Here is a 57,671-nt window from a genome sequence, read left to right as displayed (position 1 = left end):
CCTGCTCCGCTGCTGGGCTTCAACTTCGACGCGACTCCGGTAGCGACTGAGCTGGCTACGCTGTCCAACGTGAAGGAGGAATTCTGGACAGCGCTGATGACAGGTACAGTTAATCCTGAGGAGTACCTGCCGAAGGCGATTGAGAAGTTTAAAGCGGCAGGCTTCGATAAGGTTATGGCGGAGATGCAGAAGCAGCTTGACGAGTGGTTGGCTAACAATCAATAAATTATGACGAAGGAACGGGTGCGCATACCCGTTCCTTTTTTTAATGTATGTTACTGTGTAACATAGGCTCCAAGGCAGCCGTTACAGCAGGAAAAGTGGGACTGGAGACGTAATAAGCTCGATGGCATCCGTGAGAGCGTCAAACAGATCTTACAGGCGTCAGCCAATTGTATTTCGTTTGAACGTTTTTTGTTGTAAAGTGGGGACAATACTGGATTTTAGGAGGTAAATTCTTTTTTTCTCTCTGCCGAGTCGGTTCGTACATATACTATAAGAAGAACGGAAGAAAGCCAGCCTTGAAGGACAGGTGATTATACTTATGAAGCGAAGATATTACCCGAAAATTCATGAGCAAGTATTCCGAAATGTATCTGAACAAAATATGACGTTGGATGAGGTGTATCAGAGAATTCAGCGATTTATGCGAAGCAATCCCTTATGTGCTTATCAACTGGTCATAGGGACGGATGCCCAGGTGCATGCCGGGCATACGAAGTTTATTACATCCATCGTGATTATGCGTCGCGGGCAAGGAGCCTGGTTCTGCTATCGCCAGGTAATTCTGCCGCGGGAGATTGAATCTCTACAGGAGAAGCTGAGTCTGGAGACGACGTATAGCCAGGAGATCGCCATGTACTTCAATGATGATAAGAGGTCGCTTCTGGAGGACATTATATTGCCCCATGTCTATAAAGGCTCGGAATTGCAGATGTACGTCGACATTGATGCGGGTACAGACCCGAAGCGCAATAAGACGGCTGCATTCGTGGCGGATATGGTAGGCCGGATCGAAGCGATGGGCTTGTCTGCGAGAGTAAAGCCAGAGGCGATTGTCGCATCCTCCGTGTCAAATCGATACACCAAGTCGCCTTACCGGGGCCGTCCCACTGCCGCGGCAGCCAAATGACAGGATAGGCTTGCCATCACGAATCCCTGCAAGCGTATGGTTTCCAACATGTCTTTGTCTGCGAGCGTATCATATGCAGCATTCGTGGGAAGATATACGGAGCGGTCGGCCCTTTCTTTTTTTATACTGAAAGTGACTTCAATCACAGTGTATAAAAAGGAGAGCTGACAAGTATGCTGAACGAGCAAGAGGTAACGTTTTATAAAGAGAACGGCTATTATTTATACAAGAAGCCCCTATTCAGCGCAGATAAAATGAAAGAGCTGACGGGGATATTCGAAGAGCACTTGGCGCAGAAGGGCAGCAAGCTATCCGATGAGCTGGACACGCCGCACTTTGACGATGAGAGGCTATTGAAGTTTCTGATGAGTGACGAAGTGCTGGACTTGGTCGAGCCGATTATTGGGCCGAATATAGGCTTATGGTCCAGCCATTTCATTAGTAAAGAGCCACTTCAGGGCAGAGCGACCCCGTGGCATGAAGATTCTGCGTATTGGAAAGGACGTATCAGCTCCTATGACAAAATCGTAACGGTATGGCTCGCACTGGATCGCAGCTGGGAAGAGAACGGCTGCATGCGGGTCATTCCGGGGACGCATAACGGCGGCTTCTCAGAATATGAGGAAGTGGATGCGAGTACGAATCTATTCGCAACCCGTGTGAAGGGGCTGGACGATGATGAACGCGCTGTATACTTCGAGCTGGAGCCGGGGGAATGCTCGCTGCACGATTCCAGAATCATTCATGGAGCGAAAGCCAACACAAGCCCATACAGACGTTGCGGCTACACGATGCGCTACTTCTCCACAGAGGCCCGCATTATTCCGGAGAAGAACGCAACACATAAGGTATGGCTTGCGCGGGGCAAGGACATTGCAGGCAATCCTTTCGTAAATGTATAATGATTGCATTGCGATGACGCTATGATGAAAGGCCGTGCCTGATGATGCGTTACGAACCGCCGAATCGGTTGACCAATCAAGAATACAGCATGTTTTCCACTCCTTTCCGCTTATTTGTGCCGACGATTACAAGCTCCATTGAGGTGCATTGGCATGAGTTTTTCGAGTTGGCTTTCGTCGTGGAGGGGAGCGGGGAGCATGTGTTTAATGGAGTGCCTTTCGCGTTGAAGAGAGGCGCTCTGTTTTTGTTGACCCCTGCCGATTTTCATGAGCTCGTCATTCCTGAGGGCGGGAGCTGCAAGCACTATAATCTTATCTTTTCCGATAAAGCGATACGGGAGGAGATGCGTGAGCTGCTTTTCAATGGGTTGCAGGGCAGATTATGCTTTGTTCAAGAAGAGCGAGTGGAGGCTTTGCGAGATTCCTTCGAGCTTATTCGCACAGAGCTGGAAACGGGCAGAGTCGGGTCTTCGATTGTAGTTCAGGGAGCGTTCGAGCGAATATTGGTCGAGCTCATTCGCACACCTTCCGAACAGAGCTCCAGCGAAGGAGAACGACTTGCGGATGACGGGCGGCAGCATATTTCTCCATTGTACGAGTCGATGCGCAAGGCAGTCACCTACATCCAGCTGCATTTCCGATCCAGACTAACATTGGAGGAAGTGGCTGCCCAAGCCGGCTTGTCGCCGAATTATTTCAGTCAACGCTTCCGTCAATTCACTGGCGTTCCGTTTCAGAATTATGTGCAAGATACTCGCTTGCAATTCGCCCAGTCATTGCTGAAAGTATCGGATCTGCCTATCACGGAAATATGCCACGCCTCAGGCTTCAATACGCTGTCCCATTTCGAGCGAGTCTTCAAAGCCAAGTACGGCATCACGCCGAAAGAATATCGATCGGCAACTTATCGCGAACGCGAACAAACACAAAATTTTATCTAATGGCAAATGGAATAAGTTGCATTGGGCAGGAAAATACATTACAATACATATGAACATATATTCATATATTTATTCGTTGTGATGAGTTAGAGAGAGGCGATCACAACTGGAGGGATTGATGATGGGTACAATCGCAATGGAACGCTGGAAGAACATATGGAGGGGGACTCCAAAGAACGAAAAAACAATCGGTGTGCATAATCCATCCCGGGTACACTACGTGAGCCATGGACATCCTCAAGGTCACAACGATGGAATTCATCACAAACATGATCATGGGCAAAGTCACAGCCATGATCAAGGATATCACGGACACGGCAACCATCATCACGGTCCCAATAACAAGACTGGATTAATGATTGCTTTAACGATCACAACAGGTATTATGGTATTGGAATTTGTCGGTGGACTGATGACGAACTCACTTGCACTGTTGTCAGATTCCGGGCATATGCTTAGTGATGCGGCGGCACTCGCGCTAAGCTTGGTGGCGATGTGGTTTGCAGCCAGACCGGCATCGCCCAACAAAACATATGGGTTTTACAGATTTGAAATATTGGCAGCATTGTTGAACGGCGTCACTTTGTTTGTTATTGCTGGATTTATTGTTGCAGAAGCGGTGGAACGTTTCGGCGAGCCGCCTACTGTAGCAAGCGGTTCAATGATGGTCATCGCATGTATCGGTTTGCTGGCTAATCTGGCAAGTGCATGGTTTCTAATGCGTAACAGTGACGTGAAAGGCAATGTGAACGTGCGAAGTGCTTATTTGCACGTACTTGGGGATGCGCTAGGATCTGTAGGGGCGATTATTGCTGGACTATTAATGATGCTCTTCTCATGGTACATTGCCGATCCCATCATCAGCGTAATAGTTGCCTTATTGATATTGAAGAGCGCATGGGGAGTCATCAAATCTACGGTTCATATTCTGATGGAGGGGACGCCGCCTACCATTCAAGTAGAAGAAGTGAAAGCTACGCTGGAAGATATTGAGAGGGTAAAGGATGTGCATGATTTGCATGTATGGACGATTACGTCCGGTCTGGATTCCTTGACATGCCATATGTTGATCGACGATGAGGCCGACAGCCAGTCCATCCTGCAACAAGCCGTGAGACGTCTGGAGGAACGATTCAAGCTGCAGCATACGACGATCCAGATAGAGACGTCGCAGCTTCAGCATCCCGAGCTTAAGGTATAGTCAAAGTGACATCTGCCGGTTGAGCTGCTGGTTAAGCCCACATGACGAGGTGGCTGCCCGATATGCGCCGAAGCTTCGACTATGTGGGCTAATTTTATTACAACAAATCTACGACGCCTTAAGAGAGCCAAAAGTTTGCGCTATCGCTCAAAAAATGATCACATAGCCCCGCCTCACGAAAGTGGTTTCTCCACCAATGTGAAAAGCCCGGTCCTGGCGACCGAGCTTTCACTTATGTGTGTTCCTGCGTAAAGTGTTGCGTACTTCAGTGTAACGTAAATAGCGTACCGAGTGTGCCGCAGCGGAAGGGGAACAGGCTTCGGTAAACGCAGTCTTAAGCGCTTAAAGCCCCTTAGCGGGTGGCCGCAATCGACTTGGACTTATACAGCTGCATGGCCAGCAGGAAGCTGACGACACCCCATAGCGCCATGATGCCCATACCCATCCAGAATTGCCCGGATGCAATGCCGGTACCGTATACGAGTCCGTCGCGCATGCCCTCTACGAAGTAAGTAAGCGGAAGCAGCTTCGGCACAACCTGCAGCCATTCCGGCAACGATTCCATCGGGAAGAATACGCCGCTCAGGAACATCATCAGCATGCTGGTGATATTGGCTACGCCCATATAAGCTTCCATCGTCTTGCTGAACGAGGAGAATAGATAGCCCATCGCATTGAACACAAGAGCGCCACCGAAGAACGCGACGGCAAGGCTGAAGACGTTAATGTCCAGATGGGCCCCGAAGCCGAAGACGCCGACGATCGCCAGTATGACGATCTGAACAATGCCGAACATTAGCCGGACGAGCATGCCTGCCAGCCCGAACAAGCCCATGCTGGCAGGCGTCATGCGCAGACGCTTCAGCAGGCCCCTCTTCCGCATGTCAACCAGATCAACCATCCCGAACAGTCCGCCCTGAGCGATGGCTAGACCGATCATTCCCGTCAGCAGGAAGTCCCTGTACGTAATATCCTGCGATGCCGATGAGACGGAATCCATGCTGAGTGTGAAGAGCGGCTGGGCGCCGACAGCCGCCATGTTGGCTCCTTGCACGAAGCGATCCAGAATGCCGGAGATCGCTTGCGTCGTCACGCTTTGCTCATCCTCTCGATTCACGATCAGTTGAATCTCGCCGCCGGATTCGCTTGAGGGAAGGACAATGAGCGCATTAATCTCATCATTTTTAACCCAATCCTGTCCCTGTTCCAGGCTGACGGGTTGCGTATCCTTCCACTCCAATACCGGGATACTCCTCAGCGCTTCCAGTAGCATGCCAGACGATGCGTTAGGCACAGGGTCCACAGTCGCGATCGTTGCCTTGAAGCTACTGCTTCCGCCGCCCCCACCGAATATGATCATGAATAAGATCATGAGAATAATCGGGAAGAATAAGTTCCAGAACCATACCTGCTTCTCGCGAAACATCATTTTTAACTGAGCAATGAACATACTGGAAAACTGCTTCGTAGCGTTCATGATCGGTCAGTCCCTCCATTCTTTGCCTGTGAAGGCGATAAAGACGTCTTCCAGGCTCATCTCGCGTATCGATATTTGCTCTACCTGATAGTCCTTCTCTTTCGTATAGCCGAACAGTTCATATAATGATTCTTCGGGTCTAGTCGACCATAGGCGAAGGGCGGATCCTTCTCGTGATGTGCGCGTAACCGATGCCAGACTTTTCGCGATGGACTCTGTCTCCCTCGCCGCTTCTTCCCCGTCCAGGAACGAGAGCCGCACCTCCCGTTCCTTCGTCAGACGGCCAATCAGCTCAGCAGGCGTATCCAGTGTAACGATCTGGCCTTGATCGACGATGCACACCCGATCGCTGAGTTGTTCCGCTTCCTCCATGTAGTGTGTCGTCAGTATTGTCGTTTTGCCCAGCTCCTTCAGCTGGAGGATAATATCCCAGATGTTGCGTCTTGCCTGGGGGTCCAGACCTGTCGTAGGCTCATCTAGAAAGATGACATCGGGATCATTAATCATAGCGAGCCCGATGGCCAGCCGCTGCTTCTGGCCGCCTGACAGCTTCTTGACGTGCTTGCGCCGCTGATCGGTCAGATTAATCATGTCCATTACTTCTTCCGTCGATCGGGATTGCGGATAGAAGGTGGCGAACAGCTCCAGATTCTCCTCGACCGTCAGCAAGTCGAACAAAGCGCTCGACTGCGGCTGAACGCCGATGCTGCGCTTGATCTCATCCCCGTTCTTCGCCCAGTTCAAGCTTCCGAATTGAATGTGGCCGCCATCCGGAGGCTGCAAGCCTTCAATCATTTCCAGCGTCGTCGTCTTGCCGGCACCGTTAGGGCCGATAATGGTGAATATTTCACCTGCTTCTACAGCGAAGCTGATGTCCTGAACCGCGGTGACTGCTCCGAATGCTTTCCGTAAGTTCTTGACCTCTAGGACGGGCATCATTGTCACTCCCTTGATCTAATAAATGGTAATATTGATTCTATATAGCATTGTAACAGACTCATTGTATTCCGGTACCGTCTGCGGCATGCTATCGTCTCGGTCTAGAGATGGATGATCCTTTCCGAATATAGCAGAAGGTACATGTGAAACATGTCGAAATATCTGATAGACTATAGATTGCGGCATCCATAAGGATTTCCGTATTGACGAGGAGGGGAATGGCTTGTTTGCAAGGTTTTATCGCAACCGTATCCGCAACAGCTTGTTCGGAAGATGGATCTTGTTATTCTCGGCAATAGCCGTTCTGTCTATCGTCACACTGGCTTACGGAGCCCATTGGTACTTATCGCAGTCATTGCTCGAGAAGGAGCTGGACAGTCAGAAGAAGACGATGGACGCTGTTAACGATTACGTCACCCGTAAATATGAAGCGGCTCATAATATGGTGGAAAATATTTATCGGAATCAAACATTGTCCGAGCACTCCTCCTTTCTCCTGCAGCATTCATTCGATGCGTACATTCAACATAAGCTGGATCGTTATTTTGAATTCTCAGGGGAAGCGGTTAACGTCATCTCGTACTTCGACAATGCGATTGATGACGATCCTAGCATCGGGCACTTGCTGTTATACAGCGCCGAGATGCAATATATGTACGTGTTCAAGCAGAATGGTCCGTTCAAGCTGGTGGAGACAGGAGCCGGGGGATCCTATATTCCCGACGCGATGGCGCTGGACTCGCTGCCTGTCGACCAGCCCAATCCTTGGCTGCTGAAAGCGCTGCAATTGAGTCCGCGTGAGAAGGGACTTGTGTCGATGCGCGTACCGATTAACGATAAAAATACGTATAAAAATATTGGCCAGTTAGTGGTACTGTATCAGACGGATGCAATCAAACAGATCGTTCGTCGTGTCGGCGGAGATATGAAAGGCACCATACTTGTGTTGTCGGCGGACGGCTATGCATTGTTCGATTCATCGGGCACCTATACGGGCATGAGACACCCAGAGGCAGATGTGCTGCAATCGCTGGACGCCGAGGAACGATTCAAAGAGGATACACTGTTCACGAAGCTGACGAACAGCCATGCTGGTTACACTGTTGTCGGCATGAGCTCCAAGGCTGAGGTGGCGAAGGCCCATCGCGGCCTCAGCATTACGATTCTGTTGATCACTGTCCTCAGCGTACTCATCGTCGTCACGATACCGAGCGCAATGGTCGTCAATTATGCGAAGCGAACGGGCAAAATTATCCGCTTCATGCGGAAGGTCGAGAGCGGAGAACTGTCGGCCCGCATTGCCGACGACAAGGATGATGAGCTAGGGCAAATATCAAGAAGCTTCAACGAGATGCTGGATGAGTTAACGCTGTACATTGACCGGGTGTACAAGGCGGAAATCAGGGAGAAGAAGACGGAGCTTGCAGCGTTGCAAGCTCGCGTCAATCCGCACTTTCTCTATAATACGCTGGAAGTGATTCGCATGCGGGCTCTGTCTCAAGGCGCGGAGGACGCGGCAGAGATGATCTACAGCTTGTCGGCATTATTCCGCAACATCGTCAGAGATAAGCCGAGCTATTCTGTCAAGGAAGAAGTAGAGATGTGCCGCTTATACCTGGAGCTGTTCCGGATTCGCTATAAGGATAAATTCTCCTATCGCATCGACGTAGGTGCGGGAGCCGGAAGTGCGGAGACGATGAAGCTGATCCTGCAGCCTATTATCGAGAATTATATTGTCCACGGGATGCGCAAGGATAGAGATGATAATGAGATCGTGATAACAGCCGAACGGAAAGGGAGTATGGTGCATATTCAAGTAAGGGATAACGGCAACGGGATTGCTCCCCGCAAGCTGGAAGAGTTGCGAGCAGTGCAACTTCAGCCTGGCGAGCGGACAGAAGGAGGCTCCTTCGGCATGAGAAGCGTGCACGAACGACTTCGTCTCGTTTATGGCGAAGCAGGAGGACTCACAGTGAGCAGCCGAGAAGGAGATGGAACGATTGTATCGTTACATTTTCCGGTGAAGAAAGGGGATCAGGGCATTTATGTATAAAGTGTATATCGCGGACGATGAACCGTTTATTATAGAAGGCTTGCACGATGCGATCGACTGGACATCACTGGAGCTTATCATCGTGGGCTCCGCCGAGAATGGACAGCAGGCGCTTGATGCGCTGGGAAAGACTCATGTCGATATATTGATAACCGATATCTCCATGCCTGTCATGAACGGGTTGGAGCTGATCCGCAGAGCCAGACAACTTCATCCCGGACTTCATGTGATCATATTAAGTGGATTCAACGACTTTGATTACTTGAAGGAAGGGATGCGCCTCGGCATCGAGAATTACTTGCTGAAACCGATCAATCTGCATGAGCTGAAGGCGACGCTTGAAGGCGTGATCGAGAAGCTGGACAAGCGGACTCATCAAGAGGTTACTTGGCAAGAAGAAGATATTGGCGTACTGAGAGATAACATCGTGTATCGTTGGCTGAACCGTGAGATCGGATCGGGGGAACTGCATGAACGGGCGGAGATGCTGGGCATCGATCTCATGCAGGAATACTTCCTTGTCGCCATGCTGGGAATTGCGCATCTAGAGGAGCATGAACGCAGACAAATCATCCGATTGCTTGAGCAAGCGACGCCGCAATTCATACCGTTCCGAGACAGGGACGGCAACGCCGGAGTTGTCATGACGCTGGAGCGGAAGGAAGACGAGCGGACGGCTGTCAGCTGTCTGCTGGAGCGGCTGCATAAGACAATGTTGGAACAGAAGATCCGGATAGCAGTCGGCGAAGTCGCATCCGGCGAGGAGCAAGCAGCTGTCAGCTACGCGCAAGCGAAGAAAGCGATGGAGTTCGTCTTGATTCATCCCGAGCGAGAACTGTTGCAATATAGCGAGCTGGCAATAGATGGGACCGCAGGGCAAGGCTTCACATTGGATTGGGGTGAATATGCGCGTCACCTGGCCGCCAAGGAGAAGGAGCAACTGCTCGAACTGATCGAAGACGACTTCGGCCGCTTCGCGCAGGAGCAAGGCGTGACGCCCGGCAGGCTGCAGAGCTTGGCGCTGGAGCTGACAGTGCAGTTGAAGATCGAGCTTGGCAGCATTAAGAAGACGGAAGTGCCGGAACTGATTCGGGAGAATACGGTAGAGCGAATTATGCGTGCAGATTCCTTGAACGGTATGATTGATGTCGTACGCGAGATTGCGGAGGAGGCTGTGGATTCGCTTGTCCGAGACACGAAGAGTCCCGTTATTCAACAGATATTAGACCGTATTCAAGACAATTGTGCGGAAGAGCTGTCACTGAAATCATTGAGCGGGGAATACAATATTCATCCTGTCTATCTGGGAAGGCTGTTCCACAAAGAAACGAATGAAACGTTCTCGGAATACTTGAACCGGTACAGAATTGATCGGGCCAAAGCGCTGCTTGGGGAAACCCATATGAAAGTCAGCGAGATCGCGCGCGAAGTCGGATACTGGGAAATGGGCTACTTCTATAAGCAATTCAAAAAGTACGTCGGCGTGTCCCCTAAAGATTTCAAAGCATTGCTCTAGGCTGAGAAGCCTGGAGCTTTATTTTTTTGAATTTATTAAGTTTAGTTTGGAGACGATATGTTTAATATCTATTCTATTTGAAAATGCTTTCATGAGTTACTGTAAATATAGTCCTTCGGACTGGACAGTGTACATCATGAATTCATAACAACAAGGAGGAAATGAAAATGGGGAAATCAAAAAAGAGATGGGTTTCGCTGCTTGCTCTCGCTACATCTGCCACGCTCGTGCTGGGCGCATGCGGAAATAACGGCAATACGCCAGGCAATGAAAGCGGGAATGGCGGCCAAAAAGAAGAGAAGCCAGTCGAGTTGATCTGGTATACGATCGGCACACCTCAAAAAGATGTTGATCGCGTCATGGAGGAAGTTAGCAATTACACGAAAGAGAAAATCGGCGTTACCGTAAAAATGAACATGATCGATTGGGGCGACTACACGCAAAAAATGCAAGTTATGACCGCTTCCGGCGAGCCGATGGACATTATGTTCACTTCTTCGTGGGCATTCGATTATGTGCAAAACGCGCGTAAAGGCGCGTTCATGGACATTACAGATCTGCTGAAGGAACATGGTCAGGGCATTGTAGACACGCTTGATCCTGCGTTCCTGGAAGGTTCGAAGGTAGATGGTAAAAATTATGGCATTCCGGCTAACAAAGAGCTTCCGGCCCAAGAGGTATGGCGCTTCAACAAGGGACTGCTGGACAAGCATAACCTGAGTATGGACGGCATCTACTCGCTGGAAAGCCTGGAGCCATTGCTGAAGCAAATTAAAGAGCTCGAGCCTGGCGTAGCGCCGCTGGCAGTAGACAAGACGTTCGGCCCTTATCTGCCGTTCGACTACGTCATCGAAGCGATGCCGTTCGCGGTTCCGTTGGATTCCACAGACTACAAAATCGTTAATATTCTGGAAACAGAAGAAATGAAGAACACGCTGGCGACCATGCATAAGTACTACAAAGCCGGTTACATTCCAACTGAAGCGGCTACGAAGGATTCATTAACCGATCTTCAGACAACTGGCAAATGGTTCGCGGACAAAGCGACTTCCCAGCCGTTCGCAGACAATCTGTGGACTCAAAGCACAGGATATCCTATCGTATCTACACCGCAAAGCGAGCCTTACATCTACAACTGGTCCGTTATGGGCTCCCTGCAGGCGATCTCTGCTAATTCCGAATATCCGGAAAAAGCGATGGAGTTCCTGAACTTGCTCAATACTGACCCCGTACTTCGCAATATGGTTGATTCCGGTATCGAAGGCGTACACTACAAGAAAGTCAGCGAGAACGTAATGGAGAACCTGCCGGAATCCAAAAACTACGACATGCCGACCTTCTCGCTTGGCAACGTGATGCTGAACTACCTGAATCCTGCTGACCCTGAGAACAAGTGGGAAGAGTTCAAGAAGTTCAACGATGCAGGCAAGCCTGCTCCACTGCTGGGCTTCAACTTCGATCCAACAAGTGTGACAACTGAGCTGGCCGCATTGTCCAACGTGAAGGAAGAATTCTGGACAGCGCTTATGACGGGCACAGTTGATCCTGTGACATACCTGCCGAAAGCAACTGAGAAGTTCAAAGCAGCTGGCATGGATAAAGTAATGACAGAAATGCAAAAGCAACTAGACGAGTGGGTTGCAGCTAACAAGTAAAGGAAAACTGAAAGGGCGGATGAGAGCATTCGTCCTTTCTTTAACGCCTTGGGCTGCATAACAGTCTAATGACAAGGAGTGAATAGTTATGGGAGCAATCGGACGTTTTATTAAAGATTTGAATCGTAATGGAGCCATGCTGCTCATGGTACTGCCGGCAACGGTCTGGTTTTTGTTTTTCTCCTATTTGCCAATGGCCGGCCTCGTTATTGCCTTTAAGCAATATCGTGTAAGCCGGGATGGATTCCTCGCGAGTATTTTGAACAGTGAGTGGATCGGTCTGCAGAACTTTAAGTTTTTGTTCAGTACGAACGACGCTTACATCATTACAAGAAATACAGTTTTATACAATGCGGTATTCATCACTGTAGGTTTGGTGTTGTCTGTTGCTCTGGCCATTATTTTGGCGGAGATTGCGAACAAACGGCTGGCTAAAGTGTATCAAACAGGCATGTTCCTGCCGTACTTCCTGTCGTGGATCATCGTCGGTTATTTTGTATTCAGCTTCCTGAGCGTGGATCGCGGCGTATTGAATCGCATGCTGGCTCAATTCGGGGTGGATCCCATCAACTGGTATTCCGACCCTACTTGGTGGCCTGTCATTCTTGTCGTCGTGTTCCTGTGGAAATCGATCGGCTATAACAGCGTAGTCTATCTGGCTGCGATTATGGGGATCGACCGCTCCTTGTACGAAGCGGCGATGATCGACGGCGCGAACAAGTGGCAGCAAATTCGGAACGTGACGATTCCAATGCTGAAGCCGCTTATTATCATTCTGACGTTGCTTGCTATCGGGAAAATTTTCTATGCGGACTTCGGCTTGTTCTACCAGGTGCCGCGCGATTCCGGACCGCTGTACTCCGTCACGAACGTTATCGACACATACGTTTACCGCGGACTGAAGGCGACAGGCGAGATCGGCATGAGTACGGCTGCGGGCATGTACCAGTCTCTGGTCGGGTTTATTCTCGTCATTTCATCCAACTACCTGGTACGCCGATTCGATCGGGACAATGCGTTATTCTAAGAGAAGGGAGTCTTTTCTATGCAAAAAGCTGTTAAAAAAACACGCGACTTTCAGAAGCTGTCGTCGGGCTGGAATATTGCCTTTAACATCGTCGCAGGCGTATTTGCTTTCCTGTGCGTATTTCCATTCTTGTTCGTCACGATTATTTCGTTCACGGACGAGAGCACCCTTGCTCTTAACGGATACAGCTTATTTCCGGAGAAGCTGAGCCTGGAGGCATATAAATATGTGTTCCAAACGGGCGATCAGTTGCTTCGCTCCTATGGCGTCACCATATTCGTGACTGTAGTCGGAACAGTAATTAGTTTGATCGTGACGACGCTGTTCGCTTATGCCATCTCACGGAAATCGTTCAAATATCGCAATTTCTTCGCATTCTTTGCGTTCTTCACGATGTTGTTCAACGGCGGACTTGTGCCGACGTACATCGTGGCTACTCAACTGCTGGGGCTTAAGAATTCGGTCTGGGCTTTGATTTTGCCACTGCTGGTCAATGCGTTCTATATTATGATTATGCGTACGTTCTTCGCGACGATGGTGCCAGGAGCAATTATAGAGTCTGGCAAAATCGACGGCGCAGGGGAATTCGGCATCTTCATTCGCCTCGTGTTGCCGCTGTCGCTGCCAGGCATTGCGACGATAGCGCTATTCAATACGCTGGGCTATTGGAACGACTGGTTCAACGCGCTTCTGTACATTGAGAAGCCGGATCTTGTCCCTCTTCAGTCCATGCTGATGCGGATCGAGAACAGCATGCAGTTCATTCTTCAGAACTCTCAGAACACATCGATCAATGTAGGCATCCTGCAAGATATGCCGCAAGATACGTCGCGTATGGCGATGGTTGTTCTCGCCACCGGTCCAATTATTTTCGCGTATCCGTTCTTCCAGCGCTACTTCATCCAAGGCTTGACGATCGGTGCCGTGAAAGAATAATCAACTAGGAGGACAATGAAATTATGGAACAGTTCCGACTCCCACAAATCCCCATGCCCGAGCTGCAATTGCCCAAGGCAGTGGAAAAAGTGCTAGAGGAAGCGCGCCAGAAGCTGGCGCACCGCCCCAAGCTGATGAAGCAATTCCTTAATTGCTTCCCGAATACATTGGAGACGACGACGAAGCTGATGGATGATGGAACGACCTTTATTATTACAGGCGATATTCCAGCATGCTGGCTGCGTGACTCTGTGGAGCAAGTGATTCATTACGTTCCGCTGGCGAAGGAGGATAAGGAACTTCAGCGCATCATCAGCGGACTGATTAAACGTCATATGCAATATATTGCGATCGATCCTTATGCCAACGCCTTCAATGAATCGGCGAATGACTGGCATTGGAATACAGATGATATTACGGATATGGGACCGTGGGTATGGGAGCGCAAGTTTGAGCTTGACTCCATCTGCTTCAGCATACGTCTGGCGTATGCGTACTGGAAAGAGACGGGGCTGACAGATATATTCGACAGCAACTTCAAGTCGGTCATGCGCACCATTATCGAGCTGTGGAGAATCGAGCAGCGCCACTTCGAGTTGTCTCCGTATCGCTTCACGCGCAACAACGGTATTCCGGAAGATTCCCTGCGCAACAATGGCATGGGCATGCCAGTCAATTATACGGGCATGATCTGGTCCGGCTTCCGTTCCAGCGACGATGCATGCGACTTTCACTACAACGTTCCCGCGAATATGTTCGCAGTCGTATCGCTGCGTCAGATGCAAGAGTTCGCGGAGTGGGTGTTCCGCGATATGACGATGCTGGCGGAGCTGAAGGCGCTGGAAGCCGACGTTGATCACGGCATTCAACTATACGGGATATACCGCCATCCTGATTTCGGCCCGATCTACGCCTACGAGACGGACGGCTTCGGCAACTATTGTCTGATGGACGACGCGGGCACGCCGGGACTGATGTCCATTCCTTATCTGGGGTACGTGGATGCGGAGGATCCTATCTATCAGAATACCCGCCGCTTCGCGCTTAGCAAGGAGAATCCGTTCTACTTCGAGGGCAAGGCTGCGAAGGGAATCGGCAGCCCTCATACACCGAAGGGCTACATCTGGCACATGGCATTGTCGATGCAAGGCATAACCGCTACTTCTAATGAAGAGAAGCTGGCATTGATCGATGTGCTTGAAGCGACGGACGCCGACACTGGATTCATGCATGAAGGCTTCCACGCCGACGATCCCAATGAATTCACGCGCAGCTGGTTCGCGTGGTCCAACAGCTTGTTCTCTCAGCTTGTCTATAAAGCGATGAAGGAAGATCTGCTATGAGCGGCATCGTCTTATTCTATGATTCTTCGTTCCCGATGAGCAGCGAAGGACTGACAGAAGAGTCGTTGAAAGCTATCGGAGCTTATGCCCGAGTAGTCGATGCGAACGGACTAGCCGAGGCGCTGCACACAGCGGAGCCCGGCTGCTTCGTTAATCTGCATGCGCCTTACTTCCCCAAGGACGCATGGGGCGATATTGTCGGCTTCCTGAAGCGCGGCGGAGGGCTTATCTCTGCCGGCGGAGCGCCGTTCAAGCATCCCGTACGCCGTAGTGATGACGGTCAGTGGCATGCGGAAGCGGAGCAGACGGCGTATCATCAAGCGCTAGGCATCCATGAAGCGTTGCGGGTGGATGGTGGCAGAGTGACTTCGTTGACGGCATTGACGGAGATTCCATTGCTGCAAGGTCAAGAAGAGCTGCTGCAAGGTGATGCGGATGCCTGGAATCTGGTGCCGCATGTGACGAAGAGCAGCGATCTGCCGCATCAGATGGGCTCTGCAGGACCAATGGATGCCCGCATCTATCCGCTCTTGAAAGGACGCAGCGAGGACGGCCGCGAACTGTCGGCGCCTGTTGTACTGTGGGAGCGCGTGCTGGGCGAGTTCGCCGGGGCGCGCTGGCTGTTCTTCGGCCAGCCTCTAGGTACGGCCTTCTGGCAAGGCGGCGGCGCAGAAGCGCTGGCGTCCTGGATAGCGTTCACGGCTGCCGGCGTCACGGAGTGGTGGCTGAAGCCGGATTACGCGTGCTACGAGCAGGGAGAGCGTCCGCTGCTTACGTTGCAAGCGCAGCGTCTGGGAGGCTTCGCTGCTGCATCTGATGCTCCGAACAAAGAGTGGAACGTGACGTTGACGATAGAGAGGGACGGTGAAGGCGGCGAGAGCTGGGAGCACATCTTCACAGTGGAAGTGAAGCGGGATATCGAGATGATGCGTTTCCCGGTTCCACTTGCGCTGGAGAGCGGCTATTACCGAGCGACGGCCAGCTTGACATCGATTGACGGAGAACGGCGCGTGCTGCGCCAAGGCTTCTGGGGTCGCCACGATGCGCTCCTGGAGGAAGGCGAGCCGGTATCGGCTGACAGGGATTACTTCCGCAAGGATGGCCGCCCGATGCCCGTAGTCGGCATGACGTATATGACAAGCGACGTCGCACGCAAATTCCTGACTTTGCCGAACGTCTCTGTATGGGACCGCGATATGGCCGCGATGCGTGGTGCAGGCATTAACTGGATTCGCACGGGCATATGGACTGCGTACCGCAACATTATGGAAGTGGACGGGCATGCCTCCGAAGCGGCGCTTCGCGCTATCGATGCATTTCTGCTGACGGCGAAGCGTCATGACCTGCAGGTGACCTTCACCTTCTTCTCCTTCACGCCGGAAGCGTGGGAAGGACTTAATCCATATCTTGACCCGCGTAGCGTCGAAGCGCAGAAGAGGTTCGTACGCTCCATCATCAGTCGGCACAGGAACACGAAGAATGTGGATTGGGATCTGATTAATGAGCCGTCCATGTTCGATCCGCCGCGTATCTTCTCCGACGGACCGAGATCCTGTGGCGACGTCTACGAGCGCGAAGCGTTCTCCGCCTGGCTGGAAGAGCGCCACGGCAGCATTCAGAGCTTGCAGGAGAAGTGGAACATGACGCCGCAGCAGCTGCCTTCGTTCGCAGCAGCCCTGCCGCCGGAGCCGGAAGAGATCAACTTCGACGTGCAGGATATGCACCAGGCGAAGAAGGGCGGCAGATGGCTGGATTATGTGCTGTTCTCGATGGAGATGCATAATGTCTGGGCCAAGCAGCTGTATGATGCCATTAAGGAAGTCTGCCCGGATCATATGGTTACCGTCGGACAAGACGAGGCGCTTGGCGCTCAGCGGCCTTCCCCGTTCTTCTACGAGGAAGCGGCCGATTATACGACGGTGCATTCCTGGTGGCTGAACGACCACTTGCTGTGGGACGGCATATTCAGCAAGACGGCGAATAAGCCGAATCTCGTGCAGGAGACCGGCATTATGTACGTGGAGACGCCAGACGGCCGGGCGAAGCGTTCCGAGCAGGAGCTGCGCGGCATATTGGAGCGCAAGTACGCTTACGCATTCGCGGCTGGCGGAGCCGGCGCAATTCAATGGATCTGGAACACGAACTTCTATATGGACAATGCCAATGAATCGCATATCGGCGCTATTCGCGCGGACGGCACGGAGAAGCCGGAGGCGGATGTCTCTTATGATTTCGGACGGTTCATGGGCGAGATTGGCGATCTGTTCGAAGGACGCGAGATAGAGGAGACGGCGATGGTCTTCCCATACTCGAACGACTTCTCCAACCGCAAGCTGGCATTCGATGCGACGACCAGAGCGGCAAGGGTGCTGGGATATCGGCTGAATGTTCCGTGCCGTGCGGTTGGCGAATACCATCTGGACGACTTGCTGGAGCGCCCGGCGAAGCTGATCATTGTGCCAAGCCCTCACAACTTCGACAGCGGAGCGTTCGACAAGCTGATGAGTATCGTCTCCGAGACGGGAGCGACACTGCTATGGACGGGGCCGATCGGGCTGAACGCCTACTGGAGACAGGAGTCGCGCTTGGCGGATGAGCTGGGCCGCCTGGAGCTTCGCAATGTCCGCCGTGAGGAACGTCTGCTGAATGTGCCTGAAGGTGTGGACACTTCTATCTCCTTCGGAGCCCGTCGAATTGCAGAGACGGTGAAGGAGACGACAGTGGAGAAGTCCGGCGAAGACCGCGGTGGGGACTGCTTGTCCATTGTTCCTGTTGGTGCTGGCCGCTTAATCTGGTGTCCGCTTCCGGTGGAGCTGAATGAACGTCCGGAGGCTGTAGAAGTGCTGTATCGGACTGCGCTGGAGGAAGCCGGAGTCGGTCAGGAGCTGAACTGGCTGGAAGGCGGGGACTTGCCCGGCGTATACGGTCGAAAGCTGACCTTCGCAAGCGGTTCGCTGTTCGTATTCGTGTCGGAGAGCGGATTCGATGCCGAAGTAGCGGTGCAAGATCCCGTTACGGGCAGTCGTTACCGCTTCAAGCTGGAGCAAGAGCGATCCGTATTGTTCGCTACGGACAAGCAAGGCAAGATCAAGAGCGTATATCGTCCAGCGGAAGTGACGGTTGAACATATTCAATAATAATGAATGGGTCAGGTATAAGTGAATCGCTTATACCTGACTTCCATTTCACCGACTGGTTAGGAGGAGCAAGCATGACAACGAAGAAGACCGCGCATATTATTTCCCATACGCATTGGGACCGGGAGTGGTATTTGCCTTACGAGAAGCATCATGTTCGGCTGGTGGAGCTGATGGATACCCTTCTGGATACGATGGCAAGCAAGCCCGATTACAAGAGCTTCTTTTTGGACGGACAGACCATTATACTAGAGGACTATCTGCAGGTACGACCGGAACGCCGTGCGGAACTGGAGGCATTCATTCGTGAAGGACGAATTGGCATTGGCCCTTGGTACATTCTACAAGATGCATTCCTGACCAGCTCTGAGGCCAATGTGCGCAATATGCAGATCGGTCATCGGGATGCGGCGCCATACGGCACCATTTCCAAAATCGGCTACTTTCCCGATACGTTCGGCATATACGGTCAGGCGCCTCAGCTCATGCGCCAAGCCGGCATCGACAACGCGTTATTCGGTCGCGGTGTGAAGCCGACGGGCTTCAATAATACCGTATCCGATTCCTACGAGTCCTCCTTCTCGGAATTGGTATGGGAAGGCCCGGACGGCTCGAAGGTGCTGGGCATTCTGTTCGCGAATTGGTACAGCAATGGCAATGAAGTACCGACTGACGAGACGGAAGCGCGTGAATACTGGGAGCGCAAGCTGGCGGATGCGGAGCGGTATGCATCCACGAACCAACTGCTCTATATGAACGGCTGCGATCATCAGCCTATCCAGTGCGATCTTCCGGAAGCCATCGAGCAAGCCAAGCGCATTCATCCTGAAGTGGAGTTCATTCATTCCAACTTCGAGGACTATCTTGCGTCAGTGCGTGGGGCGATGTCCGGTGAAGGGCAGCTCTCCGTCGTGAAGGGAGAGCTTCGCAGCCAGCGTACGGACGGGTGGTCCACGCTAGTGAATACGGCTTCCGCGCGCGTCTATCTGAAGCAGATGAATCAGCGTGGACAGTCGCTGCTGGAGAGCACGGCTGAGCCGCTCGCGGCAATCGCGCATCGGTTGGGCCAATCCTACCCGCATCACTTGTTCACCTATGCGTGGAAGACGCTGATGCAGAACCATCCGCATGACAGCATCTGCGGCTGCAGCGTCGATGAAGTGCATCGTGAGATGGTCACTCGATTCGATAAGAGCCGTCATGTCGCGGAATCCATTATCGACGATAGCAAGGCGGTTATCGCCTCTGCGCTTCGGACAAGCGTGTTCGCACAATATGGCGAGAACGCCTTGCCATTCGTCGTATTCAATACAAGCGGCTGGGAGCGCAGCGGCGTAGTCGCTGTGGAACTGGATGTCAGCCGCATTTACTTCCGTGAAGGCAAGTCGATTCCGGAGATGAACAACATGATGAAAGACGTAAGCTTGGCCGACAGGACGCTGCTGAACGAGCAAGGCGAAGCTGTTTATTGCGATGTTGAGGATCTCGGCTTGCAATTCGGCTATGATCTGCCGGAAGACCGGTTCCGCCAGCCGTACATGTGCCGCCGCGTCAGGATTACTTTTGAAGCGGCTGCAGTTCCAGCCTTAGGCTGGCGCTCGTTCGCCTGGATGCAGACGAATGGGACGGTGGTTAACGGGGAAGAGGAAGCTTTAGCCGACGGGAATCATGTGCTGCAGAACGATTACTTGCGTGTGGAAGCACAAGCCGACGGTAGCCTGATCGTGACAGATAAGACGAGCGGACGAGAATTCCGCGACTTACTTATATTCGAGGATACGGGCGACATCGGGAATGAGTATATGTACAAGCAGCCGAATGGAGAGACGGCGATTACGACGAAGGACAAGCGGGCTTCGGTCAAGCTTATCGAGAATACAAGCTATCGAGCTGCGCTTGAGATCGTCCATGAGCTCGACATTCCGGCATCCGGCGATGAATTGTTCCAGCAGGAGAAGCAAGAGATCGTCTACTTCCCGAACCGGGAGAGCGGTCGGACGACAGAGCGTACAGTGCCGCTCGTCATTCGCGTCGTCGTCAGCCTGGACAGAAGCGGTCGTGGCGTTGGCATTGTTGTCAGCTTCGATAATCAGGCGATGGACCATCGGGTACGGGCGTTGTTCCCGAGCGATGTGGCGGCAAGCCATCATTATGCCGACTCCATCTTCGAAGTAGCCAAGCGGGACAATGAGCCTGCGAAGGAGTGGGAGAACCCGAGCAATTGCCAACATCAGCAAGCGTTCGTCGATGTGAGCAACAGCGAAGCGGGGCTGACAGTTGCGAATCAAGGCTTGCATGAATATGAGCTGCTCCGTGACGGTCGCAATACGATCGCGGTCACACTTCTTCGATCCGTGAGCGAGCTTGGCGACTGGGGCGTATTCCCGACACCGGAAGCGCAATGTCTGGGCGAGCATAGCTTCAGCCTGATGCTGTTGCCGCACGGCGGCGAATCTGAGCGATTCCATGCTTACGAGCGTGCATATCAATTCGGCATTACTTGGCAAGCGGTTCAGACCGATCTCCATGAAGGCGAGCTGCCTGCTTGCTCCTCAGCAATTGCATGGGAAGGTGAAGGACTGGCGTTCACTTCCATGAAGATTGCTGAAGGCACCGGCGATGTGATGATGCGTTGGTACAACATGGACAACAAGCCGGCTGAATTGTCCGTAACCGTGCCTGAGGGCAGCAAGGAAGTGTACAAGAGCAACATTATGGAACAGCCTTCTGATGTCGACGGTGCTTCACTGCCTGTTCGCCAGGGCAGAACCCATGTTCAAGCAGTTGCACCATTTGAAATCGTAACAATGGGCTATCGTTAATAATTTTGCTCAATAATATAGCCCGAGAATGAAAGCTATATAACACAATTAGAGCGGGGGAGGTCTCCGCTCTTTTTTGTATTCGATTTTTGCAATGGCAAGAAAAGAACGCCCACTTTCCCCTCGGGAAGTTACAGCAAAAGAAAATGAAGATGATCTCCCCAAGAAGTGAAATCGATGCTATGATGGAGAGTATTATGTCAACTGCTCAAGTGCAGACGAAAACGATCAGTCTGTAGGTACGGTAGGGAAAACAGAGGAGGATATAGGCAAGATGTGGCTTATGTATGCCATCCTGGCGGCGGTTAGCTTCGGGATGAGGGGGATATCGTATCATTGGACCAGTCAGCAAGGTTTTGACCGCAATTTATTGCTATGCGGCGCATTTACGATGGGGGCTGTAGTGAACTTAATCGCTGCGATCGCGACCGGTTCCGCTTGGGGGGCTGCTAGTCTTGTCGGTATTCTGATGGGACTGTTCTCACTTGGCGGCAATGCGGGAATGTTCAAAGGATTTGCGGTAGGAAAAGCGTCGTTGGTCGCCATTCTTACAGCGTTGCCATCTGTTGTGGTCGTCATTGTTGCCTACCTGTTATGGGGAGAGAAACTTCATACGATGCAACTTATTGCGTTTCTTATTATTATTTGTGGAGTGCTGCTTGTCAGATATTCCAACGATTTATCGCTTCGCAACCTGCAAGGCGCTCAGTGGGGGCTGCTCGCTATGCTGATGTTCGCCTTTAACGATTTGTCGGGCAAGTGGTCTACGATGATCGGTGCGGAGCTGTTCCCCAGCATGTTCTTCCTATTCACGACGGGAGCGATATGCTTCGGATTATGGTGGCTTGCCGATCTCAGGAAGTCGAGGATGCAAGCTTCCGAGCTTGCCGCAGCCGTAGAAGTGTCAGGGAAGTCAGCTGCTGTCGATAAGGCGGCCGCAGGTATTGTCCCTTCCCGCTTGCGCACCTTCTTGATAGGTATGGCGGTTGGAACGACGAATACTGTGGGCATGTTCTTTATCATAACCGCATTTGATCTCGGCAAGGCCGGACTGGTCTCCGCCGTGGCGGCGCTTAATGTGATTATCATACTTATTTATACCCGATTCGTGGTGAAGGAGAGCTTCTCTCGGACAGAGCTGGCGGGCATTATCCTTGCCTTTGCAGGCATAGTCATCATGAGGTTGTTCGGAACCTAGCACAATCCTATAGAAGCAAACCGACTGTCATGAGCGACAATGCCTCATGACAGTCGGTTTTTGTATTTGCCGCTATATTTCAATTGAAACTTTACAGTCACATTATCGAGCTCAACAGTGCTCATGTCGGGATGAGGCAAAATGTATCTTTGCCAGTCCCGATAATGATATCGAAATAAAACGGTGCCCAAATTGTATACATCCGCCTTCATTTTTTTACCGGTTCGAAAAGTCTCTCTCACTTCCTCGGTTATTTTCTTCTCAACAGCTTCTATAACCTCTCTCTCGTTCGGTTCTTGAACCAGTTCATCGATAAATCCGGATATGTGAATGGAGATATCAAAGACCACTTTGCCGTTTTTCACGACAAACGTATGGTTCACATTGGGACGATTGAGGACAAGTGTTGCCGCCGGTTTTCCGTGCAGCCAAATCGTTAGCGGCAATCGGATGGAGGCAGGACTCGTGTATCTTTTCCCAATCAGTTGATCGGTAGACAGATAGCCGTTCAAATGTTCCCGATTGTAGATGTAGGCTCCATCTATAACAAGCTGAGGTGTCTTTTCCATACCCTCTTGCCAATGCGTGTTATTGACGTTGATTCTGGGTAGAATCGCATTTTTGCCTCGGTCGTAATAGTCCGCGATGAATCGGTAGAAGTATACCGGTTTTATGGAGGAGTACTGGGCATAGTTATGCTCCGGCTTCATTAATACAGATTCGCTAGGCGAATAGCCGAAATTGGGTGTGATGTTCAATATTTCTTTAATATCCGTATTCGTGCCGAACAACCAGAGATTGTAGCGAATTTCCCGATAGCGGTTAATCAGATCGATGAACTGCTCTACTCTTAATTGCTTTAGTGCATTCTCATGAATAATAACTGCCATGATGTGACCCCAATAGAGCGTTTGCTGCTCATATTTGTATAGATCGAAGAAAGCCTCTGTCATCGTTTTGCCCTTCCCAGTGCCGATAACGGATTTATGCCTTGCCGGACGTTCACCTTCTCGCTGCGCTACATTGGAAAACGTCAGGGCTTGCATATAGATGGTGTATTCATTGTCCGAGTAGTCAATTCCGATCGTTGTCGTATAGACGGCTTTTTGAATTTCTTTGTAGTCCCAACAGCCTGCTAGCAACAGGATGGAGAGCACTAGGACTAGGCAAAGAACGACGCGGAGTTTAAAGGCCGCATGGATCATGTATGCATTAATCTCCTTTCTTCAAACTCTTCGGTACTCGCCCCATCCACTTGAGCGGGAGTGAGAAAGTGGCCTGCAATATCTCCTTCAGACGCAGCGGGGCGAACGGTGACAAGTAAGGGATGCCGAAGGAGGTGAGACCGATCATGTATACGATTAACAGCATCGTAAACAGCATAAAACCGTACATGCCAAGCAAAGAAGAAAGCAATAACGCGATAACTCTTATGGTACTGATCGTCCCGGCTAACGTCTGGCTGATCAGTGTAGAGCCGGCTACGAGTGAAATAGCGCCTACGACGACGATCGTAGGCGAGAGAATGCCTGCCCGGATGGCGGCATCTCCAATGATGAGTCCACCTACAACAGTCAGTGTCTGACCAATCATGGACGGCAAGCGATAGCCGGCTTCCTTGAATGTCTCCAGCAGGAGCAGTACCATCAGCATTTCTAACGGGGCCGGCAGCGGGGTGCCTAATCGCGTCAGCACGATGGTAGCAAGAAAGGGAAAGGGTAATTGATCCTGATGAAAACCGATAAGCGCAATAAAGAAGCTGGGCAGCATAATGGCACTAATAAGGCTTAACATCCGCAGCACTCTTCCCAGTGAAGAAGACAGAAAGTTGAAGTGACTGTCTTCCGGCGTCTTGAGCAGCAGCGGCAAAGTGGCTGGTGCGATCATCGCGCCGGGTACGCCGTCGATGATGATGGTGAATCTCCCCTTCAGCAAGCAAGAAGCGATGAAGTCCGCTCGTCCGGTATATGCGGTAAGCGGGAATAAGCTGTAAGGCTTGTCCGATATAAGCTCTTCCAGTTGATTGGCGCTTGTCAGCTCTTCTATGGAAGAAGGGATATTGTCCAGCTTATTGCGAACAAGCGCCAATATATCGTCATCCAGCTTGTCTTTTAAATAAAGCAACCCCACTTTCGTATGTGTGCGTCCGCCGATGATTCGCTTCTCATACGCAAGCTGACTGACGGGAAGCCGTCTGCGAATTAATGCGATATTCGTTTCTATATCTTCCACCAGCCCGTCCTTGGGGCCGCGGATCGATACTTCAATGTTGGTCTCCTCTGTCGACCTTTTGGGCATATTGCTGATTGGAACAGATGCGCATGCCTGAGATTGATTCCAATACATCACGACGTCCCCATGAAAGACAGCTTCAATCAAATCCTCCAACTTGTTCACTGTAGTTAGTTGCATGCTGGAATGGGACAGAATCGATTCTTGATCAGAGGAAGGCACCTGCTTCTGCAACCGTTGCAATTCCGGTACGATCATGCTGTTAATCTGCTGAAGGTCGATTAATGATTTGCAATAGATAAGGTGCACATCCTGATGATTCGGGAAGTGTCGGCATTCAATGACGATATCGTCCAATTCGGTGAACGACTCTTTAACGGCTTTCAGATCCATGTTGCGACCATCCTTTCTTCCTGTAAGCAATCAAGGCAAGCACTAGCAGCACTGCTGCCAATATCAGCATACAGGCAAATACATATGGAAAATAATAAATCATCATTGCGCGCAGAAATGATATATCGCTCATCGGCCATATGGTCAGAACAGCGATGAGAACAGCGGCTATGCTGGCAGCCACTGTGCGGCGCCGGGCGGGAAAAAGGTCTGAAATAAGAAAAATGGCCAGACTGATTCGGATGAAAGCCCCGCTTATCCATTGATAGATGGACAAGAAGTCCAGATGGTTGATGTAGTTGCCTATCCGAACAAGGCGCCATTCTTCGAATGCGGGAAACCGCTGTGTTGCAGCTTCTACGGGTCCAAATTCCGCAATCGCTCCCATAACCGGACCAATTGTCAAGCCTGCCATAGCCAGTCCCAATAGAATGATATAGCCAGTCTTCACTTTGTTCTTCACATAATGAATCAGCAGCAATATATAAAGTATCTCAACAAAACCGGTACCGACATACACGATTCCCCGCCACATGCCTGAGGAACCGTATTCGAAGAGTGGAAACAGCATGCTATAATCTTTGTGAGGGAAATTGGCTATCATCACGAACTCTCCGAACACTAGGACGAAAGGAAGCAGTATGACGGAGACGAGAGCGATTGAACGAATTCCCTGCAGCGACAAATACAAGCACAGGCCGATAAAGGACAGTACGATTACGCTTGGCGGCGTCAGAGGCAAATACGTCGAGCTCGTCCATATTTTCATATCCTTGCCGGTAGTGACGGCGGACAGAAGCAGCAAACAAACAAAAGCGGCCGCGATTATGCCAGCAGGAATCTTGCCAATACGCTCAACAAGCCACGTCATCATCGGCTTATTCATCGCTTGGCTTCGCTTGGCGATAATGGCAATCGCCCAGAATACCGGTATGAACAGCACGGTAGTCACGATGATGGTTAGCCAGGCATCGCGCTTCGAGATTTCCAGCAAGGAAGGAATCAGAATCACGTGATTCATCAATCCGATTGAAAGCAACATGATGGCGGATAAGTGCAAGAAGGATATTCCTGTGCTTTTCATGAGGCACTCCTCATTCCCTTTTTACACTAGAGTTGCCATTATGGAGATGAAGCAAACGTCAAATAACGGGTTGATCTTTAATCCTATAACTGATTAAAATGAAACATAGCGTTCCGAGCGAAATACTAGAAGAAAGTAGACGATGCTGAAGATGGATATTTTTTTGCATATTTTAGTTACTAACGTACTGCCGATGGGGCTTCTGATCGGTCTGGGGGTTATCCTTCAGCGAGCCTTCACATTGGATATTAAAACGTTGTCCAAGCTTAATTTTTATCTGTTCTCTCCAGCCATTATGTTCAATCTGATTTATAATACGGCAATTACGGCGCAGTCGATCGGGGAAGTCATGTTGTTCTTCGTTCTATTCATGGTGGGGCAATATGTGCTGGTGGAGACCGTCATCCGAATCAGAGGCTACAGCCCCGGTATGAAAAGCGCTATGCGCAACAGCGTGTTGTTCTACAATAGCGCCAATTACGGCATTCCGCTCAATCAGCTAGCCTTCTCCGGGAATAAGGAGACGCTGGCTGTCCAAGTGTTGATTATGATGATGCAATCGCTCATCCCCAATACATATGGCGTATATAATGTTAATGCGCATAAAGCCAATCGGGCGGCGATCTGGCGGACGATTATGTCCATGCCGGTCATCTATGTCATCCCGCTTGCCTTCCTGCTACGCTACTTGCATGTGCCCATTCCGCAATCGATCGAGACGCCGATTACCTATTTGTCCGATGCGTTCATCGGCACGGCACTCATTACGCTTGGGGTGCAGCTCGGCAGCATGAGCTGGAAGGTGAGTCGTTCGCTTGTCATTGACGTCAGTCTGTCCGGCATCCTCCGACTGGTGGCCGGTCCGCTGCTCGCGTGGCTGATCGTGTGGCTGCTTGGTCTGGAGCGATTCGTAGCAGCAGCGCTTATTGTATCGTCTGCGGTTCCTACGTCGCTTAGCAGTGTATTGCTCGCTGTAGAGTTCGATAATGAGAAGGAATTCGCTTCCCAGTCAGTGTTCATATCCACGCTGTTCAGCATTTTGACTGTGACGGCCGTCATCTTCTTCCTGAAGCTTGAGCTGTAGTGGGGGAGGTGCAGAATGAGAGGAAGGGAAGAAGAAGGGAGGGGCTCGACATGCAGGAGAGACGGATGCCGGATGGCATGGGGATGCGGAAGTTCGGTAGCGGGGTTCGGGTGAAGCCAGCCAGCGTATGGCATATGCTCGTCCAGATGGCTGCCAATGCTCGCTCGGAATGGAGAGGGCTGCTTGCAGCCCTGATCGGCATGATAGTAATCTCTCTGCTTGAATTTCTCATTCCGCAGCTGACGAAATATACGATTGACCACATTATTGTAGAGCAATTGTATGGGCAACTGATGCTCATCGGTGCAGGCATATTGACGGCCGCGGCACTGCTCGGTGTTATGCGGTTTATAAGCGCCTCTTTCATGGCGGCTGTCGGACAGAAGGTGCTATTCAAGCTGCGCAACGACTTGTACCGCCATCTGCAACGGCTCGACGTTGCTTATTACGATCGGAATCGGACAGGAGATCTGATGTCGCGCGTCACTAACGACGTCAGCATGCTGCAGCAGCTGATTTCCTCCGGGATGCTGCAACTGTTTACAGACTCCTTCACCTTTGTCGCGATAGCTGCATATATGCTTTGGGTCGATTGGCGATTAACGCTGCTGCTTTTGGCCACGTTTCCTGTTATGTTCTTCATAACGAGGCTATTCGGGCGCAGCATTCGATCCGCATTCCGCAAGGTGCAGCAGTCGGTTGCGGATGTGAGCGACCATCTGCAGATTACGTTAACGGGCATTCGCATGATCAAGTCCTTCACGGCGGAGGGATACGAATCAGAGCGGTTCACGGAGCGGACGCAGCGCAATAGGGAGGCGAACGTTCGAGCGGCACGATTGCGGGCCGCTTACGAGCCTATTATCGACTTCATCATTTATGTCGGACTCGCGATTGTCGTCGTATTCGGCGCGTGGCTGACGATGAGAGAAGAGCTGACGGTCGGAACGCTGGTTGCATTTATTGCATATTTGCGCCTGCTGCAGAATCCGGTCAGACGCTTCAGCCGTATTCTGAATACTGTCCAACAGGCAGCGGCCGCCTATGAGAGAATTGAAGAGGTAATGCGGACGACTCCGGGAATAGAAGATACGCCCGATGCCGTGGAGCTGCCCACCGTCAAGGGACACATTCGATTCCGGGATGTGACCTTCTCATATGGAAGCGACGGAGCGGTGCTTAACGGCTTCGATCTGGAGCTGGCGGCCGGAGAGGTGACGGCGCTGGTCGGTTCGTCGGGAGCGGGCAAGACGACGATCGCCCATCTGATTATACGATTCTATGATGTGGACAGCGGCAGTGTAACGATCGACGGTTATGATCTTCGGAATATTACGCAGCAGTCGCTGCGCTCCAGCATCGGTATCGTGTCCCAGGATGTCATCCTATTCAACGGGACGATCGCTGAGAATATCCGTTACGGCAATCAGAACGCGAGCGAAGAGGAGATCCGGGCTGCCGCTGAAGCGGCCAATGCGGCTGCATTTATTGAAGGCTTCGCGAATGGCTACGATACGGAGATCGGAGAGAGGGGGATCAAGCTGTCAGGCGGACAGAAGCAGCGGCTCTCCATCGCCAGGGCGCTGCTTAGCGATCCTCGCATTATTATTTTGGATGAGGCGACGGCTTCGCTGGATACGGAATCGGAGCAGTTGATTCAGGAGGCGCTGCAGACGCTTCTCCAAGGGAGGACGTGTCTCGTTATCGCCCATCGCCTGTCGACGATTCAGCGTGCCGATCGGATCTATGTGCTGGAGGATGGACGCATCGTAGAGCAGGGAACGCACTGGGCACTGCTGGAGCGGAGGGGAAGATACCGCGAGCTGTACGAGCTTCAGTTTCCGGTAACGACGTAAGGAGCGGCGCAACAGAGCACAGGTTCCTGCCAGTGTCGGTAGGGACCAGCTGCGAGAGTAGAGATAGCCTGCCGGCTTCAGATGCCGGCAGGCTATTTGATATTTATCGACGCGTGCTATGTCAACTGGGTTCGAATAGTGATTGGCGGAAGTAATTATAGTTCCCACCATTTCAAGTAAAGATAGGGATCGATGGAATGGTAAGACGGGGTGCGCTTGTATATGCTGAAGTGCAGGTGAGGCAGAAATTTGCCGCTCGTGCCTTCAGGGCCGTAGCCGGTGCTTCCTACATAGCCGATCGGCTGTCCGGCGCTGACCTTCGCCCCCACCTTGATGCCGGAAGTGTATCCTGACAAGTGCGCATAGTAGAATTCCGTGTTGTCGTCAACCCGAATCGTCACACGCCAGCCGCCATATTCATTCCATCCCGCCTTGACGATCGTGCCGCTCGTTGCGCTGTATACAGGCGCGCCTTCATTCGCCATTATATCGACGCCCTCGTGCTTGCGGATTTCTTCGCCATTAGGTGACCAACTGCGGGCTTCGGCATAGCTGTTTGTATATTCGGTATATGTACCTGCCTTCAGCGGGAATACGCCATTTGCGAAAGCGGCAGGTTTTTTTGGCATGCGAATATCCAGACCTGTCCATATCATATTCGGATTCGGGATTTGGGGATTGGCCGCAATGAGCTTGTCCAGCGGGACAGCGTATCGCAGGGCGATTTTCCACATTGTATCGTTGCTCTTGACGGAGATTGTGTCGTATTCCTGCGGATCTGGCACCTGCAGTGTCTGTCCAACGAGTAGATTGTGGGAATTCAAACCGTTGCGTTGCATAAGCTGTTCCACTGTCGTACCGTGCTTGACGCTAATTTTCCATAGACTGTCTCCAGGCTGAACGGTATAGGTTGCAGCTGCAGCTATCCCTGGCGATGCTGCAAGAACAGAGAGCATAGCGGACATACATATGAGCTTTTTCATCTTGTGTTTCATGCGAGGTCTTCCTCTCTATGTATGGAATGGGTGTTCAGTTCCATTTTAATGAGGATGCTGCGATAGATTTAGCTGTAAATAATGGAAGGCTAGAGGACGAGGGAAATGGGAGGGTAAAGGTTAGTTTCATATTTTAATAGAAGAATATCATATATTATGATTAATAAAGGGGGTTATGTCATTTATAATCGTAATATACTTGATGATGAGGAAGGAGAGCTTAACGATTATGAGAAAAAAATTAATCTATTCCCCCCCTGCCAACGGTTATCCGGAATGGAACAATAACCCTGAAATCTACCAACTGAACCGGATGGACGCCCATGCTCATCTGATGCCATTCCATACAGTGGAAGAGGCGCTCATAGGCGACCATGCCAAGTCCAGCAATCGCATGCTGTTGAATGGCAAGTGGAAGTTCGCCTTCGCAACGTGCCCGGAGAAGCGGGAAGAGTCCTTCTATAAGACCGAGTATGACAGTAGTGCCTGGAATGAGATTAACGTTCCCGCACATTGGCAGCTGCAAGGGTACGATTATCCGCAATATACGAATGTGGTCTATCCGTGGGTGGGCAATGAGGAGGTTAAGCCTCCGTATGCGCCTGTGAAATACAATCCCGTCGGCTCCTATATTCGCCACTTCACGATTCCCGATGGATGGAGGGGGCAGCCGGTGTTCATCAGCTTCCAGGGTGTCGAATCCGCATTCTACGTCTGGCTGAATGGTGAGTTGGTCGGTTACAGTGAAGATACGTTCACCCCGGCGGAGTTCGATCTCACACCGTATCTGCAGGAAGGGGACAATAAGCTGGCAGTGGAAGTATATCGCTGGTGCGATGCAAGCTGGCTGGAGGATCAGGATTTCTGGCGGATGAGCGGCATCTTCCGCGATGTATATCTGTATTCAACCCCGGAAGCGCATATTTACGACTTCGGTGTCATAACCGAGCTGGATGAGCGCTATTGCGACGCCGAGCTGAAGATAAGCGCCAAGCTTATTAACTACTTCGGCAGGGAGCTGGGCGGATTGACGCTGGAGGCTCAGCTCTATGATGGGGACAAGCGGCCGGTGCTGCGGGAAGCTCTGGCGACTTCGATCACGGTCGAAGGCGAGGACTATACGAATGCTGCGTTGTCCGCATCGGTGGAGAAGCCGCTGTTGTGGAGCGCGGAGCAGCCTAATCTGTACACGCTCGTGCTCGCACTGAAGTCGAGCGATGGCACAATATTGGAGACGGTAAGCTGTCGGGTAGGCTTCCGCCGCTTCGAGATCAAGGATGGCCTTATGCTCATTAACGGCAAGCGGATTCTGTTCCGAGGCGTGAACCGCCATGAGTTCTCCTGCGATACCGGCCGTGCGATCGACGAGTCGGATATGCGTCGGGATATCAAGCTGATGAAGCAGCACAATATCAATGCGGTGAGGACTTCCCATTATCCCAATCAGTCGCTCTGGTATCAGCTCTGTGACGAATATGGCCTGTATGTGATCGATGAGAACAACTTGGAGACGCACGGCTCATGGAAGTACGGACAGCAGGAGCTGGAGGAGACGATACCAGGCAGCAGGCCGGAGTGGACCGCTGCGTGCATCGATCGTTGCAATTCCATGCTGCAGCGGGACAAGAATCACCCCAGCATCGTGATCTGGTCGCTGGGCAACGAATCGTTCGGCGGAGACAACTTCCACCGCATGTATGATTTCCTCTCGGAGCAGGACCCGACGCGTCTCATTCACTATGAAGGGGTATTCCATTATCGTCCGTCCGAGGCGGCCTCTGATATCGAGAGCACGATGTATAAGAATCCGATGGCGGTGGAGCAGTATGCGCTGAGTTCGCCGAAGAAGCCTTACATCATATGCGAATACAGTCATGCCATGGGCAACTCCTGCGGCGGCTTGCATCTGTATGGCGAGCTGTTCGACAAGTATCCCGTTATTCAGGGCGGATTCATCTGGGATTGGATCGATCAGGCGATTCGGGTGACGGATGAGGATGGAAATGCCCGCATGCTATATGGCGGAGATTTCGGGGAGTCGCCGCATGACGGGAACTTCTGCGGGAACGGGCTTATATTCGCAGACGGCGCCGTCTCGCCGAAGCTGCAGGAAGTGAAGAAGGTATACCAGCATGTGAAATTCAGGGAATCTGATCTGAAGCAAGGAAGGATAACCGTCTCCAACAAAGCGCTATTCTTATCCCTGGATGAATACGACTTCAAGTGGTCCGTTGCTGTGAACGGGCAGACAGTGCAGGAGGGCAAGCTGTCCGTCAGCGCTGCGCCGTTAACAGATGTGGAAGTGGAAGTGCCGTATGTACTGCCGGTATTGCAGAATATGTCCCAGGAAGCCGTGTTGACCGTTAGCGTTCATCTGAAGGATACGGCTCTGTGGGCGGAAGCAGGTCATGAGCTTGCGTTCGAGCAATTTATTCTGCCGGCGAAGCTGACTGCCGAAGCAAGCGGCGATGCGCTGCGGCAGCAGTCGGAATCCAATAGTGTACTTGTCGTGCAGCAGCACGAACATATTCTTGCTGTGAGCGGCGGAAGTGGAGAAGGGAATACCACGTTCACGATCAAGTTCGATCAACGCACGGGCGATCTGGCCTCCTATGCATGGAACGGCAAGGAGCTGTTGTATTCGGCGCCTGCGCCTAACTTCTGGAGAGCTTACACGGATAACGACCGCGGCAACAGAGGGAATGAGCGGTGCGCAACCTGGAGACTGGCCGGGGCGGAACGCGAGCTGCTGAGCATGACTTGGCATAGAGGAGCGAGAGAGATCGAAGTGGCTGTCCGTTACGCATTGCCCACTACTGTGGTCTCCTATGTGAACATGTTCTACAGAGTGCAGTGGGACGGAACGGTGGACATCAGGGAAGAGCTTCATCCTGGCGGCGAATCCTTGCCGGAGATTCCTGAAGTAGGTGTCATGCTGCAGATGCCTGCAGCATTCGATACGGTAAGCTGGTACGGGAAAGGCCCGGAGGAGACGTATTGGGATCGCCAGACCGGAGGGAAGCTTGGGTTGTATACAGGCAAAGTGAAGGATCAGCTGGCTCCGTACATTCGTCCACAAGAGACGGGCAACAAGGTCGGCGTGCGGTTCGCATCCGTGACGAATGCTGCCGGCGAAGGGCTCAGCTTCCAGGGCAACCCCAGCTTCGAGCTGAATGCCTTGCCTTATACGCCTAGCGAGCTGGAGGCGCATGATCATCCCCATCTGCTGCCGCCTGCAGAGAAGACGGTTGTCCGTGTGAACGGCTTGCAGATGGGTGTGGGCGGCAACGACAGCTGGGGCGCACGAACAGAAGCGCCGTATGTGCTTCATGCGACGCGGGTGTATACGCATCAATTCTCATTTAGAGGACTATAACGATATCAAGAATGCGCCTTTAGCAGCCGGATAGCTGCTAAAGGCGCCTTGATTTGTTTCATTCGAATCGTCTTGCACATTTATTTTAGAGTTGGGCGAAGCTTTCGCAACATAATTCGCCAACTCACTGCGGCCACTGTCCATACCGCATATCCGATTAATCCACCGAGGACGTTCAAGATGAGATCATCTACGTCAAAAGAGCCGAGACGCGCACCTAGCTGGGTCAGTTCGATGGTGAGGCTGGCCAGCATCGTCCAGACGATGCTCATCGAGAAACGCCGTGCCTTAGCGAATAGGATCGGCAGCAGGAAGCCAAGCGGGACGAAGAGCAGCACGTTGCCGAAGAGATTAATGAACCAAGTATCGAAGTTGAGACTATGGTAACGGTTGGCGTAATTCAGAATGGTTTGAAAAGGAATAAAGTTGGGATTAGGCTGTTCCATGTGACGTAGCATAAGTCGCGATGGGCTCAAGAGTAGTTGATATACAACGATCATTGCATAAGACGTCAAGAAAAACCACAACAAGGTTCTCAGCCATTTTCGATTCGGTGATACTGCTTTGTTAATCAAGTCTCCTACAAGGTTCGACTCGCCAAAGTCGGCAATAGCCAACTTAATCGCATGTTCATCTTGCACACCCTCGGCAACATAGCTCCTTCTTCAAAAGAATTCATGCGAATCCAGCCTTTCTGCACGATTGAATCAGTGCGTGTACTTGATCCCAAGCGGCCAGCTTGTCGGTCAACTCCGCTTTTCCAGTTTCCGTGAGCGCGTAAAATTTCCTCCGACCGCTTGCTTCGTTGTCGATCCAATAGGAACGAAGTAACCCTTTGTTTTCAAGTCGTTTTAGCGCGGGATAGAGCGTCCCTTGACTCATTTGGTACGAATCCTGGCTCAACTCCTTCAACTGTTGGACAATCTCGTACCCATAAGTATCCTTGCGCGCTATTATTGAGAGCAGAAGGATGTCGATACTGCCTTTCAAAATCTCTTTGTCCATGTCGTTCACCTCTTAGTTACATTGTATAGCGACATATGTCGCTATACAAGTCTATTTTCTAAAAAATGTTGAATTAGAGATGGATTGGTGGTGGGAACTATTTGAAGGTCAAGGGTACAACGATGTCGAATATGGTTATGGTGTTAACGTGGGAGGGATAACTGGAAAAAGTACAGTTGATTGCGCTTGATTCGCATGTTTTTCCTGATGTAAATGGAAAAGCTACAGTTGTTTTTGCCATTTCAGCTAGAAAACTCTGAAAGACTGGATTCCAACTGTACTTTATCCAATTAGTTGTTACCTTGCTGCCCATTTTCGAATAATCTAACTGTACATTTTCCAGTTAGTCGTCACCTGGTGTACTAAACGGAATGAAGAGGTGATCCTTAATGACGGTTCTATTCCGTCCCGTTCAATCCCCGACCATGCATAGCGAAATTCAACTGCCGGGATACAGCTATCGCGAATATCGGCCGAGCGGTAGGCTTGCAGCGTATGTTGCTTGTTATTGGTCGGTCGATTTCGATCCCAGAAGCGGGATGCAGTCCCATCGAATTATTCCCGATGGCTGCGTGGATATTATCGTCGATCGAACTGCAAGCTCCAGCAGCGGGGCCGCATTCGCCGCAGGGCTCATGACGACGTACCACGTGCTTGATTTCGCTGAGGAGCAGTCCTCATTCGGTATCCGTATGTTCCTGGAGTCCGCCCGTTCCCTGTTGCGAATCCCGGTCTCCGAGTTGACCGGCGGGCGGGTTTATCTGGAGGAACTATGGGGAATGGAAGGACGGGCGGCGGCCGAGCGACTGCTGCTCGCAAGCGATGTGCCCGAACTGATTGAACTTGCCGAGCGGCTGCTAACCGCCAGATTGTCTCGATGGGAGGCCTCGGCAACTCCCGGGCTTGTACAACACGGACTGTATTATATGTATGATGCCAATGGCGCGTTGTCTCTGTCCGAGCTGGCAGATAAGTTGGGGTATAGCGAAAGGCATCTCAGACGGGTGTTCGAGCAGGAGCTCGGCGTCGGACTGAAGGAGTTAGTGAACATTATTCGTTTCCAGAGCTTGCTCCGCGGATTGCGGGACGACGCCTACGCCAGTTATGCGGAGCTGGCTGTACAATACGGTTATTATGACCAGTCCCACATGACTGGCGCATTTAAGCGCTATTACGGCAAGACGCCGACGCAAGTGTGGAGAAGAGACGAGAAGGTATCCGATTGATTTTGCAGCCAGGGGGAGGTCGGATCATGGAGTGTTGTGAAAGAGTCCGTTTTTTCCTATTATTCGATCGAGAGTAAGGGTAAGATGAGAATGAATAGCAAATAACGGAAAGCCAGCGAATCTTCGCGGATTCGAATGGCATGGAAGGAGAATAGCGGTATGGGAATTCGCTTGGATATGGTGGGCATCGTAACGAAGGATATGAAGAAGGCGCTGGATTTTTACCGACTGCTGGGATTGTCCATTCCGGAAGGGTCGGACGACGCCATGCATGTTGAAGCTGAGGGACAAGACGGCATTCGGCTGGCGTTCGACAAGCAGGAGATGATTGCAGACATTTATGGCGGCTGGGAGGAACCGGCGGGCCATCGGATTGAGTTGGCTTTTCTATGCGAGAACGCCGCTGCGTTGGACAAGCTGTACAGTGTCATCGTAGAGAACGGCTTCGAAGGCCATCGCGAGCCATGGGACGCGGTCTGGGGCCAACGTTACGCTATCGTGCGCGATCCCGACGGCAATCTCATCAGTTTGTTCGCATAGGAGGCAGTCATGGAGATTACGACTTATGACGAGTTTGCGCAGTTAGTGGAGCGATATCGGATTTTTCCATTCGCAGCGTTCGTCCCTGAGCATCCGGCACTGACGACTGTCACCGCTGAGAGCGCCTGGCATACGGAGACGGAGACCGATCCGTGGCTGTGGCGCATCCGGATTGCCCAAGAAGGCAAGGCTACGTACGGCAAATTTTTCGGGGCAAAGGCTGCATTCATCCAGAGCGAGCTGTTCCCCGCTATGATGACGTTGATGACGGGCAACCGGACGGCGAAGGAACGGTTCGAAGCCGGTTCGATGTCGCGTGCAGCTTACCGGATCTATGACGTCATCCGTGAGAACGGCAATGTAGATTCGCGCAGTTTGAGGAAGGAAGCCGGTTTTGGGGCCAAGGAGGATAAGAAGGAATACGACAAAGGGTTGAACGAGCTTCAAAGCGGCGGCTACATCGTCATTACCGGCTCGGCCAGGCAGAATGAAAGTTGGAGCAGCATGTGCTACGAAACGTCGGAGTCTTGGCTACGATCGGTGTTGGAAGACTACGAGAGCCTGTCCGTGGAGGATGCTAAACGGCGGGTACAGGAGACACTCGGGTCGGCGTGCTCGGAGAAGGCTTATGCATTTTTCGCGAAGAAGCTGGGATTGAATCATTAAGCATTAAGCAGACGAAGGGCGAGCAGGGAGTATCTCCGGCTTCGCCCTTCGTTCTATTAGAGAGTTAGTTCTGCTCCCTGAGATAGATGCGGCTTGTCTCTTCCCAGATGGCGCCGGGCTCAAGCGTAACCAGTCCGATCTCTTCGGCAGGAAGCGTCACGTTAGGCGCATTGACGAGATTGAGCTGCGGCTCCGGACAGAAGAAGCCGGGTGTCGCCTCGTTATTCCAGATCATCCACTGCTTGTACGATGCGCCGGCATCGTATACCAGTGTCACGCCTTCATGAGCGTCGGTCAGCTCCATCATATTGCGTCCATTCTTCGTCGTGCTGGAATAATGATTGTCCATGATAGCCCAATAAGGGGACAAGCCGGTCGTTCGCATCGCTTGCTCTTCATCGGACAGCGGGAGATATTCCCCTGTCGGCAGCATGCGCTCATTCATCTCCCACCGCTTGTCGATCGTCATCGTGAAGCGGCAGTCCTCCGGCGTGCTGCCGGGAGCGAACGGCGCGTTGATCGCCGTATGGAAGCCTAGCAGGCATGGCATCGCGTCCACGCCCCGATTATGCACCATGACATGCTGGAGCAGGCCTTGATCGCTCAGAGAATATCGCAGTCGCAGAGTGAATTCATGCGGCAGATAGCGGTGGATGGGATGGCTGTCGTCTATCGCAATACTTAGCGAGACATAGCTCTCCGTTGGGTTCGTGCCATAATCGTCGACTTGCCACGACGCGGTATGGAAGAACCCGTGCAGATGATTGCCCCTCGCCACTTCGTTCACGGGGAAGGTGTACGTGCGGCCGTTCCAAGTGAACGTGCCGTTGTCGTAGCGATTGGGCGGGAACAGGATGGGGATACCATGCACGCCGGGACTTGCCCGGAATGCGTCCATCTCATCGGAGGCAGGCTCTCTCAAAAAAGTATATTGCCGCGCAGTGTCGCGGAAGGCAATAAGGTTGGCGCCCACATGGGGCAATACAGCCGCTTCGTAGGGCCCCCACTGCAGCCAGACGGCTTCTTCGTCGTGGAACGGCTGACGGAATGCTTGTGCTTGCTTAGTCATAGTATCCTCCTAGAATCAATGGATGTTCTTTCCTATTAATATAGCAGGGCTGCGAATAACAAACAACCGCCCCCTTCACGTGTAAAGACGAGAAAGAGGCGGTTGTCAGTTATGACGAAACTTAGTTTGAATTTTTCACTTCGTTATTCTTCTTGCGTTGCGAGAACAACTGCTCGATGACGAATTGCTTGCGGCGATTGACAGACAATCGCTTCGTATCCGAGCTTGCCGTCCCGAAGCATACGGTACCGTTCTCAATTGATCGGATTCCGGAAATATTAATGTAGCAGTTGGAGCTAATCTGGAAGTAATTGATTTTGTCCGTCAGCTGCTTGATCTCATCGGCGGTCATTCTTATTTTTCTATTGTAATAGGGACCGTGGAAGCTTACGAGACCTTGTACGCCGATCTTGAAGTAGAGAATATCCCTCTCCAGATCGAAGTCCTTGTAAATATTCCGTTCATTTAAAGCTACCGTTGCTGCATTCATCATCCTTTTTCCCCCTTTTAAGAATGTGAACTTCAGAATTGTTAGCGCTTACATTATAACATACTGCATGGAGCTTGTGAAGAGAAACCTTAAAAAAATTTAAGGTTCGAGGAAGCCGAGCCTGAAAACAGACGGTAAAAAAAGGATTGTCTGCCGATGAAGCTTGTGCTATGTTCACTTTAGCTTATTAAATGAAAGAGATAGGAGTGAGGACAGGCGCGATGAAAAGGGGTTGGAAAGATGGGCTTCTGTATATCGGATGCTATGGCGAGCGGAGCGAAACGACCATTCACGTGTGCCGGCTGGATAAAGAAACGGGAGGGCTGACGCTACTGCAAAGCACGGCAGGGGTGGAGAATGCATCCTATCTGGCGATGCACCCCGGCGGCGAATGCCTGTACGCGGTGAAGGAGACAGACAATAGTGACGGAAGAGCGGGCGGCGGAGTCGTCAGCATGACAATAGGAGCCGGCGGATTGCTGGGAGAGACGACGAGCAGTCAGTCTTCTGAAGGGGCGCATCCCTGTTATATCAGTGTTGCCGCTGATGGTCGCGCTGTATTCGTGGCGAATTATACGGGGGGCCGTGTCGCGCTGTTGCCGCTTACGTCGAACGGCGAATTGCAACCGGCTACTTCTGTGAAGGGAGGAGGCCGGGACGAAGAGATTGCCGGTGAGGGCCAACATGTGAAATCCAACGCCCACTGCATAACCGCAATGCCAGGCACTGAATATGTATGTGCGACCGATCTGGGTCAGGATGCAATTATTACTTACCGCGTCAATCTTGATAGGGGGACGCTGGACCGACATCATATATGTCGGCTTCATCAAGGGGCTGGACCGAGGCATCTCCTCTTCCATTCCGCTCTACCCGTGGCTTATGTCGCGAACGAGCCGGACTCCAGCATAACATTGCTGCGTGTCGATAAGGATGCGGGAGCGCTAACGCCGCTGCACACCTATTCACCGCTGCCTGCAGACTACGACGGCTACAATGATTCGGCGGATATCCATCTGTCTCCGGATGGCCGCTTCTTGTATAGCTCCAACCGGGGTCACAACAGCATCGCGGTCTTTGAAGTGGATACGGCAAGCGGCAAGCTGAAGCCTGTCCAGCATATCAGCTGCGGGGGCGAGTTGCCGCGCAACTTCGGCATTACACCGGATGGCGGCTACTTGCTGGCGGCCAATCATAAGAGCGGCACCGTTGTTGTATTCCGCCGTGATACGGCAAGCGGCAAGCTGATGCAGACGAAGCACTCTCTCGCGTTATCCTCGCCGGTATGCGTGCGTTTTGCAAATAGCTAGATTACATGAATAGATTAATTGGAAGGCAGGTCCTATATAGTGTCAACTCAAGCTGCGGGAACCCGTACGGAGAGCGCATTGCGTACGACTACCGTATACACCATGTTATTCGCGATCAGCACTGTGCATTTGCTGAACGATTCTATGCAGTCAGTTGTAGCCGCCCTTGTTCCTGTATTTCATGATGCAATGCAACTATCGTTCGCCCAGGTAGGGTGGATTATCTTCACGTTGAATATGACTTCTTCCATTATGCAGCCCGTCGTTGGGATGTGGTCGGACAAGCGTCCGACACCGTGGATGCTGCCGGTCGGGATGCTGTGCAGCATGGGCGGAATGATCGGTATGGCTTTCGCACAGAATTTTGCGCTGCTGCTATTGTCCGTTGTATTCGTCGGATTCGGATCAGCTGTCTTCCATCCGGAAGGCTCACGGGTTGTCTATCTCGCCGCAGGCAACCGTAGAGCGTTCGCACAGGCGATCTATCAGGTTGGCGGCAACTTCGGTCAGGCGCTTGCTCCGCTAATGACACTCTATATCTTCTTGCCGCTTGGGCAGCGGGGGGCGATATGGGGAACGCTGCTGGCCCTTGCGGCGATTGTCATTTTATACCGGGTAGTGCCATGGTATTCGAGACGGCTGGAGGAGCAGGGGAGAGCAACTGCAGCTGCGAAGCAGAAGGAAGTACATGCCGGGCAGGATGGAATCGGCTCCTTCACGCGCAGAGCTGTCGCTATCGCGCTATCCTTGCTGTTATTCATCGTCATCGCCCGTACTTGGTACGCAGCGGCGATCGGCAATTTCTATCAGTTCTACGCTAAGGAAACGTATGGCATCTCAATCGGAATGGCTCAGATTCCGCTCTTCCTGTTCATGGCAGCAGGGGTAGCAGGCACGTTCTTCGGCGGTCTGATGGGGGATCGGATCGGAAGGAAGCAAGTTATGCTGTTCTCTCTGCTGGGTTCGGCTCCGTTCGCTATAGCGCTGCCTCATTTGCCCTTAGCTTGGGTCTATCCGGCAATTGCGCTAATGGGCTTCATCCTGCAGTCGGGCTTCTCCGTCAGCGTCGTCTACGCCCAAGAGCTGCTGCCGGGCAAGATTGGAACAGCCTCAGGCCTGATTACAGGCCTAGCGTTCGGCATGGGCGCGCTTGGCGCCATCGTCTTGGGGAATATGGCGGATATGCACGGCATAGCGCCTGTTATGATAGGAGCAAGCGTATTGCCGCTGGCGGGCATACTCGCGATATGGCTGCCCAAGGACCGAAGATAGGCGAAGGAGACATTACTCCCGTATATGATCAGGAATATGGCTAATAATTTCTTTCATCGTAAAGGAGATGCAACTGATCCTTCTGGACTGTACGGTCATGGTCCCGGTGTAAATTTCCGTTAGCTCATAGGACGAGCCGGCAAGCTCATACTGCTCCAGTGCGCCATTGGCGGGATCGACGATCCAGTACTCGGGAATTTGGTAATACGCATACTTTATCAGCTTGTCCCGCTTGTCGCGAAGAAGTGTAGAAGGAGACAGAATCTCCACGACCAGATCAGGGATTCCTTCTACTCCTCGCTTGCTTAAAATATGCAATCTGCTGCGATGTATCATGACGAGATCGGGCTGGCGCACTTCATGCTTGTCCAGAATAACGTCGAGAGGCGCAAACAATACCATATATTCCAGTTCGCATGTGCGGGCGATATGCTTTTGCATCTCAAAGCTCACAATTTGATGCTGTGCGGAAGGGCAGGGACTCATCAACTCCAGCTTTCCTTCCACCAGCTCGTAACGCTGCCCGTCGTCGAAAGCGGCGTAATCCTCGTAGGTCATCGGCTGTTCTCGCAGCACGTTTTCCTTTTCCTTCTTGGAACTCATCGTGTGCACTCCTCTCTACTACATGCTTTTTCTAAGATCGTACTTTATTTCGCCGCATATGACAACAGAGTTCAGAACAAGAAAAAGCCCCCAACTCCGCTTTTGTGAGGAGGGGGTATCGCTGTTTTCGATTATGGGCCGGAATAGTTAAGGCCAGCTTATCTATGCCGACGAGAACGGCGGTTCAGCTCATTATAAGTGTTAGGACGTCGCTCTTCTTCATAAAGACTGCGACCCTCGCCGTATCCTGGTCCGACCGACAGCCATAACGTTCGGAAGCGCTCATTCAGATCGAGCTCCTCTACCAGCACCTCGCGTTCGGGATGCGTTGATTCCGCAAGAATAACGCCTTGCGGATTGACGATGCGGGACGGCTTGTCGCCGTTCCAGCCCGCTACGACCATATATTGTCCGTTAGCGATCGAATCAGCCAGACATTGCTTGACGGCGTCGCCCTTCGTAGAGACGAATACGATCTCGCAGCCTTGCAATCTCATCATGCGGGCGCTCTCCGGGAAAAAGTGGTCCCAGCATACCAACATGCCAATCCTGCCGAAGTCGGTGTCGAATACCGGATAATCACAGCCAGGATTAATGCCGTTTTTCGCTTCTGTCACCGTCAGATGCACCTTCCGGTACTTCCCTTCGATCTCGCCTGCCCGGCCGATCAGGACGCTTGTGTTGTACAGGAAGCCTTCCGTATCCTTTTCATGGATGTTCACGATAATATAAGCACCGATCTCCCGCGCTTTCCGGCAGAACGCCTCCGTTACCGGACCTGGTATCGTCTGGGCCGCTTCCATTAGCGGCACGCCGTCAGGCCTGATCATCAGCTCGGAGAAGCAGATAATATCGGCGCCTTGTCTGCCCGCTTCATCAGCCAGCTCCAGCATCGTCCGCACATGCGAATCGACGGTGGCTTGCGGATCGTTGTCGATCCGGAGGAACGTTGTCGCCACCTTCACTTTGCGAGGGGCAAGCGGCGAAGTCTCGGCTGCGACGGGCTGTCGCCACTTCACCTTGCCTGATGCCGTGCGGAAGAAGATCAGCTCCAACTGCAATTGCCCCGCCTCAGGAGGGGCTTGTTCCGTCAGAGACAGCTCTATCCAGCCGTCAGGCTGTCCGGAAGCTTCTGTCAAGTAGTCGGCCTGAAGCAGCTTGCCATCGGCATCGTTCCATGTTGCCAGCGCATGAACTGTATTGGCGTCTTCATCATGATCTTCGCACGAATACTGTACGGAGATGCGATAGGTCGTCCCCGCTAGAATAGGAATCGCGGAGCATATCCAGCGCCCGTCCATCTGACGTCTGCCGTTCGCTGTGATCGTAAGGCATGCTGCATCGCCTTCTGTTGCTTTATGAAAGATCGGAGTCATCTGCGGCATGGGCGACCATCGTTCCCATGCATCCGAAGCGATCGGTGGCGCTAAATTCGTGTTAGTAGTCGTCATTCAGAGATCCTTCCTTTCCATACGGAATCCTTGTGGCTTATGGCATACGCTTTTCATCCCGCAATCACTAGTTTCATCGTAGGATTGTGATACGAACACTGTCAATTTAAAAAAAGTGATTCTAGAATTTCTTAAACGCAGTGTGAACGGACAAACGCGCAAGCACGCAGACGCGCAAGTACGCAGACACACAAGCACGATAATCGCGTGCTTGCGCGCCTGCGGTAAGTGAATTAAGGTGTCGGGTTCGTGCCGTACACTTCAAGCTCTTTAATGTAGGTAAGCGGGCTGGTCGCGCCGTCACCGCTCTCGTATCCTCCCACCCAGAAGCGGATGTAACGCGCCTTCTTCGGCGCCATCATAATTGTTGTTCCCTTAGGCGTTGCGATGAACTCCTCATCTTCGCCATAGCCAAGTCCGATACTGTTATCCTCATCATTGTTGTAAATCGTGAATGCGTCGTAGAAGTCTGCAGTCTCGGATACTTGAATGGCCAGATCCTTATACGTGTACAGATGGCTGCTCGCCTGGAAGAACATTTTGAACATGCTGACATCTTTATAAGAGCCGAGATCTAGCTGGATATAGGCAATCGGGTAGCCGGTATTGCCGACGACGCTTGTGCCTGATACGGTAGACCCGTCCGTCAAATAGACGGGATTCGTCACCGTGCCGGGATAGCTTCCGCCAGGGATGCCGAAGGTCGGTGCAACGCCTGTCGATACGTTCGCCAGAGACATTCCGCTATATTGAACGGCGCCCATGCTCGGCTTCGAAGGATCGCCCGGATTGCCGAAGAAATCGACGAAGTCTGTGCCGTAATACGTTACGTCCGTCACTTTGGCGCCTTCTCGGAGAGCGGAAGGCGAGCCTGCCGTTAACCGGAAGTCGCGATTGGCTGCATCCACGAACAACGGGTCCAATTGTGTATTGTCCGCGCAACTGGCACAAGTGGCGTTAAGCTCGGATGCAGTTTTGCTGTCCGCCGTATCATTTTTGAACTTAACGGAAGGTCTCGTGGCGCTGCCGTCCCAGAAGTTATTGTTGTTCACGTCCAGATTCCCAGTAGATTGCCATACGTTCAGAGCGATGTCGCCGACATAGCTCTCATGCCAATTCGTCATAATGTTGTTGGAGATGACGTTGCCGTCTACAATATCCGTCCCCGTAGCGCCCGATGCTGTGCCAATGACCATGGAAGCCTGCTCCGATTCGGAAATCGTATTGTTGATGAAACGGTTATTCCTTGCTTCCATGTATTGTCCGGCGCTGCCCAGATACCATGTGTTCATATCGGCGGCATAGGGCTGATGGGAGTGGGGGATAACTTCCGTATCTTTCACCCCGGCGAAGATATTGCTGTAGTAGTGATTATAGCTGCCTTGCACATGGCTGGTCGTCGTATAATCGTGCATGTAGTTTCTTCGAATCGTGTTATTTGTTGTCTTGCCTGGAATCCCGATGACGTCGATCGTTCGCGAATAACCCGCATCCCCGCCAGATACGTCATTACGGTCAACCAGTATGTTGTGAACGCCCGGCATAGTCGGCTCGTAGCCTGTCAGTGATATGGCCGAGTGGCCGAAGTTAATGATTCGGTTATCTTTAATAACGCCGCCGTCCACTGCATGCATATAGCGAATGCCGTCTCCGTATTCCATTGTGTCGGCTACCGTCATGTGGTCCGCCCATACTTTATCGAAGAAGCTGTTTGTCACGCTAATGTTTTCTACTATGGCGGATGGAGCTGCTGTGTCCAGATTATGTACGGATATGCCGTACTTGGTCAGCTTGGTAACGGAGATGTTGTCGAACGAAATGTTGGAGCCCGGTGCATGCACTTCAATGGCCAGCCAAGAAGATCCGCCGCGGAAGTCGATACTGCTTACTTGCACATGATGAGTATCGTTCATGACCAGAACGGGGACACTCCCCGCTGGAGGAACGGGATGCACTTCCACATTCGTCGGAGCAACCGTGTCGGACCCCGTATTGACATAGACGTAAGTGCTTGTCATGGCCCATTCATCAGGCGTATTGACATGAGCGGAGGTAGGCTGCCTCAGCTTCGGAACGTCATTGACATAGAGGCGATAAGCATCCGTATATCCGCTAATGGCATGTCTCCACTGATAAGTGCCCGCAACGTTCTCCCATCCCGCATCGTTCAGCAGGTCCAGATTGGAGATAACGGGACGGGGACCGGCGCCGTAGGCATCCCATACGATCGGCTTCGCAGCGGTTCCCGACAGGCCGGATAAATCAACATTGCCGAGCGGAATATTCCAGGCGTCCCCGCGTTTGAACTTCAGAATATTTCCTTCTCCGCTTCCGGAGTCGACTGCAAGAGCGACGGCAGCACCCAGTGTTTGCTTTGGTGTAGCTTCCGTGAGTCCGTCATTGCTATCGTCCCCGGATGTGGAGAAGTAGTACGTTGTTCCGCCGGCTGCATAAGCCTGTTCCGGAGCGAGACTTCCCCAAGGGCTGGACATCAAGCACAAGGTCATGCATACCAATAGAATGCTGCGAAGCGTGATGCGGTTGTTGCGTTGTAAAGCGTTGTTCACATCCATTTCCTCCTTTGTGTATTGATTTTTAGTTGCACGATCATCATAATTCGTTGGTGACAGCGTTTTCAATTGTAAAATAACTACTCTAGAATTTTTTAAACAGCTTGAAATAAAGTACTGGAAAAAGGGGAAACCCCTACCCGTTGCTTCTGAACTGGGTAGGGGTCATGCCGGCGTGCTTCTTGAAGCAGGTGACGAAGTAAGAGGTGCTGTTGAAGCCAACCATGCCGGATATCGCAGCGATATTCTCGTTTGTTGTCAGGAGCAGCTCCTTCGCCCGATTCATACGGAGCTGGTTCACGTATTCCGTGAAATAGATATTCTCGCTTTCCTTGAACAGCTTGCCAAGATAGCTGGAATTCAAGCCGATATGCTCAGCTGCCGCTTCAAGTGAAATCGAGGTTTGATGATAGTTGCTTTCAATATAATCCAGCACTTTATTAATCGTATGAGGACGATCATTGTCCTGCGTCTTCAATTGCTCGATGACATGCTGGCAATAAGTGGTCAGATTATGCTGGAATTCAGACAGCGTAACATAATTCATTAAGCTGTTATATTGCCCGTAGTAATCTAGATCGATGGAAGCGTCCTTCGAAGCGGTCAGCTCCTTCGTCGCTTGCAGCACATGATACATTACCTGGTTGATTGCGCGCATAATATCGTTCATGCTGTAGGTATAGAGCTGCTCCGTCAGCTCGACGATATATTGCTCACAGAGATCTGCGTTCAATGCGCGGAAGTTGGTTAACAGTTGCTGTTCAATGTTTTTCGGATACAGGTTATAAGCTTGAATATCTTCGTTTACTTTAACGTCTTGAATCATGGAGCCAAGTCCATACTTCAGCTTGTAGGTCAACAGCTCTACGGCCTGCAGATAGGAATTCCGGATATCGGAGCTTCCCCGGCCGATAGCAATTGTCGGCTTAGACGAAAGCTCGCTTTCCGCAGCGGCCTGGATGCCCTGCAGCGCCGTCGTCATGTTCTCCGCAAGCTGGTCGTCTCCGCTTTCGAAATTAAGAATCAAGATGACATGGTTCTCATGCATGCCATAGATGGCTTCGCAGCTGCATATCGGCTTCATGTCGCCTTCTATCATACGGATTAAGGCATAGCGAAGCTGATTGTCCGCTTCCGGCTTGAAGGTCGGTGAGGTTTTGACAGCCTGCTCCAGTTCGAATAGGACGACACTGTAATGATTATGTGTGAAGTTGGAGCCAAGCTCCTGCAGACGTTCTGTCGCAAGCTCGCTTTCCAGTGAAATGCGGCCTTCCAGCACATTTTTGAAGAAATCCTGTTTAATGACAGGCATATTGTCTTGCACATATTGATTCAGAGTAGCGGCTTTGTTCTGATTGTTCTCAATGAGCTGGTCTAACAGCTCAAAGTCATTCCCATATTCCGATCGGTTCCCTTGGTCGTCTTGCGTGCGCACATGCTTGTCAATCAGCTTCCGTAGAGGCTGATGGAAATAGGTTGCGATGATGATGGCCGATATGATTCCCAGTATAAGAATTGCGGCGCTTAAATTGAAGGTTTTCGATCTTAAGGCGATAGCGGACTCTCGAACGACTTCATATGGCGTTACGCTGAAGAAGGTATAGTCGAGCTCTTCGGAGTTGACATAAGTGACGAGTGATCGGCCGCTATGGCCCTTGTGAACAAAAAAACCGATATCCTCTTGACGTTCCATTATGCGTCGCAGTATCCCCTCATCTTGAGAGGGATGGGGAACCGCATGTTGCTCGGATGATGAGAAGACGGGATCGCCGCTATGATTAATTGCGTTAATCTCGCTTTCCTTCATCGGATTAATGCTGAGCAGATGGTTCCTTATGTCTGCTTGTCTGACGTTCACGATCATAAAGGAGTCGTCCTCGGTACTCTCTCTTCTCTGGAAGAAGATATAGGAGAAAAGCTCGTCCTTCTGATCTGTAAGCCCTTGCACATTCGGAGTGTGCGGATCGAATTGGATGACGGCGCTTCCCAGTTGCTCGGGATACTCTCTTGCGATCAGGTCATGAATGAACTGGCTGTATTCATCGGCGTTGATGGTATGAGAAGAAGGACTGCCCAACACCAGATTGGCGGCTGGATTGACCACATATGCCGAGCTGACCATAGGATTGGAGAAGAGAAATCCGATTAAAGTGTCCTGAATAGCAGAGTAAGTCTCATAAGATGGTTTCCTGCTGTTCATCATTGTGCTGATCTCGTTGTCCCTTGAGGTGAGGAAGCCGGTGCCGACGAGAGATTTCTCCGTAATCTCCATCGACTTAGCTGTATTCTGCAGGACATGAACGGCCATTTCGCTATATATCTTCACATTATCCTTGGCGTACCAATTGTACAGAGAGATAGAGACGGCAATAATAAATGCACTAATCATTAGAGCGAGAGATCCCATCCATTTGACGATAGTCTGCTTGAAGAACGATATGCTCATGTATGTCATCCCCCATAAGTTATTACACCCTCATTCTCATTAGAATACAGCAAGCATGTAGATGCGTAAATTTAAAAAAGTAGACAATTGTTTTAAAAATATAACATATCGTTAAAAGGTCAGCCGTATGGGGCAGAAACAAAAAAAGCCCACGGTGAGATAATTGGTTATCTCGTCGTGGACCGTTTTCGCAATTATAAAAAATGCCGTTTACTTGGAAGCCAGGAATTCATCGATTTGTTTTTGAGCTTCTTCAATAATTTTATCTTGGCCGGCTGCTTTCATTTGCTTTGTAAATTCTGGCCATATCGTTTCCGGATCGACGATACCGGAGTTCAACGTACTGGAGTAAGCGTTGAATACTTGCTGCGCTTGCGCCAGCTCCGTTTTCACTGACTCCGGATTAAAGTTGAAGCCCATCAGCGGGCTGAATTCAGCGCCCTCATCCCATTTTTTGATTTTCTCGATATAGTCGTCTGTAATGCCTACTGCGAAGCGCTGCAAATTCATATTTTTAAACATCCAGCCAGGGAACGTCACGTAATCCTCATTCAGCATCTTCACGCGCTCGTCGATAATTTCGTAGTTGACGCCTTCGATGCCGTATACGTACAAGTCATAATTTTCTTGGCTGGAGAATACCCAGTTGACGAACTTGATGACAGCCTCGCCTTTTTTTGTCTGGGAGGTCACATAGATGGCATCGCCGCCGGGGCTTCTAATATATTTCTTCTCCGGTCCGAAGCCTTGATTGTTCAGCACGGCATCCTTCACATTGTTGGCGATGACATTCTGCTGGTCGGCAGCGGACATGGCTGCGCCGTTCACGACTGCAGTCGCGCCTGCAGTCAAGCGTGCAGTCACATCGCCGATATTCAGAATATCTTCCGGAATGAAGCCCTTCTTGTACCATTCATGCACCAGCTTGGCAGCCTCGCGCAGACCTGTCATCTCTTGCGTCGGCATGACGGTAATGGTGCCATCTTCGTTGATTTTGAACCCGGCGGAGCTGCCTGTTCCAGCCAGATATTCTTCCGGACCGAATTGATTCATAAGAATGTATGCGACTGATGCGGATGTCAGAGGCACCAGATCGGGCTCATTGTCCTTAATGCCTTGCAGGAAGGCTTCAAAGTTTTCAACGGAATCCGGTACCGGGAGATTGTGCTTCATTCTCAAGTCATCTCTGTACAGGATGGATTGATAGATGTTTGCTTTTGGTGAATTGCCAGTGCTCGGAATACCATACAGCTTGCCGTCCATTTTCATGCCTTCGAACAGCATGCTGTCAATGTTCTCATAGATGGCTTGGCCATGCTGCTCCATCAGCTCGTCAATTGGCGCCAGCAGCTTCTGGGAGTAATAGTTGACCAGCTGCGAAGAGCCATTCCAGAAGAAGTCGATGGAGTTGCTTGTAGCGGCATCCAACGTAATTTTGTTCGCATATTGATCCCACGGCGCGAAAGTAAGCTCCAGCTTCACGCCGATGTCCGCTGCCATTTTTTCGTTTACTTTAGCAAGTACGGCGTCCGTACCGGCGGGCTTGTCACCAGGGTAAATGCTTTTAATCGTGACGATCTCTTTCTTCTCTTCGGGAGTCGCAGTGGCTTCCGATTTCCCGGAGTTGCCTTGGTTGGCGCTGTTGTTATTCCTCGAACTGTTGCCGTTCCCGCTGCTGCAGCCGATGACGGTTACGGCGAGCAAGATGGCGACTAGCACAGTAGATAACATTTTCTGAGTCTTGCTGGACATGGTCATTCCCCCTAATATCATTATAATATATGCTCAATCGGAATAAACCGAATGATGCCTTAGCCTTTCACAGCTCCAATCGTAATCCCCTTCACGAAGTGCTTCTGGATGAACGGATAGACGAATACGATCGGTCCGATGGTCAAGATCGTCGTTGCAAGACGAACACTTTCATTAGGCAAGATGATGGTGGCGCTAGACGAAGGCCCTTCACCATTCGCAGAGGAGCTGGCCAAGTAATTCAATGTGGAGAGTATGCGATACAAGTGATATTGGAGCGATACGAGATGCTCGCTTTCTATAAAGAACAGGGATAGGTAGAAATCATTCCAGTACATGAGCATGTAGAACAGAGTTACCGTCGCAATAATTGGAATCGAGATGGGCATCGCGATTTTAAGGAAGATGCGGAACTCCCCGGCTCCGTCTATAATCCCGGATTCTCTTAGAGACTCCGGAAGGTTCTGTAAATAAGATTTCATCAGAAAAGCGAAGAACGGATTAATGCACATAGGCAATATAAGGGCGAGCAAAGAATCCTTTAAGCCCAGGTAAGAAACATTCAAAATGTACCAAGGGATCATACCGCCTTGAAACAGCATCGTGAAGTAGACGAAAAAGGCGATATGGTTCCGATATTTTACCGACTTCAGGCTAATGACATATGCGAGCATAGACGTAAGCGCTACGCTTAATGCCGTTCCGACGATCGTGACGAAGATGGTCACGCCGTATGAGCGCAAGATGTCCTTATTCTGCTCGAATATAAAGGTGTAGGCGCTAAAAGTCATGTCCTTAGGGAAAAAGCTGACTCCGTTGCGGACAATCTCGACCTCCGGCGTTAACGATCCGATCAGGACGAGGAGAAACGGCGCAAGTGTAAACAGCGACATTCCGGTCAATACCATATACAAGATGATAGTGAAGGGCGAAGTTTTTTTCTTTCCGGTTATCGTACTCATCGATGCTCACCTCCTAGTAAAGCGCGTAGTCGCGGTTGTATCTTCTTACAAGCCAGTTGGCCGTTATGATCGTAACGAAACCGAGGAATGATTGCAGCGCTCCTGCCGCACTTCCCATTGCAATACTGCCCATGCCGCCGCCGGTACCCTGGAAGGAGCGATAGACATAAGTGTCGATAACGTCAGTCGTTTCAAAAATAAGCACGTTGCTCTTGACAATATTGAAGATCATGCCGAAATCACCGTAGAAAATGCCACCGATAGCTAATAGCGTCAAAACCATAATGGTAGGCATCAGCATCGGAATCGTCACGTATCGAATAAGCTGCCATTTGTTGCAGCCGTCAATCTTGGCCGCTTCATAGATCGTAGAGTCGATGCCGACGATAGCAGCCAGATAGATGACGCTGCCGTAGCCCACCCACTTCCAAATATAAGTAGCTGTAAGAATCGCCGGCCAAAATTCCGGACTCTGATACCATGGCATCGGATCGATGCCGAACCACCCCAACAATCCATTAAGCATGCCGGTATTCGTGGCGAAGATGTAGTAGACGAATACGCCGACGACAACCCAGGAAATAAAGTATGGCAGCAGCAATAAGGATTGGCTGAGCTTCTTAAACCATGACTTGCCCACCTCATTAAGCAAGATAGCAATGCCGACCTGGAAGACGGTGCCAAATCCGATAAATAACATGTTCAGGAACAATGTGTTGAATGTGATGCGAAAAATATCGCCTGATTTAATGAGGAAATCAAAGTTTTTCAAGCCGTTCCATTCACTTCCGAAAATACCGTCGATAACGTTGTAATTTTTAAAAGCGATGACTATACCAACCATCGGCAGATAGTGCCAAATGAAGAAGTACAATATGCCGGGGATAGCCATCAAATAAAGCACTTTGTTTTTAAGTAATTCAAAAATGAAACCGCGTTTTCTCTTTACTTCAACTGTTGATGTCGGGCGGCTGTCATTCGGTTTTACCGCTGCGCCTGTTTGCATGTTATCGTGCTCCTTTCATGCATCACATTACAGCAAGCGATGACCGTCGTAAATTTTAAAAAGCAGAGAAATATTTAAAAAAGCCCAGTTCATAAAGTGAAAAGGGCTTTAAAAATTCGAGATGCATGAAAAAATAGGCGTATGGGGGGAGGGGAAAGGGACTATTGCCTTATAAGGCGTTCACTTGGCTTCGTGCCAACTATAGGAGCTCCGAACTGATGGCGCTCTTCTCCTTCCGCTGCATCGCCACGTAGTGGGATGGCGGATAACCCATAATGCGGGAGAAGGCTTTGCTGAATGATTGAATCGTTTCATAATTAAGACGTTCGGCCGTTTGCTTGATGGATAAATTTCCGAATTTCAGCATTTCCAGCGCTTTTTCGATTTTTTTATGATTAATGTAGCGCTGCAGCGTCATGCCGGTTTTATTTTTGAACGTATGGGACAAGTAAGTATAGCTGTAGCCTAGCTCGTCCGCGATGGAACGGATCGTCTTCAGCTCGTAAATATGGTTCTCGACGTAACGGATGATGGAATAGACGGTTGAGCCGACAGAATGGCCCCACTTGTCCGGCGAGTATCTAGCTGTCTTGCCCGTCTCCTTCTCCCGGAAGGCGCGATAGGACAAGATGATGATTTCCTCCAGACAATTGCGAATCAGCATGTGCGAATAAGGCTTCTGCGAGAAGAATTCGTCAATGTTCCGGAAGAAAGGCACCATTAGATGATCTGCGCCAGTCGCATGCCGGTATGGAGCCGATTGGAAATAGCTTTGAATATCCCGCATCTCTTCATCGGCTCTGTCATTCAAGACGAAGCCCATATAGACGAAGCGGAGCATGCTATCCCTGTCCGCTTTGATCGTATGCCGGTGACCGACAGCATTGCAGACGATATCGCCTTCCTTGACCGTAATGCGTTCGTCATTAATATAGAAGCTGCCGGTGCCCGATACGATATAGCTCAGCTCCAGACAGACTTGCTTGTGAGAGGCAATAATATGGCCGCACTCGCAGGCAATCTCGCCGAATTGATAAAGATTAATTCCGCCGTAATGGGCTTGATTCGGCGGGAAGGCATTGTCAAAATGGAAAAGGCATCCTGCCTGTTGTTCGTTCGTCATCGAGATCCCGCCTTTGTTGTCGCTTTGTATGTATAAGTATAAAGATGAGTGTAAGGATAAGTATAAGGATGAGTATAGCAGTAAAGACGGGCCGGCGGGCCCGTCTTTCAGCTCTATATGTTCGTAACTATCCGGTACGCAGGCGTGAAACGGTAATTATCCGCGCGGCAGCTCCAGCCACTGATGAGGCGTCTTCATGGCTTTGTGCCCGTATTCAATAACCGTGATGATCGTCAACGTCTCTTCCTGAGGGACGGGCGGCTGGCCGCTGCGGAAGAAGGCAACCATGCTGGAGATGAAGCTGCCGAAGAAGTTGGACTCTATCTTATAGCTTATCGATCCGCCTGCAGCGTAGTTAACGGAAGTCTGGAACGCGCAGTCGTGAAAGTGATGAATGGTGGCGAACCTTCCGCGGGAGAATCCGATATGAAGCGCCGGTGTGGCTTCGGTTCCCGTCCACATGACGCGTTCCGCTTCACTGCCCATCAAAGCGACGATCTGCTCCACCTGGTGGATGGAGTAATTCGCGTACTGACCCGGTCCGAGCGTCACGATCGTGTCGATGCCCTCACGCCTGACGGTGTCCGCTTCCGCGGCGAACCGCAGAGCGGAGCTGGAGAAGAGGGGCGTTCCGGACTCCGCAGCCCATTGGAACAAGCGCTCGGCCGTCGCTCTGTCAGGAGCGAACGTCTTGTCGACGTAAGTCGGCTTGCCGGATTGAAGCGGAAGCCGGCACAGTTCCTCGTGCTGCTCCGGATGATCGGGGGACAGCACGATCAAGTAATCGCTCGCTTCCACGACGGATTCGATGGAATCCAGGAGCTGGATGCCCTTCTCCCTGCACCAGGTCGCATTGTCCAGACCGTTGTCTGCATCCCGCTTGCCATAGGCGTAAGCGACAATCATCTCTCCGCCTGACGCCTCCTTAATCCAATCCGGGTACTTGTTGGCGTGCCATTCGTCCAGATAGTAGTCTATGAATCCGATCTTCTTCATACTTCACCTGTCAGATTGATTTCAGCCCGTTGCTCTGAGGAGTCATAGATGGCTTGAATAATCTGTGTGGACAGAATGACCGTGTCGATATGGGACGGCAGCTTCTCCCCACTATCGATGCAAGCGAGGAAGGAATCGATCTCGTTCTGGAACGCATCCACAGCGGTGAATTCCGGCTTCGTCTCATACAATACGCCGTCTTTGAAGCTGTATACTTTGAACTCCTTGCCGTATTGCAGGCGAATGCCGGCTTTATCGCCAAGGAAGTCGATATACATCTCGTTCTCTCCGATGTTCTGTGCCCATGCGCCATTAAGCGAGATGCTAGGACCTTCCGTTCGCACCATCGCCGTTACGAAGTCGTCGACGTCGTATGTACCGTCGAATCTCGGTGGACCTGCCCACATACTTTTGTATGCATAGTTCTCCATATCCTTGCCCAGCTTGCAGTAAGCTTGGCCGCTGACTGTAAGCGGCTTGGGATCGCCGGAGCAGTACATGACGATATCCAGGAAGTGAATGCCCCAGTCGATAAGCACACCGCCGCCGGCAATGCTCTTCGTCGTGAAGGTGCCGCCCAGTCCCGGAATGGAACGGTGGGAGCGGAAGCTGGCATAGATATGGTAGAGCTCGCCGAGCTCGCCGTTGTCAATCATCTTCTTAATAAGATTGACGCCTGTATTGAAGCGGTTCACGACACCGATGATCAACACTTTGCCCGTCTCATGCTGAACGCGCTGCATCTCCAGCGCTTCTTCGTACGTTCTGGCCGCCGGTTTCTCGCACAATACGTGCTTGCCTGCGCGCATGCATGCGATAGAGATTGGAGCATGAACATGGTTCGGCGTACAGATTGACACCGCTTCCACTTCCGGGTCGTCTAGAATGATCCGATAATCCGATATGGCTACGCCGCAGCCGAAGTCGGCTACCGCTTTCTCGGCTCGTTCCAACTGCTGGTCGCAGAAGTATTTAATTTCGGATGTAGGATTGGCCATATAGGCTTTAATATGAGTGCTGTTGGCGAGCGGGCCGCAGCCGATGACGGCCACTTTAATTTTACGCATGACGATACCTCCAAAAAAGTAATGTTAGGATGATCCTACTTATACAGAAAAAAGCCGTTGTGCTAGACATAGGAATGCGTTACAAGTTCATTGTAGCGCAATCCCTCCTGAACACAAGGCATATTTTCATGTTATTACTTATCCCGATTTGTCTTTTTAGAGCTTTCTCCACTGGCTAGGCGTATGTCCTGTGCATTTTTTGAATACGGTCGCAAAGTGCTGACTCGTCTTGAAGCCGAGATCGAACGCAATGTCTGTCACCGCTCTGTCAGGCTGCCGTGCAAGGAGTGAGCACGCTTGGTCGATTCTCAGTCGTTCGATATAGGCGGCGGGAGATTGACCATGCATCTGGCGGAATACACGATATACATGTGATTCACTAATACCGAGCTCGTCGGCCAGCCGTTCAATCGTCCACTGCTGATCAGGGTTCCGCTCGATCGTCAGGGCAAGGGAAGCCATCGCTTCCTGCAAGTCCGGCGGCAGAAGATTGGCGTCTCGAGGTTGCATTGCCTGCAAGAGTACGTCAGTTAGGCAGTGCCGGATTCGAAGGGCGGCATACGGATCGTTCTGTTCCACCGCTTCTCTCATCAGATGAAAATTGCTCCTTACCCGCGCGTCGACCGCAATAACTCTGGGCAGGCTGTGCAAGGCGCTCTCCAGCGCTTTCTTCTCATCGTCAGGCAAGCGAAGCCAGTGCTTCGAGGTGCAGGGATCGGTTACGATGATCCACCAAATGGAGCAAGGCTCAATATGATGCAAGCGTGCGCGATGCCATTCATTCGGACGGGTATGGAACAGCTGGCCGGTATGAGACGCGTATGTTTCTCCGTCCACGACCCACGACGCTTTGCCGCTCTCCATATAGACGAATTCGAAGCAATGCTCATGCAGATGATCTGTCAAGGACAACGCTTCATTGAAGCGGTCGTAACCAAGCAGCACCAGCTCGGGGACAGCGGCGGCAACATGATGATTGTGCATAGAGGGATCGAACAGCCAGCGGATGGGCATATGCTTCTCATTCATGAAGAGACACTCCTTATATTGTTTCAGTATGTCGTAATGTTTCTAATCCTACTTGATCATAACTGAAAAGTAAAACGGAGTGTTCATCCCCTATTATAAAGTCATATCATTCATGAATGGGGTGGCATTGTGTCAGTTATCAAGTATAACGTAACGCAAGAAGATAAGGATGTATTCAATAGAGACGGGTATTGGATCAGTCCCAAGCTGATCGACGACGAGACGATTGAGAAGCTTCGTGGGGCGCACGACCGCATCTGGAGCAAGGACTTCGATGGCGACGGTTCCCCGTTGTATCCTGTAGCTCGTCCCAAAGACAAGCTTCAGATCAGGAAGCTGGATAACGGCTGGTGGATCAACGACGAGGTGCGTTCCTTCGTGACCGACGAGAATCTGGGAGAGATCGCGGCTGATTTGCTGAATGAAGATGAAATCCGCTTGTGGCATGACCAGGTCATTCTGAAGCCGGGATCAGGCGGCGAGGAGACGAAGCTGGGCAATGTGGGCTGGCATCAGGATTACGGCTACTGGCGCTGCAGCAGCACGACGAACATGGTTACCGTATGGCTTGCCTTGCAGGATACGGTCATCGAGAACGGCGCGATGATGACGATACTGGGCTCCCACAAGTGGGGCGAAGTAGAAGGCAGCGATACATTCTTCGATCAGGATATGGACAAATTAAGAACGAAGTTCGCTACTCGCGATTGGGTGGAGGAGCCTTGCATCTTGAAGGCAGGGCAGGCGAGCTTCCATCATGCGCTTACGTTCCACGGCTCCGGGCCGAACATGACGAACGATCCGCGTCTGTCCGTCGTTGCTCATCTGATGCCGGGACATACAGCATATCGCAAAGGCAGACAGCATCACAGCAATGTAAACTTGCTGGGACCGCGTCCTTATAACGGCCAGCCGTTCAACAACGATTATTTCCCGCTTCTTTACAGCCGAAAGGCGTAAGACGGAAGGTGTAAGATGTAAGGCGGCAGGTATAGACAGAGGGCGTAAGATGGAAGGTATAAGAAGGTAGGCACAGACAGAGCAAGGAAAAGGGCAGCAGCTTCGGGACGAACGTCTCGGACTGCTGCTTTTTTTTGCGGGATAGGTATGTAATTTCGGGGTGAAATCGATATTCTTACCATATTCGTCCGAAGAGGATCGAGGTTAAACCGATCTCTTATAACCATTGCTATTTTACAAACGTAAATATATAATGTCTATAAAAAATATAAACAAAATAATAAATTGTTTGTTGATTAGGAGTGGATTAACATGAGTTTGGATGAGAGGTTCTGGTCAGCGTCATTGGAGGAGCTGAAGCAAGGTTTTGTGTTGGATGAAGTAACGGACAGTTATTGCTGTCTCATCTGCGGAGAGAGCTTCCAGAGAGGGGAAATATTCAGGCAAGGGGAGCGATTGTTCGAGGCGGGCAAATATGCAAGCATTCATACTAATGAAAGGCATGGTTCTATGCTGGACTACTTGCTGCGGATGGATAAGAAATCGACAGGTCTGACGGAATTGCAGAAGGATCTGCTCAGACAATTCGCAGCGGGACTATCGGATGCAGATATTGTGAAGCGGGCTGGCGGCAGTGCATCGACCATACGCAATCATCGGTTTGTGTTGAAGGAGAAGGCAAGGCAAGCGAAGATGTTGCTTGCCATAATGGAGCTTATGGAGCAAGGTGCGGCAAATGCGCCCAAGTTCGTGCCGATTCATCGGACCGCTACGCAGGTGGATGAAAGGTATGCAATGACGGAAGAGGAGAATGCGAGCCTGTTGAAGC

Annotated in this window: 44 protein-coding genes and 1 pseudogene (2 of these 45 cut by a window edge); 24 read left to right on the top strand and 21 right to left on the bottom strand. The window is 51.3% G+C overall.

Annotated features, from left to right (window positions below):
• The 5 genes from ACFQ2I_RS19375 to ACFQ2I_RS19355 all read left to right on the top strand — a co-directional run.
• Positions 1-225, top strand: partial view of an ABC transporter substrate-binding protein gene (locus ACFQ2I_RS19375; RefSeq protein WP_377567169.1) — the 3' portion only. The gene continues 1,275 nt to the left of window position 1, outside the view; 225 of the gene's 1,500 nt are visible here — the last part of the coding sequence; its start codon lies beyond the left edge, outside the window; its stop codon occupies positions 223-225.
• A gap of 319 nt (positions 226-544) precedes the next feature.
• Complete coding sequence (locus ACFQ2I_RS19370; RefSeq protein WP_377567167.1) at positions 545-1,132, top strand: ribonuclease H-like YkuK family protein; 588 nt, start codon at positions 545-547, stop codon at positions 1,130-1,132.
• Positions 1,133-1,305: 173 nt separating this feature from the next.
• On the top strand, positions 1,306-2,034 hold the full coding sequence (locus ACFQ2I_RS19365; protein ID WP_377567165.1) for a phytanoyl-CoA dioxygenase family protein: 729 nt from the start codon (positions 1,306-1,308) through the stop codon (positions 2,032-2,034).
• 41 nt (positions 2,035-2,075) lie between these two features.
• Positions 2,076-2,975, top strand: coding sequence for a helix-turn-helix transcriptional regulator (locus tag ACFQ2I_RS19360; protein WP_377567163.1), 900 nt, complete (start codon positions 2,076-2,078; stop codon positions 2,973-2,975).
• Positions 2,976-3,231: 256 nt separating this feature from the next.
• Positions 3,232-4,176 (top strand): cation diffusion facilitator family transporter, encoded by a 945-nt coding sequence (locus ACFQ2I_RS19355; RefSeq protein ID WP_377567193.1) that lies wholly within the window; start codon positions 3,232-3,234, stop codon positions 4,174-4,176.
• A gap of 352 nt (positions 4,177-4,528) precedes the next feature.
• Here the strand turns inward: ACFQ2I_RS19355 and ACFQ2I_RS19350 are convergent, their stop codons facing one another.
• Together ACFQ2I_RS19350 and ACFQ2I_RS19345 are read right to left on the bottom strand one after the other, a co-directional pair.
• Complete coding sequence (locus ACFQ2I_RS19350; protein ID WP_377567161.1) at positions 4,529-5,653, bottom strand: ABC transporter permease; 1,125 nt, start codon at positions 5,651-5,653, stop codon at positions 4,529-4,531.
• Between the two features lie 6 nt (positions 5,654-5,659).
• Positions 5,660-6,589 (bottom strand): ABC transporter ATP-binding protein, encoded by a 930-nt coding sequence (locus ACFQ2I_RS19345; protein WP_377567159.1) that lies wholly within the window; start codon positions 6,587-6,589, stop codon positions 5,660-5,662.
• A 226-nt stretch (positions 6,590-6,815) separates the two neighbouring features.
• On the opposite strand from ACFQ2I_RS19345, the gene ACFQ2I_RS19340 reads away from it, so the two are divergent.
• The 9 genes from ACFQ2I_RS19340 (at position 6,816) to ACFQ2I_RS19300 (ending at position 22,279) form a co-directional block, all read left to right on the top strand.
• Positions 6,816-8,645 (top strand): sensor histidine kinase, encoded by a 1,830-nt coding sequence (locus ACFQ2I_RS19340; protein WP_377567157.1) that lies wholly within the window; start codon positions 6,816-6,818, stop codon positions 8,643-8,645.
• The gene (locus tag ACFQ2I_RS19335) at positions 8,638-10,161 is read left to right on the top strand and encodes a response regulator (protein WP_377567155.1); all 1,524 of its coding nucleotides are present in this window, start codon (positions 8,638-8,640) and stop codon (positions 10,159-10,161) included. Before ACFQ2I_RS19340 ends, ACFQ2I_RS19335 begins: the two co-directional genes overlap by 8 nt.
• A 167-nt stretch (positions 10,162-10,328) precedes the next feature.
• The gene (locus tag ACFQ2I_RS19330) at positions 10,329-11,816 is read left to right on the top strand and encodes an ABC transporter substrate-binding protein (RefSeq protein WP_377567153.1); all 1,488 of its coding nucleotides are present in this window, start codon (positions 10,329-10,331) and stop codon (positions 11,814-11,816) included.
• A gap of 88 nt (positions 11,817-11,904) precedes the next feature.
• Positions 11,905-12,843 (top strand): ABC transporter permease, encoded by a 939-nt coding sequence (locus tag ACFQ2I_RS19325; RefSeq protein ID WP_377567151.1) that lies wholly within the window; start codon positions 11,905-11,907, stop codon positions 12,841-12,843.
• A gap of 18 nt (positions 12,844-12,861) precedes the next feature.
• On the top strand, positions 12,862-13,779 hold the full coding sequence (locus ACFQ2I_RS19320) for a carbohydrate ABC transporter permease (RefSeq protein WP_377567149.1): 918 nt from the start codon (positions 12,862-12,864) through the stop codon (positions 13,777-13,779).
• Positions 13,780-13,802: 23 nt separating this feature from the next.
• Entirely contained in the window at positions 13,803-15,122 is a 1,320-nt protein-coding gene (locus tag ACFQ2I_RS19315; protein WP_377567147.1) for a glycoside hydrolase family 125 protein, read from the top strand.
• Entirely contained in the window at positions 15,119-18,259 is a 3,141-nt protein-coding gene (locus ACFQ2I_RS19310; protein ID WP_377567145.1) for a beta-galactosidase, read from the top strand. Before ACFQ2I_RS19315 ends, ACFQ2I_RS19310 begins: the two co-directional genes overlap by 4 nt.
• A gap of 74 nt (positions 18,260-18,333) precedes the next feature.
• Positions 18,334-21,081 carry an alpha-mannosidase gene (locus ACFQ2I_RS19305; protein WP_377567143.1) on the top strand — a complete coding sequence of 916 codons (2,748 nt, stop codon included), beginning with the start codon at positions 18,334-18,336 and terminating at the stop codon, positions 21,079-21,081.
• 274 nt (positions 21,082-21,355) lie between these two features.
• Positions 21,356-22,279, top strand: a complete 924-nt coding sequence (locus tag ACFQ2I_RS19300) for an EamA family transporter (protein WP_377567141.1) — start codon at positions 21,356-21,358, stop codon at positions 22,277-22,279.
• A gap of 44 nt (positions 22,280-22,323) precedes the next feature.
• Here ACFQ2I_RS19300 and ACFQ2I_RS19295 read toward each other — a convergent pair whose 3' ends face one another.
• Genes ACFQ2I_RS19295 through ACFQ2I_RS19285 form a run of 3 tightly spaced genes read right to left on the bottom strand, consistent with a single transcriptional unit; the run spans position 22,324 to position 25,988 of the window.
• A complete protein-coding gene (locus ACFQ2I_RS19295) occupies positions 22,324-23,484 on the bottom strand; it encodes a Ger(x)C family spore germination protein (protein ID WP_377567139.1) in 1,161 nt (386 codons plus the stop codon).
• Positions 23,485-23,491: 7 nt separating this feature from the next.
• Positions 23,492-24,904, bottom strand: coding sequence for a spore germination protein (locus tag ACFQ2I_RS19290; RefSeq protein ID WP_377567137.1), 1,413 nt, complete (start codon positions 24,902-24,904; stop codon positions 23,492-23,494).
• Positions 24,885-25,988 (bottom strand): GerAB/ArcD/ProY family transporter, encoded by a 1,104-nt coding sequence (locus tag ACFQ2I_RS19285; RefSeq protein ID WP_377567135.1) that lies wholly within the window; start codon positions 25,986-25,988, stop codon positions 24,885-24,887. The genes ACFQ2I_RS19290 and ACFQ2I_RS19285 overlap by 20 nt, the downstream gene beginning before the upstream one ends.
• Before the next feature lie 151 nt (positions 25,989-26,139).
• Between ACFQ2I_RS19285 and ACFQ2I_RS19280 the strand changes: the two genes are divergently transcribed.
• Positions 26,140-27,072, top strand: coding sequence for an AEC family transporter (locus ACFQ2I_RS19280; RefSeq protein WP_377567191.1), 933 nt, complete (start codon positions 26,140-26,142; stop codon positions 27,070-27,072).
• Between the two features lie 50 nt (positions 27,073-27,122).
• Positions 27,123-28,928, top strand: coding sequence for an ABC transporter ATP-binding protein (locus ACFQ2I_RS19275; RefSeq protein WP_377567133.1), 1,806 nt, complete (start codon positions 27,123-27,125; stop codon positions 28,926-28,928).
• A 155-nt stretch (positions 28,929-29,083) separates the two neighbouring features.
• On the opposite strand, the gene ACFQ2I_RS19270 is transcribed toward ACFQ2I_RS19275, so the two are convergent.
• A complete protein-coding gene (locus tag ACFQ2I_RS19270; protein WP_377567131.1) occupies positions 29,084-29,923 on the bottom strand; it encodes a LysM peptidoglycan-binding domain-containing protein in 840 nt (279 codons plus the stop codon).
• 229 nt (positions 29,924-30,152) lie between these two features.
• Here ACFQ2I_RS19270 and ACFQ2I_RS19265 point away from each other — a divergent pair, with 229 nt between their 5' ends.
• Positions 30,153-33,299, top strand: coding sequence for a glycoside hydrolase family 2 TIM barrel-domain containing protein (locus ACFQ2I_RS19265; protein ID WP_377567129.1), 3,147 nt, complete (start codon positions 30,153-30,155; stop codon positions 33,297-33,299).
• 80 nt (positions 33,300-33,379) lie between these two features.
• On the opposite strand, the gene ACFQ2I_RS19260 is transcribed toward ACFQ2I_RS19265, so the two are convergent.
• On the bottom strand, positions 33,380-33,940 hold the full coding sequence (locus tag ACFQ2I_RS19260) for a VanZ family protein (protein WP_377567127.1): 561 nt from the start codon (positions 33,938-33,940) through the stop codon (positions 33,380-33,382).
• A 34-nt stretch (positions 33,941-33,974) separates the two neighbouring features.
• Complete coding sequence (locus ACFQ2I_RS19255) at positions 33,975-34,304, bottom strand: PadR family transcriptional regulator (RefSeq protein WP_377567125.1); 330 nt, start codon at positions 34,302-34,304, stop codon at positions 33,975-33,977.
• 389 nt (positions 34,305-34,693) lie between these two features.
• On the opposite strand from ACFQ2I_RS19255, the gene ACFQ2I_RS19250 reads away from it, so the two are divergent.
• The 3 genes from ACFQ2I_RS19250 (at position 34,694) to ACFQ2I_RS19240 (ending at position 36,736) form a co-directional block, all read left to right on the top strand.
• Positions 34,694-35,530, top strand: coding sequence for a DUF6597 domain-containing transcriptional factor (locus ACFQ2I_RS19250; RefSeq protein ID WP_377567123.1), 837 nt, complete (start codon positions 34,694-34,696; stop codon positions 35,528-35,530).
• Between the two features lie 159 nt (positions 35,531-35,689).
• The gene (locus ACFQ2I_RS19245) at positions 35,690-36,070 is read left to right on the top strand and encodes a VOC family protein (RefSeq protein ID WP_377567121.1); all 381 of its coding nucleotides are present in this window, start codon (positions 35,690-35,692) and stop codon (positions 36,068-36,070) included.
• A 9-nt stretch (positions 36,071-36,079) separates the two neighbouring features.
• The gene (locus tag ACFQ2I_RS19240) at positions 36,080-36,736 is read left to right on the top strand and encodes an AlkZ-related protein (protein ID WP_377567119.1); all 657 of its coding nucleotides are present in this window, start codon (positions 36,080-36,082) and stop codon (positions 36,734-36,736) included.
• A gap of 64 nt (positions 36,737-36,800) precedes the next feature.
• On the opposite strand, the gene ACFQ2I_RS19235 is transcribed toward ACFQ2I_RS19240, so the two are convergent.
• Together ACFQ2I_RS19235 and ACFQ2I_RS19230 are read right to left on the bottom strand one after the other, a co-directional pair.
• The gene (locus ACFQ2I_RS19235) at positions 36,801-37,805 is read right to left on the bottom strand and encodes an aldose 1-epimerase (RefSeq protein WP_377567117.1); all 1,005 of its coding nucleotides are present in this window, start codon (positions 37,803-37,805) and stop codon (positions 36,801-36,803) included.
• 121 nt (positions 37,806-37,926) lie between these two features.
• Positions 37,927-38,298, bottom strand: a complete 372-nt coding sequence (locus tag ACFQ2I_RS19230) for a LytTR family transcriptional regulator DNA-binding domain-containing protein (protein WP_377567115.1) — start codon at positions 38,296-38,298, stop codon at positions 37,927-37,929.
• A 218-nt stretch (positions 38,299-38,516) separates the two neighbouring features.
• On the opposite strand from ACFQ2I_RS19230, the gene ACFQ2I_RS19225 reads away from it, so the two are divergent.
• Positions 38,517-39,605 (top strand): lactonase family protein, encoded by a 1,089-nt coding sequence (locus tag ACFQ2I_RS19225; protein WP_377567113.1) that lies wholly within the window; start codon positions 38,517-38,519, stop codon positions 39,603-39,605.
• Positions 39,606-39,707: 102 nt separating this feature from the next.
• Entirely contained in the window at positions 39,708-40,877 is a 1,170-nt protein-coding gene (locus ACFQ2I_RS19220) for an MFS transporter (RefSeq protein ID WP_377567189.1), read from the top strand.
• Positions 40,878-40,889: 12 nt separating this feature from the next.
• Here ACFQ2I_RS19220 and ACFQ2I_RS19215 read toward each other — a convergent pair whose 3' ends face one another.
• The 11 genes from ACFQ2I_RS19215 to ACFQ2I_RS19165 all read right to left on the bottom strand — a co-directional run bounded on the left by ACFQ2I_RS19215 (position 40,890) and on the right by ACFQ2I_RS19165 (position 55,882).
• On the bottom strand, positions 40,890-41,480 hold the full coding sequence (locus ACFQ2I_RS19215) for a Uma2 family endonuclease (RefSeq protein WP_377567111.1): 591 nt from the start codon (positions 41,478-41,480) through the stop codon (positions 40,890-40,892).
• Positions 41,481-41,638: 158 nt separating this feature from the next.
• The gene (locus ACFQ2I_RS19210) at positions 41,639-42,931 is read right to left on the bottom strand and encodes a carbon-nitrogen hydrolase family protein (RefSeq protein ID WP_377567109.1); all 1,293 of its coding nucleotides are present in this window, start codon (positions 42,929-42,931) and stop codon (positions 41,639-41,641) included.
• A 233-nt stretch (positions 42,932-43,164) separates the two neighbouring features.
• A complete protein-coding gene (locus tag ACFQ2I_RS19205) occupies positions 43,165-45,498 on the bottom strand; it encodes a hypothetical protein (RefSeq protein WP_377567107.1) in 2,334 nt (777 codons plus the stop codon).
• Positions 45,499-45,637: 139 nt separating this feature from the next.
• A complete protein-coding gene (locus tag ACFQ2I_RS19200; RefSeq protein ID WP_377567105.1) occupies positions 45,638-47,947 on the bottom strand; it encodes a helix-turn-helix transcriptional regulator in 2,310 nt (769 codons plus the stop codon).
• A 210-nt stretch (positions 47,948-48,157) separates the two neighbouring features.
• A complete protein-coding gene (locus tag ACFQ2I_RS19195) occupies positions 48,158-49,699 on the bottom strand; it encodes an ABC transporter substrate-binding protein (RefSeq protein WP_377567103.1) in 1,542 nt (513 codons plus the stop codon).
• Positions 49,700-49,758: 59 nt separating this feature from the next.
• Positions 49,759-50,661 carry a carbohydrate ABC transporter permease gene (locus ACFQ2I_RS19190; protein ID WP_377567101.1) on the bottom strand — a complete coding sequence of 301 codons (903 nt, stop codon included), beginning with the start codon at positions 50,659-50,661 and terminating at the stop codon, positions 49,759-49,761.
• Between the two features lie 13 nt (positions 50,662-50,674).
• Positions 50,675-51,667, bottom strand: coding sequence for an ABC transporter permease (locus ACFQ2I_RS19185; RefSeq protein WP_377567099.1), 993 nt, complete (start codon positions 51,665-51,667; stop codon positions 50,675-50,677).
• Between the two features lie 199 nt (positions 51,668-51,866).
• Positions 51,867-52,790 (bottom strand): helix-turn-helix domain-containing protein, encoded by a 924-nt coding sequence (locus ACFQ2I_RS19180; RefSeq protein WP_377567097.1) that lies wholly within the window; start codon positions 52,788-52,790, stop codon positions 51,867-51,869.
• 156 nt (positions 52,791-52,946) lie between these two features.
• Positions 52,947-53,786 carry a hypothetical protein gene (locus tag ACFQ2I_RS19175; protein ID WP_377567095.1) on the bottom strand — a complete coding sequence of 280 codons (840 nt, stop codon included), beginning with the start codon at positions 53,784-53,786 and terminating at the stop codon, positions 52,947-52,949.
• Positions 53,783-54,853, bottom strand: coding sequence for a Gfo/Idh/MocA family protein (locus tag ACFQ2I_RS19170; protein ID WP_377567093.1), 1,071 nt, complete (start codon positions 54,851-54,853; stop codon positions 53,783-53,785). The genes ACFQ2I_RS19175 and ACFQ2I_RS19170 overlap by 4 nt, the downstream gene beginning before the upstream one ends.
• Positions 54,854-55,009: 156 nt before the next feature.
• A complete protein-coding gene (locus tag ACFQ2I_RS19165) occupies positions 55,010-55,882 on the bottom strand; it encodes an AraC family transcriptional regulator (protein WP_377567091.1) in 873 nt (290 codons plus the stop codon).
• A 129-nt stretch (positions 55,883-56,011) separates the two neighbouring features.
• Between ACFQ2I_RS19165 and ACFQ2I_RS19160 the strand changes: the two genes are divergently transcribed.
• The gene (locus ACFQ2I_RS19160) at positions 56,012-56,842 is read left to right on the top strand and encodes a phytanoyl-CoA dioxygenase family protein (RefSeq protein WP_377567089.1); all 831 of its coding nucleotides are present in this window, start codon (positions 56,012-56,014) and stop codon (positions 56,840-56,842) included.
• 312 nt (positions 56,843-57,154) lie between these two features.
• A pseudogene (locus ACFQ2I_RS19155) lies at positions 57,155-57,671 on the top strand (DUF2087 domain-containing protein) (its annotated part continues 239 nt past the right edge of the window); the annotation flags it as partial.

This window comes from Paenibacillus chungangensis (genome assembly GCF_042675905.1).
Classification (GTDB): domain Bacteria; phylum Bacillota; class Bacilli; order Paenibacillales; family Paenibacillaceae; genus Pristimantibacillus; species Pristimantibacillus chungangensis.
Note: the sequence above shows the minus strand (reverse complement) of the source record. Positions and strands in the feature narration are given on the sequence as shown.

What these genes read in the sequence shown, in the direction of transcription:
- ACFQ2I_RS19370 (WP_377567167.1), top strand. Translation starts at nt 545, where the DNA reads ATGAAGCGAAGATATTACCCGAAAATTCATGAGCAAGTATTCCGAAAT.
- ACFQ2I_RS19365 (WP_377567165.1), top strand. Translation starts at nt 1,306, where the DNA reads ATGCTGAACGAGCAAGAGGTAACGTTTTATAAAGAGAACGGCTATTAT.
- ACFQ2I_RS19360 (WP_377567163.1), top strand. Translation starts at nt 2,076, where the DNA reads ATGATGCGTTACGAACCGCCGAATCGGTTGACCAATCAAGAATACAGC.
- ACFQ2I_RS19350 (WP_377567161.1), bottom strand. Translation starts at nt 5,653, where the DNA reads ATGAACGCTACGAAGCAGTTTTCCAGTATGTTCATTGCTCAGTTAAAA.
- ACFQ2I_RS19345 (WP_377567159.1), bottom strand. Translation starts at nt 6,589, where the DNA reads ATGCCCGTCCTAGAGGTCAAGAACTTACGGAAAGCATTCGGAGCAGTC.
- ACFQ2I_RS19335 (WP_377567155.1), top strand. Translation starts at nt 8,638, where the DNA reads ATGTATAAAGTGTATATCGCGGACGATGAACCGTTTATTATAGAAGGC.
- ACFQ2I_RS19330 (WP_377567153.1), top strand. Translation starts at nt 10,329, where the DNA reads ATGGGGAAATCAAAAAAGAGATGGGTTTCGCTGCTTGCTCTCGCTACA.
- ACFQ2I_RS19325 (WP_377567151.1), top strand. Translation starts at nt 11,905, where the DNA reads ATGGGAGCAATCGGACGTTTTATTAAAGATTTGAATCGTAATGGAGCC.
- ACFQ2I_RS19320 (WP_377567149.1), top strand. Translation starts at nt 12,862, where the DNA reads ATGCAAAAAGCTGTTAAAAAAACACGCGACTTTCAGAAGCTGTCGTCG.
- ACFQ2I_RS19315 (WP_377567147.1), top strand. Translation starts at nt 13,803, where the DNA reads ATGGAACAGTTCCGACTCCCACAAATCCCCATGCCCGAGCTGCAATTG.
- ACFQ2I_RS19310 (WP_377567145.1), top strand. Translation starts at nt 15,119, where the DNA reads ATGAGCGGCATCGTCTTATTCTATGATTCTTCGTTCCCGATGAGCAGC.
- ACFQ2I_RS19305 (WP_377567143.1), top strand. Translation starts at nt 18,334, where the DNA reads ATGACAACGAAGAAGACCGCGCATATTATTTCCCATACGCATTGGGAC.
- ACFQ2I_RS19300 (WP_377567141.1), top strand. Translation starts at nt 21,356, where the DNA reads ATGTGGCTTATGTATGCCATCCTGGCGGCGGTTAGCTTCGGGATGAGG.
- ACFQ2I_RS19295 (WP_377567139.1), bottom strand. Translation starts at nt 23,484, where the DNA reads ATGATCCATGCGGCCTTTAAACTCCGCGTCGTTCTTTGCCTAGTCCTA.
- ACFQ2I_RS19290 (WP_377567137.1), bottom strand. Translation starts at nt 24,904, where the DNA reads ATGGATCTGAAAGCCGTTAAAGAGTCGTTCACCGAATTGGACGATATC.
- ACFQ2I_RS19285 (WP_377567135.1), bottom strand. Translation starts at nt 25,988, where the DNA reads ATGAAAAGCACAGGAATATCCTTCTTGCACTTATCCGCCATCATGTTG.
- ACFQ2I_RS19280 (WP_377567191.1), top strand. Translation starts at nt 26,140, where the DNA reads ATGGATATTTTTTTGCATATTTTAGTTACTAACGTACTGCCGATGGGG.
- ACFQ2I_RS19275 (WP_377567133.1), top strand. Translation starts at nt 27,123, where the DNA reads ATGCAGGAGAGACGGATGCCGGATGGCATGGGGATGCGGAAGTTCGGT.
- ACFQ2I_RS19270 (WP_377567131.1), bottom strand. Translation starts at nt 29,923, where the DNA reads ATGAAACACAAGATGAAAAAGCTCATATGTATGTCCGCTATGCTCTCT.
- ACFQ2I_RS19265 (WP_377567129.1), top strand. Translation starts at nt 30,153, where the DNA reads ATGAGAAAAAAATTAATCTATTCCCCCCCTGCCAACGGTTATCCGGAA.
- ACFQ2I_RS19255 (WP_377567125.1), bottom strand. Translation starts at nt 34,304, where the DNA reads ATGGACAAAGAGATTTTGAAAGGCAGTATCGACATCCTTCTGCTCTCA.
- ACFQ2I_RS19250 (WP_377567123.1), top strand. Translation starts at nt 34,694, where the DNA reads ATGACGGTTCTATTCCGTCCCGTTCAATCCCCGACCATGCATAGCGAA.
- ACFQ2I_RS19245 (WP_377567121.1), top strand. Translation starts at nt 35,690, where the DNA reads ATGGGAATTCGCTTGGATATGGTGGGCATCGTAACGAAGGATATGAAG.
- ACFQ2I_RS19240 (WP_377567119.1), top strand. Translation starts at nt 36,080, where the DNA reads ATGGAGATTACGACTTATGACGAGTTTGCGCAGTTAGTGGAGCGATAT.
- ACFQ2I_RS19235 (WP_377567117.1), bottom strand. Translation starts at nt 37,805, where the DNA reads ATGACTAAGCAAGCACAAGCATTCCGTCAGCCGTTCCACGACGAAGAA.
- ACFQ2I_RS19230 (WP_377567115.1), bottom strand. Translation starts at nt 38,298, where the DNA reads ATGATGAATGCAGCAACGGTAGCTTTAAATGAACGGAATATTTACAAG.
- ACFQ2I_RS19225 (WP_377567113.1), top strand. Translation starts at nt 38,517, where the DNA reads ATGAAAAGGGGTTGGAAAGATGGGCTTCTGTATATCGGATGCTATGGC.
- ACFQ2I_RS19220 (WP_377567189.1), top strand. Translation starts at nt 39,708, where the DNA reads ATGTTATTCGCGATCAGCACTGTGCATTTGCTGAACGATTCTATGCAG.
- ACFQ2I_RS19215 (WP_377567111.1), bottom strand. Translation starts at nt 41,480, where the DNA reads ATGAGTTCCAAGAAGGAAAAGGAAAACGTGCTGCGAGAACAGCCGATG.
- ACFQ2I_RS19210 (WP_377567109.1), bottom strand. Translation starts at nt 42,931, where the DNA reads ATGACGACTACTAACACGAATTTAGCGCCACCGATCGCTTCGGATGCA.
- ACFQ2I_RS19200 (WP_377567105.1), bottom strand. Translation starts at nt 47,947, where the DNA reads ATGAGCATATCGTTCTTCAAGCAGACTATCGTCAAATGGATGGGATCT.
- ACFQ2I_RS19195 (WP_377567103.1), bottom strand. Translation starts at nt 49,699, where the DNA reads ATGTCCAGCAAGACTCAGAAAATGTTATCTACTGTGCTAGTCGCCATC.
- ACFQ2I_RS19190 (WP_377567101.1), bottom strand. Translation starts at nt 50,661, where the DNA reads ATGAGTACGATAACCGGAAAGAAAAAAACTTCGCCCTTCACTATCATC.
- ACFQ2I_RS19185 (WP_377567099.1), bottom strand. Translation starts at nt 51,667, where the DNA reads ATGCAAACAGGCGCAGCGGTAAAACCGAATGACAGCCGCCCGACATCA.
- ACFQ2I_RS19180 (WP_377567097.1), bottom strand. Translation starts at nt 52,790, where the DNA reads ATGACGAACGAACAACAGGCAGGATGCCTTTTCCATTTTGACAATGCC.
- ACFQ2I_RS19175 (WP_377567095.1), bottom strand. Translation starts at nt 53,786, where the DNA reads ATGAAGAAGATCGGATTCATAGACTACTATCTGGACGAATGGCACGCC.
- ACFQ2I_RS19170 (WP_377567093.1), bottom strand. Translation starts at nt 54,853, where the DNA reads ATGCGTAAAATTAAAGTGGCCGTCATCGGCTGCGGCCCGCTCGCCAAC.
- ACFQ2I_RS19165 (WP_377567091.1), bottom strand. Translation starts at nt 55,882, where the DNA reads ATGAATGAGAAGCATATGCCCATCCGCTGGCTGTTCGATCCCTCTATG.